General features: G+C 60.7%; 44 protein-coding genes and 4 pseudogenes (1 of these 48 only partly in view). 25 read left to right on the forward strand and 23 right to left on the reverse strand.

Features of this window, described 5'->3' with window-relative positions:
• The 5 genes and pseudogenes from P0D84_RS31245 to P0D84_RS31265 form a co-directional block, all read right to left on the reverse strand.
• Nucleotides 1-65, reverse strand: a pseudogene (locus tag P0D84_RS31245) (DDE-type integrase/transposase/recombinase); its annotated part reaches 157 nt to the left of the window's first position; the annotation flags it as partial.
• Nucleotides 66-132: 67 nt separating this feature from the next.
• Nucleotides 133-1083, reverse strand: a complete 951-nt coding sequence (locus tag P0D84_RS31250; protein ID WP_408343018.1) for a dimethyl sulfoxide reductase anchor subunit family protein — start codon at nucleotides 1081-1083, stop codon at nucleotides 133-135.
• Nucleotides 1084-1211: 128 nt separating this feature from the next.
• On the reverse strand, nucleotides 1212-1958 hold the full coding sequence (locus tag P0D84_RS31255) for a 4Fe-4S dicluster domain-containing protein (RefSeq protein ID WP_408343020.1): 747 nt from the start codon (nucleotides 1956-1958) through the stop codon (nucleotides 1212-1214).
• Between the two features lie 135 nt (nucleotides 1959-2093).
• Nucleotides 2094-5015: a molybdopterin-dependent oxidoreductase gene (locus P0D84_RS31260; protein ID WP_408343022.1), complete on the reverse strand. Its 2922-nt coding sequence runs from the start codon at nucleotides 5013-5015 to the stop codon at nucleotides 2094-2096.
• Nucleotides 5016-5158: 143 nt separating this feature from the next.
• Nucleotides 5159-6091 carry a 2-hydroxyacid dehydrogenase gene (locus P0D84_RS31265; protein ID WP_408343024.1) on the reverse strand — a complete coding sequence of 311 codons (933 nt, stop codon included), beginning with the start codon at nucleotides 6089-6091 and terminating at the stop codon, nucleotides 5159-5161.
• 268 nt (nucleotides 6092-6359) lie between these two features.
• Here P0D84_RS31265 and P0D84_RS31270 point away from each other — a divergent pair, with 268 nt between their 5' ends.
• A complete protein-coding gene (locus P0D84_RS31270; protein ID WP_408343026.1) occupies nucleotides 6360-7865 on the forward strand; it encodes a sensor domain-containing diguanylate cyclase in 1506 nt (501 codons plus the stop codon).
• A gap of 135 nt (nucleotides 7866-8000) precedes the next feature.
• On the opposite strand, the gene P0D84_RS31275 is transcribed toward P0D84_RS31270, so the two are convergent.
• Together P0D84_RS31275 and P0D84_RS31280 are read right to left on the reverse strand one after the other, a co-directional pair.
• Nucleotides 8001-9248 (reverse strand): MFS transporter, encoded by a 1248-nt coding sequence (locus tag P0D84_RS31275; RefSeq protein WP_408343028.1) that lies wholly within the window; start codon nucleotides 9246-9248, stop codon nucleotides 8001-8003.
• A gap of 11 nt (nucleotides 9249-9259) precedes the next feature.
• A complete protein-coding gene (locus tag P0D84_RS31280; RefSeq protein ID WP_408343030.1) occupies nucleotides 9260-9511 on the reverse strand; it encodes a hypothetical protein in 252 nt (83 codons plus the stop codon).
• Between the two features lie 748 nt (nucleotides 9512-10259).
• Here P0D84_RS31280 and P0D84_RS31285 point away from each other — a divergent pair.
• The 6 genes and pseudogenes from P0D84_RS31285 to P0D84_RS31310 form a co-directional block, all read left to right on the forward strand.
• The gene (locus P0D84_RS31285) at nucleotides 10260-10982 is read left to right on the forward strand and encodes an autoinducer binding domain-containing protein (protein WP_408343032.1); all 723 of its coding nucleotides are present in this window, start codon (nucleotides 10260-10262) and stop codon (nucleotides 10980-10982) included.
• A 15-nt stretch (nucleotides 10983-10997) separates the two neighbouring features.
• Nucleotides 10998-11573: an acyl-homoserine-lactone synthase gene (locus P0D84_RS31290; protein WP_408343034.1), complete on the forward strand. Its 576-nt coding sequence runs from the start codon at nucleotides 10998-11000 to the stop codon at nucleotides 11571-11573.
• A gap of 166 nt (nucleotides 11574-11739) precedes the next feature.
• The gene (locus P0D84_RS31295) at nucleotides 11740-12597 is read left to right on the forward strand and encodes a hypothetical protein (RefSeq protein ID WP_408343036.1); all 858 of its coding nucleotides are present in this window, start codon (nucleotides 11740-11742) and stop codon (nucleotides 12595-12597) included.
• A 50-nt stretch (nucleotides 12598-12647) separates the two neighbouring features.
• On the forward strand, nucleotides 12648-19262 hold the full coding sequence (locus P0D84_RS31300; protein WP_408343038.1) for a non-ribosomal peptide synthetase: 6615 nt from the start codon (nucleotides 12648-12650) through the stop codon (nucleotides 19260-19262).
• Nucleotides 19263-19317: 55 nt separating this feature from the next.
• A complete protein-coding gene (locus P0D84_RS31305; RefSeq protein ID WP_408343040.1) occupies nucleotides 19318-20154 on the forward strand; it encodes an HAD family hydrolase in 837 nt (278 codons plus the stop codon).
• A gap of 73 nt (nucleotides 20155-20227) precedes the next feature.
• Nucleotides 20228-20329: pseudogene (locus P0D84_RS31310) on the forward strand (VOC family protein); the annotation flags it as partial.
• Here P0D84_RS31310 and P0D84_RS31315 read toward each other — a convergent pair.
• Both P0D84_RS31315 and P0D84_RS31320 read right to left on the reverse strand, forming a co-directional pair.
• Nucleotides 20326-21726 (reverse strand): heavy metal sensor histidine kinase, encoded by a 1401-nt coding sequence (locus P0D84_RS31315; RefSeq protein WP_408343042.1) that lies wholly within the window; start codon nucleotides 21724-21726, stop codon nucleotides 20326-20328. The pseudogene P0D84_RS31310 and the gene P0D84_RS31315 overlap by 4 nt on opposite strands.
• Nucleotides 21723-22394, reverse strand: a complete 672-nt coding sequence (locus P0D84_RS31320) for a heavy metal response regulator transcription factor (protein ID WP_169490501.1) — start codon at nucleotides 22392-22394, stop codon at nucleotides 21723-21725. The genes P0D84_RS31315 and P0D84_RS31320 overlap by 4 nt, the downstream gene beginning before the upstream one ends.
• 184 nt (nucleotides 22395-22578) lie before the next feature.
• Between P0D84_RS31320 and P0D84_RS31325 the strand changes: the two genes are divergently transcribed.
• The 3 genes from P0D84_RS31325 to P0D84_RS31335 all read left to right on the forward strand — a co-directional run bounded on the left by P0D84_RS31325 (nucleotide 22579) and on the right by P0D84_RS31335 (nucleotide 24698).
• Nucleotides 22579-23211, forward strand: a complete 633-nt coding sequence (locus P0D84_RS31325) for a hypothetical protein (RefSeq protein ID WP_408343045.1) — start codon at nucleotides 22579-22581, stop codon at nucleotides 23209-23211.
• Nucleotides 23212-23295: 84 nt separating this feature from the next.
• On the forward strand, nucleotides 23296-23928 hold the full coding sequence (locus P0D84_RS31330; RefSeq protein ID WP_408343047.1) for a cytochrome b/b6 domain-containing protein: 633 nt from the start codon (nucleotides 23296-23298) through the stop codon (nucleotides 23926-23928).
• Complete coding sequence (locus P0D84_RS31335) at nucleotides 23925-24698, forward strand: molybdopterin-dependent oxidoreductase (RefSeq protein ID WP_408343049.1); 774 nt, start codon at nucleotides 23925-23927, stop codon at nucleotides 24696-24698. Before P0D84_RS31330 ends, P0D84_RS31335 begins: the two co-directional genes overlap by 4 nt.
• A gap of 20 nt (nucleotides 24699-24718) precedes the next feature.
• On the opposite strand, the gene P0D84_RS31340 is transcribed toward P0D84_RS31335, so the two are convergent.
• Nucleotides 24719-25732, reverse strand: a complete 1014-nt coding sequence (locus P0D84_RS31340; protein ID WP_408343051.1) for an AraC family transcriptional regulator — start codon at nucleotides 25730-25732, stop codon at nucleotides 24719-24721.
• A gap of 319 nt (nucleotides 25733-26051) precedes the next feature.
• Here P0D84_RS31340 and P0D84_RS31345 point away from each other — a divergent pair, with 319 nt between their 5' ends.
• From P0D84_RS31345 to P0D84_RS31355, 3 genes are all read left to right on the forward strand, one after another.
• The gene (locus tag P0D84_RS31345; RefSeq protein WP_408343053.1) at nucleotides 26052-27104 is read left to right on the forward strand and encodes an NAD(P)-dependent alcohol dehydrogenase; all 1053 of its coding nucleotides are present in this window, start codon (nucleotides 26052-26054) and stop codon (nucleotides 27102-27104) included.
• A gap of 227 nt (nucleotides 27105-27331) precedes the next feature.
• Nucleotides 27332-28750 carry an IS66 family transposase gene (gene tnpC / locus P0D84_RS31350; protein WP_408333516.1) on the forward strand — a complete coding sequence of 473 codons (1419 nt, stop codon included), beginning with the start codon at nucleotides 27332-27334 and terminating at the stop codon, nucleotides 28748-28750.
• Nucleotides 28751-29759: 1009 nt separating this feature from the next.
• The gene (locus tag P0D84_RS31355; RefSeq protein WP_408343055.1) at nucleotides 29760-30716 is read left to right on the forward strand and encodes a LysR family transcriptional regulator; all 957 of its coding nucleotides are present in this window, start codon (nucleotides 29760-29762) and stop codon (nucleotides 30714-30716) included.
• Nucleotides 30717-30779: 63 nt separating this feature from the next.
• On the opposite strand, the pseudogene narI reads toward P0D84_RS31355, so the two are convergent.
• A pseudogene (narI, locus tag P0D84_RS31360) lies at nucleotides 30780-31192 on the reverse strand (respiratory nitrate reductase subunit gamma); the annotation flags it as partial.
• A 90-nt stretch (nucleotides 31193-31282) separates the two neighbouring features.
• On the opposite strand from narI, the pseudogene P0D84_RS31365 reads away from it, so the two are divergent.
• Nucleotides 31283-31575: pseudogene (locus P0D84_RS31365) on the forward strand (DotU family type IV/VI secretion system protein); the annotation flags it as partial.
• 110 nt (nucleotides 31576-31685) lie between these two features.
• Here the strand turns inward: P0D84_RS31365 and zwf are convergent.
• The 3 genes from zwf to P0D84_RS31380 form a co-directional block, all read right to left on the reverse strand.
• Nucleotides 31686-33167, reverse strand: a complete 1482-nt coding sequence (zwf, locus tag P0D84_RS31370) for a glucose-6-phosphate dehydrogenase (RefSeq protein ID WP_408343057.1) — start codon at nucleotides 33165-33167, stop codon at nucleotides 31686-31688.
• A 201-nt stretch (nucleotides 33168-33368) separates the two neighbouring features.
• The gene (locus P0D84_RS31375) at nucleotides 33369-34403 is read right to left on the reverse strand and encodes a delta(1)-pyrroline-2-carboxylate reductase family protein (protein ID WP_408343059.1); all 1035 of its coding nucleotides are present in this window, start codon (nucleotides 34401-34403) and stop codon (nucleotides 33369-33371) included.
• Nucleotides 34404-34584: 181 nt separating this feature from the next.
• Complete coding sequence (locus P0D84_RS31380) at nucleotides 34585-35799, reverse strand: RNA-guided endonuclease InsQ/TnpB family protein (protein ID WP_408343061.1); 1215 nt, start codon at nucleotides 35797-35799, stop codon at nucleotides 34585-34587.
• Nucleotides 35800-35821: 22 nt separating this feature from the next.
• On the opposite strand from P0D84_RS31380, the gene tnpA reads away from it, so the two are divergent.
• The gene (gene tnpA / locus P0D84_RS31385) at nucleotides 35822-36238 is read left to right on the forward strand and encodes an IS200/IS605 family transposase (RefSeq protein ID WP_408343063.1); all 417 of its coding nucleotides are present in this window, start codon (nucleotides 35822-35824) and stop codon (nucleotides 36236-36238) included.
• 79 nt (nucleotides 36239-36317) lie between these two features.
• Here the strand turns inward: tnpA and P0D84_RS31390 are convergent, their stop codons facing one another.
• The 3 genes from P0D84_RS31390 to P0D84_RS31400 form a co-directional block, all read right to left on the reverse strand.
• Complete coding sequence (locus tag P0D84_RS31390; protein ID WP_408343065.1) at nucleotides 36318-37427, reverse strand: potassium channel family protein; 1110 nt, start codon at nucleotides 37425-37427, stop codon at nucleotides 36318-36320.
• A 90-nt stretch (nucleotides 37428-37517) separates the two neighbouring features.
• Nucleotides 37518-37784, reverse strand: coding sequence for a hypothetical protein (locus P0D84_RS31395; protein WP_408343067.1), 267 nt, complete (start codon nucleotides 37782-37784; stop codon nucleotides 37518-37520).
• Between the two features lie 95 nt (nucleotides 37785-37879).
• Nucleotides 37880-38512, reverse strand: coding sequence for a C39 family peptidase (locus P0D84_RS31400; RefSeq protein WP_408343069.1), 633 nt, complete (start codon nucleotides 38510-38512; stop codon nucleotides 37880-37882).
• 519 nt (nucleotides 38513-39031) lie between these two features.
• Here P0D84_RS31400 and P0D84_RS31405 point away from each other — a divergent pair.
• The 3 genes from P0D84_RS31405 (at nucleotide 39032) to P0D84_RS31415 (ending at nucleotide 41769) form a co-directional block, all read left to right on the forward strand.
• A complete protein-coding gene (locus P0D84_RS31405) occupies nucleotides 39032-39286 on the forward strand; it encodes a helix-turn-helix domain-containing protein (protein WP_408343070.1) in 255 nt (84 codons plus the stop codon).
• 2 nt (nucleotides 39287-39288) lie between these two features.
• On the forward strand, nucleotides 39289-40629 hold the full coding sequence (locus P0D84_RS31410; RefSeq protein ID WP_408343072.1) for a type II toxin-antitoxin system HipA family toxin: 1341 nt from the start codon (nucleotides 39289-39291) through the stop codon (nucleotides 40627-40629).
• Nucleotides 40630-40914: 285 nt separating this feature from the next.
• Nucleotides 40915-41769, forward strand: coding sequence for a helix-turn-helix domain-containing protein (locus P0D84_RS31415; protein ID WP_408343074.1), 855 nt, complete (start codon nucleotides 40915-40917; stop codon nucleotides 41767-41769).
• 124 nt (nucleotides 41770-41893) lie between these two features.
• On the opposite strand, the gene P0D84_RS31420 is transcribed toward P0D84_RS31415, so the two are convergent.
• Complete coding sequence (locus tag P0D84_RS31420; RefSeq protein ID WP_408343076.1) at nucleotides 41894-43753, reverse strand: ATP-binding response regulator; 1860 nt, start codon at nucleotides 43751-43753, stop codon at nucleotides 41894-41896.
• On the reverse strand, nucleotides 43723-44268 hold the full coding sequence (locus tag P0D84_RS31425; RefSeq protein WP_408343078.1) for a putative pterin-binding protein: 546 nt from the start codon (nucleotides 44266-44268) through the stop codon (nucleotides 43723-43725). Before P0D84_RS31425 ends, P0D84_RS31420 begins: the two co-directional genes overlap by 31 nt.
• Before the next feature lie 297 nt (nucleotides 44269-44565).
• Here P0D84_RS31425 and P0D84_RS31430 point away from each other — a divergent pair, with 297 nt between their 5' ends.
• Nucleotides 44566-45513 (forward strand): phosphoribosyltransferase, encoded by a 948-nt coding sequence (locus P0D84_RS31430; protein ID WP_408343080.1) that lies wholly within the window; start codon nucleotides 44566-44568, stop codon nucleotides 45511-45513.
• 12 nt (nucleotides 45514-45525) lie between these two features.
• Here the strand turns inward: P0D84_RS31430 and P0D84_RS31435 are convergent, their stop codons facing one another.
• Nucleotides 45526-47220, reverse strand: coding sequence for an ATP-binding domain-containing protein (locus tag P0D84_RS31435; RefSeq protein WP_408343082.1), 1695 nt, complete (start codon nucleotides 47218-47220; stop codon nucleotides 45526-45528).
• 252 nt (nucleotides 47221-47472) lie between these two features.
• Here P0D84_RS31435 and P0D84_RS31440 point away from each other — a divergent pair, with 252 nt between their 5' ends.
• On the forward strand, nucleotides 47473-48099 hold the full coding sequence (locus tag P0D84_RS31440) for a glutathione S-transferase family protein (RefSeq protein ID WP_408343084.1): 627 nt from the start codon (nucleotides 47473-47475) through the stop codon (nucleotides 48097-48099).
• Nucleotides 48100-48273: 174 nt separating this feature from the next.
• Nucleotides 48274-48864 carry a Fur family transcriptional regulator gene (locus P0D84_RS31445; protein WP_408343086.1) on the forward strand — a complete coding sequence of 197 codons (591 nt, stop codon included), beginning with the start codon at nucleotides 48274-48276 and terminating at the stop codon, nucleotides 48862-48864.
• A gap of 127 nt (nucleotides 48865-48991) precedes the next feature.
• Here the strand turns inward: P0D84_RS31445 and P0D84_RS31450 are convergent, their stop codons facing one another.
• Entirely contained in the window at nucleotides 48992-49504 is a 513-nt protein-coding gene (locus P0D84_RS31450; protein WP_408343088.1) for a response regulator, read from the reverse strand.
• 423 nt (nucleotides 49505-49927) lie between these two features.
• Nucleotides 49928-50623 carry a TetR/AcrR family transcriptional regulator gene (locus P0D84_RS31455; protein ID WP_408343090.1) on the reverse strand — a complete coding sequence of 232 codons (696 nt, stop codon included), beginning with the start codon at nucleotides 50621-50623 and terminating at the stop codon, nucleotides 49928-49930.
• 75 nt (nucleotides 50624-50698) lie between these two features.
• Between P0D84_RS31455 and P0D84_RS31460 the strand changes: the two genes are divergently transcribed.
• The 3 genes from P0D84_RS31460 (at nucleotide 50699) to P0D84_RS31470 (ending at nucleotide 55108) form a co-directional block, all read left to right on the forward strand.
• Nucleotides 50699-52258, forward strand: coding sequence for an MDR family MFS transporter (locus P0D84_RS31460; RefSeq protein ID WP_408343092.1), 1560 nt, complete (start codon nucleotides 50699-50701; stop codon nucleotides 52256-52258).
• 482 nt (nucleotides 52259-52740) lie between these two features.
• Complete coding sequence (locus P0D84_RS31465; protein WP_408343094.1) at nucleotides 52741-53823, forward strand: hypothetical protein; 1083 nt, start codon at nucleotides 52741-52743, stop codon at nucleotides 53821-53823.
• A gap of 211 nt (nucleotides 53824-54034) precedes the next feature.
• Nucleotides 54035-55108, forward strand: a complete 1074-nt coding sequence (locus P0D84_RS31470; protein ID WP_408343096.1) for a TAXI family TRAP transporter solute-binding subunit — start codon at nucleotides 54035-54037, stop codon at nucleotides 55106-55108.
• 42 nt (nucleotides 55109-55150) lie between these two features.
• On the opposite strand, the gene P0D84_RS31475 is transcribed toward P0D84_RS31470, so the two are convergent.
• The gene (locus P0D84_RS31475) at nucleotides 55151-56590 is read right to left on the reverse strand and encodes an aminotransferase-like domain-containing protein (RefSeq protein WP_408343098.1); all 1440 of its coding nucleotides are present in this window, start codon (nucleotides 56588-56590) and stop codon (nucleotides 55151-55153) included.
• Between the two features lie 114 nt (nucleotides 56591-56704).
• Here P0D84_RS31475 and P0D84_RS31480 point away from each other — a divergent pair, with 114 nt between their 5' ends.
• Complete coding sequence (locus tag P0D84_RS31480; protein ID WP_408343100.1) at nucleotides 56705-57601, forward strand: DMT family transporter; 897 nt, start codon at nucleotides 56705-56707, stop codon at nucleotides 57599-57601.
• Nucleotides 57602-57671 lie beyond the last annotated feature (70 nt).

Below are 57671 nucleotides of genomic sequence, written 5' to 3' on the forward strand. Positions count from 1 at the left end.
ACCTCCGTCCGGGACCTGATGTTTCGATGGTCTTGCTCGATCAGGCTATTCAGATACTTCGAGGATCTGACTTCAGTGTCGGCCGGAAGTAAGCCGTCAGCCTTCAATCAGGCGGTCGCGCCCATGCATGCATCATCCCACTCGCGCGTAATACAGATTCTGCGGGTGCTTCGCCTCGGCGAAGAAGAACCACCGCTCCGCAACGAGACCCGCGTACTGCACGAGACACGCGGCAGCCAGCAAAGTCAGTGACACGCCGACCGAATGCAATCCCGCGCCTAGCGCGATCAACGCAATAGGCACAACAAACGCCGCCGCCAGAAATCCCCACTTGACGCCGCGCAGCGTTCCCGCCGATTTACCGTGAAAGAACTCGCGCAGGTTGAACGCGCCGGCAGTAAAGCCGCGCGAGACCTGCACGAGCTTCGGGTTCTTGATGCCGGTCGCGCTCTGCACGGTCGACTTCGGCCGCAATCGCGCATTGCGCACCAGCGATGCCGTGCGGCTCGCGCAACCGGCAAGCGTCAGCACGCAAGCGCAGATCGCCAGGCCCGCTGTCAGTCCCGGTGCGAACCATGCGCTCAGCGCCGTCGCCAGCGTGAACCCGGACGCGCAGCCTAGCAGCACGAAATTGACCAGTGTGAGCGGCGTGGCCCATTCCTGCAGAAAACGCAGGCATGCATAGATCATCGCCGTGCAGACGAACAGCACGGCACTCGCCAGCACGCCGAGCCAACCAATTGCCAATGACCACGACGAGCCGAACCAGTGTGCAACAGCGTAGAAAAACGCACAGGCGAGAAATGCAGGCAGGCACAGACATTCGCGCGACAGCCACGAGGTTCGCCACATCGCGATTGCTCGCCATGCGCGCTCTGGATGCCCGAGATGGAAGAACGAGGCAATCAGTCCGAGCCCGCCGAGCACGAGCGTCAAGGCCGCGCCGGTGACATAGAACGCGTCCGCGGGTGCCATGACGAGCCCGAGATGCGCCGCCGTCTCCACGCCGACGAGTGCGATCAACAGACCCTGTGCCGCGCCGCTCAACGTAGTGAGAAAAACCACCGAAAAAGCCGGATTCATCGTGAAGTCCTTTAGATGCCTTAGAAGCCTTGGATGCCTTAGAAGCCTTAGAAGCCTTAGAAGCCTTAGAAGCCGTGGAAGCCGTGGAAGCCGTGGAAGCCTTGGAAGCCTTGGAAGCCTTGGATGCCTCAGATGCGCGTCGCCATCGACGCAAGATGCAGCTTGCCCCGCTCAAGCTGCGCATCGAGCGATTCAGGCGTCTCCTGCGCCGTACCCGCGTCTTTGCACGAGCACGCACCGCTGCCGCAACCGGATGCCAACGTCGTCGCGCGCGGCAAATAGTGGTTCGCCGGACGCGTGTTCCACTCAGGCATCAACTGATAACCGCCGCGTTCCTCGATCGCCTTCGACACCACCGACTCGGGATCGTGGATATCGCCAAACAGCCGCGCGGAGGTCGGGCAGGCGAGCACGCATGCCGGTTGGCGATCGCGCTCGGAGAGATTTTCGTCGTGGATACGATCGACGCAGAGCGTGCATTTGGTCATCTCCTTACGCGACTCGTCGAGTTCGCGCGCGCCGTATGGGCACGCCCATGCACAGTATTTGCAGCCGATGCATTTGTCGAAGTCGACCAGCACGAGGCCGTCTTCCTTGCGCTTGTAGCTCGCGCCGGTCGGGCAAACCGGCACACACGGCGGGTCCTCGCAGTGCAGGCATGACTTCGGGAAGTGGATCGTCTCGGCGTTCGGGTAGCTGCCGGCTTCGAAGCTTTGCACACGATTGAAGAACGTGCCGGACGGATCGGCGTCGTACGGGTTCAGATCGGCGAGACTGCCCGACTCGCCCGACGTGTTCCACTCCTTGCAGCTCGTCACGCAAGCCTGGCATCCCACGCATACGTTCAGGTCGATCACCAATGCCATCTGAGTCATCAATCGCTCCTTTTCCCATGCGTAACTGGTGCGCCACTTATCTGCCGCTCGTGCGCCACCTGTTCGCTACTCGCCCGCTACGCGCGCGCCGCTCGCGCGCTGCCGCCGGCTCACTGCTCACGTGCCATCCGTGTGCTATTTACGCCCCACCGCACCACGCAGCCGCGCCGCGAATTCGCCGCGTCCCGCGAAATAGGTCTGCACGACCCGCGATATCACCCCATTTGATCCCGGCAACGCCGGCATCGCGTCGAACTGCGGCAGCGTATGCCGCGCGTCCGCTTCCGCCGGATAGATCCGCACCCGCACGTCGTACCACGCGGCCTGGCCTGTCACCGGGTCCGAATTCGAGAGGCGTGCGGCCGCTTCGTCACGACCGGGCAACTCGTCGGTGATGAGGTGATTGAGCAGGAAGCCGCGCTGCGATTCGTTCGCGCCCGCGCCGAGATTCCACGCACCCGAGGCCTTGCCGATCGCGTTCCAGGTCCATACCGTTCCCGGCTCCACGGTCTCGCTAAAGCGCGCCATGCAGCGCACCCGGCCCCATTGCGATTCGGCATAGATCCAGCTGCCGTCGGTAATACCGTTTTCGGCCGCCATCAGCGGATTCATGTAGAGATAGTTCTCGCCATGAATCTGCCGCAGCCATGCATTCTGCGAATCCCACGAGTGGTACATCGCCATGGGCCGCTGCGTCACGGCGGCGAGCGGGAAGCGCGCGAGATCGGTGGAATCGCTTTCGAGCGGCGCATACCAGAACGGCAGCGGATCGAAATACTTTTCGACCCGTGCCCGCAGATGCTCGGGCGGCTGCCTGCCCTTCGTCCGGCCTTGCGCGGCGAGTCTGAACTTCTGCATGACGTCGGAGTACAACTGGATCAGAATCGGCTCGTTGAATTTACGGAAGCCCTTTTCCACCGCCCAGTCGAGATACGGCCCGTTGCAGTTGCGCATGTATTGCATCGCCTCGGGCAACCGGTAATGGAACACGCAGTTGTTCTTTGCGTACTGTTCCCACTGCTGCGGATTCGGCTCGCCCACCAGCGCCTTGTCGCCGTCCTTGCCGCGCCAGCCGATCAGAAAGCCGACGCCCGAATCAGGCGTCGTGGTGTGATTGACGATGAAGTCGGGATAGTCGCGAAAACGCCGCGTGCCTTCGGCGGTGGTGAAGGCGGGAAACTTCAGCCGTGAAGCGAGTTCGATCAGCACTTCCTGGAACGGCTTGCACTCGCCCGTCGGCGGCACGACGGGCACGCGCACGGAATCCACCGGACCGTCGAATTCGGAGATCGGCCGGTCGAGCATCGACATCGCGTCGTGCCGCTCGAGATAGGTCGTGTCCGGCAGGATCAGATCGGCGAACGCCGTCATCTCCGACTGGAACGCGTCGCACACCACCAGAAACGGAATCTTGTACTCGCCGTTCGCGTGCTTGTCGGCAAGCATCTCGCGCACCTTCATCGTGTTCATCGACGAATTCCACGCCATGTTGGCCATGAAGATCAGCAATGTGTCGATGGGATACGGATCGCCGCGCCACGCGTTGGTGATCACGCTATGCATCACGCCATGCACGGCGAGCGGATATTCCCAGGAGAAGGCCTTGTCGATGCGAACCGGGCCACCGTGTTCGTCGATGAACAGATCTTCGGGCGCGGCGGGCCAGCCGAGCGGGCCGCTTGCCAGCGGCGTGTTCGGCTTGACGGCGGCGGGGCTGTTCGGCGGTTTGGCCGAGGGCGGCACCGCGCGCGGAAACGGTGACTTATGACGAAAGCCGCCGGGGCGGTCGATCGTGCCCAGCAGCGACATCAGCACCGCCAGCGCGCGGATCGACTGGAAGCCGTTGGAATGCGCGGCCAGCCCGCGCATGGCGTGAAAGGCGAGCGGGTTGCCGGTGACGCTCTCGTGGGTCTCGCCCCACGCGTCGGTCCAGCGGATTGGCAGCGTGATCCGGTGGTCGCGGCTGGTCTGGATCATTTCGCCCGCGAGGCGGCGAATCGTGTCCGCCGCGATGCCGGTGATGCCGGCAGCCCATTCGGGCGTGCAGTCGGCCACGCGTTCGCGCAGCAGGGCGAATGACGGCGTGACTGGCGTGCCGTCGTCGAGCGTATAGCGTCCGTCAATAGCAGGCGTCACGCCGGGTGAATGATGCGGCACGGCGCGCGCGGCTTCGGCATCCCACCAGAGATGATTCTGCGGAAACAGCGGATTGCCGGCAGGCTGGTTGGGGTCACGCACGAACAGGCCGAAGTTCTCGCTGCCCGCGTCGAGATCGACGAGTTCCGCCGCGTTCGTATAACGCTGCACGAACTCGTGATCCCAGGCGTTGGCCGCGATCAGTTCGTGCAGAAACGCCATGAACAGCGCGCCGTCGGTGCCGGGTTTGATCGGCACCCATTCGTCGGCAATCGCCGCGTAGCCGGTGCGGATCGGATTGATCGCGATGAAGCGTCCACCCGCGCGCTTGAACTTCGAAATAGCAATCTTGAGCGGATTCGAATGATGATCTTCCGCCGTGCCGATCATGAAGAAAAGTTTGGCGTTGTCGAGATCGGGGCCGCCGAATTCCCAGAATGAGCCGCCGATCGTATAGATCATGCCGGCCGCCATGTTGGCCGAGCAGAAACCGCCGTGCGCCGCGTAATTAGGCGTGCCGAACTGTTTGGCGAAGAGGCCGGTGAGCGCCTGCATCTGGTCGCGGCCGGTAAACAACGCGAACTTCCTGGGATCAGTGGCGCGAATCGTGGCGAGACGCTTTTCGAGCACGTCGAACGCGACCTCCCACGACACCGGTTCGAACTGCGCACTGCCCCGCTCCGCACCCGCCTTGCGCATCAACGGCTGGGTCAGGCGCGCGGGCGAATATTGCTTCATGATGCCCGAGGCACCCTTGGCGCAGATCACCCCCTGGTTGAGCGGATGCTCCGGATTGCCGTCGATATAGCGCACCTCGCCTTCGCGCAAATGCACGCGAATGCCGCAGCGGCAGGCGCACATGTAGCAGGTGGTGGTCTTGATCTCAAGCCGTTCGTCCTGAGTGCGGGCGTGGTGTTCCATGCGGATCTCCGTCGCTGCTCCGGTTGCGTCGAAGCGGTTGGTTCGATACCGACCATCCTATTCGCCACCGGCCCACAAGGGAAATCGCGATTTATTAGAGAAACTATCCGCTGCGCTGATGGTTTCAATTTGCCTTCAAGATGTCAGATCGGCGTCAATACCGGTTCGCCCGCAAAATGGCGTCGCGCGTTCGTGAGGAAATTGTCGACCGAGGCCGTGATCGCCTCCGGCGAGCGGCCGCCCACGTGCGGCGTCAGGACCACGTTGCGCAGCGCCAGCAAGGCCTCAGGTGGATGCGGCTCGCCCTCGTAGACGTCGAGACCCGCGCCGGCAATCGCGCCGGCGGTAAGCGCTTGCGCTAAAGCAGCGGTGTCGACCACACTGCCGCGCGAGACGTTGACCACGAAACCGTCCGGTCCGAGTGCGTCCAGCACCGCCTTGCCAATCAGATGACGCGTGCCGGCGCCGCCGGGTGTCGCTACCACCAGAAAATCGCACCACTGCGCGAGCCCCTCCACGCTGTCGAAATAGCGCAGCGACGAGCCTTCGCGCGCTTTGCGGTTGTGATAACCGATTTCCATGTCGAATCCGGCACCCCGCCGCGCGACCTTCTCACCGATATTGCCGAGCCCAATGATGCCGAGCCGCTTGCCGGACACGTTCGGACGCATCGGCAACGTTTCGCGCCAGGCGCCCTTGCGGGTGTCCTGATCGAGTTGCGACACGTCGCGCACCACCGCGAGCAGCAAGGCGAATGCGTGATCGGCCACGCAATCGGCATTGGTGCCCGAGCCGTTGACGAGTACGATGCCGCGCTTGCGGGCGTGGTCGAGGGCGAGGTTTTCATAGCCGGCACCGAGCGCGCTGACAAACTCGAGCTGCGGCATCTGGTCGATTTCAGCGGCTGTCAGCCCGACCGTGCCGCTGGTCAGCACGGCACGGATCGTCTCGCCATGCGCGGCGATCGCGGCGCTCCGCTGGCTGGCATCGGTGGCATGGACGACGTCGAAAGCATTCTCGACAGCGGCGCGGCTTGCATCTTTCAAGGGGATAAGAACCAGCAGGGATGGCTTCATGACGGGCGTTTTTTCTTTGAGCGGTGATGGACGGGAGACACGACGCGTGAGTGTAACAAGGCTCCCGAAGCCCCGCTGGCAAGCGGTCGCGGGCGAACTGGCCGGTTGCGGGACGGCAGCGGAACCGTTGGCGTGCAGCTTGAGCCCGTCCGAAACCCCGCCGTTATCTTCTTCAATGGACCGGCACAACGGGGCGCCTCGAGCGTCTTTGTTTTGAGCCTGCCCCAAGCCGCATTAAAATAGCCCGAACTCCGACCACGGGAATCTCATGCTGGACATTCTCCCGCGCGGCTCAGCGCCCGCCAACGACGCCCCGAAGGAAGTCCCCCTGGGGGACGACTCTGAAATGTTCGAACTCGCACCTGTCTCACTCTGGCTCGAAGACTTCAGCGGCGTGCGTGGGCTATTCAACGCGTGGCGGGCTCAAGGCGTGACAGATCTGCGCGCCCATTTCGCCGAGGATCCGAGCCGGGTCGCCGAATGCGCGCACAGCATTCGCGTCATCAAGGTCAATCAGAAGACGTTGACGCAATTCGAAGCCGCCGATTTCGAGGCGCTCACCAGCAATCTCGCCTCCGTGTTCCGCGACGACATGCTTAAGACCCATCTCGAGGAACTATGCCAATTGTGGGCCGGGCAAACCCAGTTCACGAGTCAGACGGTCAACTACACCCTTGGCGGGCGGCGCCTCGACGTGCTGCTCAAAGGCGCCGTGCTGCCCGGCCATGAAGACAGCTGGGACCGCGTGCTCGTCTCCGTCGAAGACATTACCGAACTCGAAGGCGCGCGGCATCGCGTGACGCTTGCCGAACAGTATGCGCGCGGCCTGTTCGAATATTCGCCAGTGTCGCTGTGGGTGGAGGATTTCAGCGCGGTCAAGCGTCTGCTCGACGAAGCGCGCGCGGCCGGCATCAGCGATTTTCGGGTGTTCACCGACGTGCATCCGGAGTTTGTCGAGCGCTGCATGCAGGAAATCCACGTACTCGACGTGAACCAGTACACGCTCGCCATGTTCGCGGCGAAAGACAAAAAAATGCTGCTGGCGCGCCTGTCCGAAGTCTTCCGCGACGACATGCGGCCGCATTTCCGCGAGCAGTTGATCGATCTGTGGGAAGGTAAGCTGTTCCAGCAGCGCGAAGTGCTCAACTATTCGCTCGAGGGCAACGAGGTGCACGTGCACCTGCAGTTCTCCGTACTGCCTGGCCATGAACGCAATTGGGACCTGGTGCTGGTGGCCCTCACCGACATCACGGCGCGCAAGAAGGCCGAAGCTTACCTGGAGTTCCTCGGCAAGCATGACGTGCTGACCAAGCTGCGCAACCGCTCGTTCTATGTGGATGAACTGAACCGGCTGGAACGCAAGGGTCCGTGGCCGGTTACGATCATCATGGCCGATCTGAACGGGCTCAAACGCGTGAACGATCAGCTCGGCCACGCGGCCGGCGACGCCTTGTTACGGCGGGCCGGCGAAGTCCTTGCCAAGGCGACGGACGCGCCTTTTCACGCGGCGCGCATCGGCGGAGACGAGTTCGCCATCCTGCTGCCGGACACCGACGAGCGCGGCGGCGCCGCGATGATCGACGCGATCCGCCAGTTGGTCGATCTGAACAACCAGTTCTATCCGGGCTCGCTGCTGAGTTTTTCGATGGGCGCGGCGACGTGTCAGCGCGGCGACCGGCTCGAGGCCGGCGTGCAACGCGCTGATCTGCTGATGTATGAGGAAAAGCGCGGACACTATGCGAACCGTCCCGCTGCGGACGGTTCGGGCGACTGATGAGGTGTTTCATCCTATCCGCCGCGCGCAGCCGCAACCAGGTGCCCGATCATCCCGGTGTCGGTATTACCGGTTTGCGTCGTGACGGCCGGCAACCGGCTAAATGGCCAGGTTGACGAGACGCCGAGGAATCCGCTATCGCGCCGGCAGATCGCGGTAACGAGCGCGAAGCTTCGTGGCGCAGTACGCCGCCATGCATACCACGGCGCCCGCGCCCAATGCCACGCGCAGCCCCCAAAGCGGTGCACACGCGCCGAGCCACAACGCGCTGAGCGCCGGTCCGCCACGATAGGTCACGCCGTATAACGCAAGCACACGTCCGCGCATTGCCTGCGGAACCGATAGGTGAATTAGCGTCTGCGCGCCGATGCCGGTCACGACCACGGAGAAACCCAGCGCAAAGAACAGAACCAGCGCTACTGGGAAATGCTGCGTGAAGGCCAATCCGAGTCCGCACAGCGAGGCGGCCAACACGTGCCGCTCGATCAATCTCGCTAGCGGCGCCGTCGTGTCGCGGCCGCTGATCCAGATGCCACCCGCAAGCGCACCGGCCCCCGCTGCGGCGACGAGCAACGCGAAACCCTGTGCGCCCCGCTGCACCATAGCGTCCGCAATGGCCGGCGCCATGTCAGGGATACCGCGAAGGCAGACGGCGCACGCGATCAGAAGCAGGAAAATTGCCCGCAACGGGGCGTCCGATGCGAGGTAGCGAAATCCGTCCGTGACGTCGCGGCGCCAATGCAAGGGCGGCATATCTTCACGCAAACGCGGGCTCGCCGGAATGCGCACGATGGCGGCGATGAAGACGGCATAGCCCAGCGCACTGACGAAGAACAACGCCGAAGGATCGAGCTTCAGCAATAGCGCGCCCGCCACCGCCGGCCCCACAAAGCGAGCCAGGCTGAAGCACAGTGAGGTGAGCGCAACTGCCGAGCCAAGCTGTTGTTGCGGCACCAGCGTCGACGCCCACGAGAGGCGCGTAGGCTGACACAGTGCACTGGCGATACCCGTTACCAGAGTCACCACGAGCAGCCACTCCATCGAACTGGCGTCACCGAGAATCAGACAGGCCTGCAAAACGGCCATCGCCATCGCGACCCACTGACAATAGAGCATGACGCGGCGCGGGTCGCAACGATCCGCCATCAGGCCGGCAATCGGTGCGATGAACACCGTCGGGAAAAGATCGGCGAGGGCGAGCACGCCGAGCCATACGCTCGAATGACTGATCTCCCACACAAGCCAGCCGGCTCCCACCCGCTGCACCCACATGCCGATCAACGACAGGCTGTTACCGAAAACGAACAGCCTGAAGTCCCGGCACGCGAGTGCGCCGAAGCCCTTGCTCTTGGGCACGAGCCACCGCTGAAGGAAGCGCGCCATCGGCATTCTCCTCAGGGGCGCGAGAACGGCGCGGCATGCATCGCACCGGACTTCGTGCGTGTTCCGCCGACCCTGGATTCAACGCTCGCTGCCCGCTCTACTTCAGATAGGCGAACTGGAATGTCTGATCGTCGCTCCGGTTGACCTGTCCGGGCGTGAGCATGAATAAATACACTATTCGAATGATTTTCTTTCAGTTTTATCCAGTCTTTATCCGGATAAAAACCCTGAAAGTCTAAATTATCGTAAAGCATATTAATCACAAAAAACTCCTCGATGCGAAAGTCTTAAAAAGAAAACCTCTAATAACTCCACAGAATTTACTATCATTTACCACAATAAATTCAACAACTCAAATAATCACATGAGTTAAATTTCGACAAAACTCCAATGATTGGCAGCTACCAATTGAATTTCCAATTCCGCGTTTGAATAAGATGGTGATTCTGATTGGCGAAAATCAACAGGCTGCCAATGGTTGATTTGCCACGAGCGCGGCCCGGAATGCGGCACGCATTCAGCACGACATTGACCACATACGTTGTCCCTTAAGTGGGAGTGTCGTAACTGGCGTTAACCTGGAGCTGGGGCGGTGCGCGCGCCCATGGAGTCAAGTGCTCAGGCTTTCAGCAAGGCGCGCCGCGAGATCCCGTTTGCTTGCGCGTCGATGCACGCCCCTGGATGGGCGTCACCGCACTCGTACGCAGTGGCTTCGCGATCGTTCAATCTTAAAATTGCCCCAATCAAAAACACGGAAAAAATAGGAATTTTCTTAACACATCCAATATAGCCCGGGGAAATTCGTGAGTGCGCGTCCTTGTGCCGCATTACCAAAAATGGTAGGAAATTGCATTTCCGCTCCAAACGAGCCATTTTCTGATTTACGATATAACCCTGAAACGACAGACAAAAGGACAATTACTGCATGCGGGTCCAGGATATACCCCTGGAATACGCACTAATTTAATCGAAAGAAGTCTGTTAACAGAACCTGTATAGCGGAGCCCAGCGATGTCCCAACACCTCGCCGAATGGTGGAGCGATCTATTCTTCGAATTGCAAACCTGTGAGCATATTGACTGCGCATTTTCCACGCTGTCACGTGCGTCACAGGATCTCGGATTCCTGTATTGCGCATTTGGTTACGTGGAGCGCACTCCTTTCAGTTCCAGAAATATCTTCATCAAAAGTTCTTATCCTGAGTCATGGGTATTGAGATATCGGGAAAAGGAGTATCTGGATATAGATCCCATTGCCAGACTGGAACCGGTCGACCTTACTCCCGTAATATGGAACGACGAGCTCTTTGCCGACACGGCACAACTATGGGACGAAGCAAAATCGGCGGGACTAGCCATCGGCATTTCGCAGCCCTGCTGGGACCCGCGCGGTCAGTTGGGGATCTACTCGTTGGCAAGGGATTGCAATCCGCTCAGTTCTGACGAGATCAAAGCTCTGCGGCCTTTTCTCGCAGCACTCGCCCATTTGTCCATCTCGCACATCAGCCAGATTTCAGATCGGCAACAGCTCGTCACAAACAACGTGAAGCTTACCGACCGTGAAATCGAAGTTCTCCGTTGGACCGCGGACGGAAAGTCAGCAAAGGGAATCTCAAACGCCCTCGACATTTCCGTCGATACCGTGAATTTCCATTTGAAAAATTGCATGAGAAAACTCGACGCCCCTTCCAAGGGAAGCGCGGCGGCATACGCGATTGCCTACGGATTGTTGTAAGGACGGAGAAGAGTCATGGAAGATATCGTAGCCACCAAAATGAAGAGCCTGAGCCCTGCCGCGAGGCAGCAACTTGGCTTGTATCGGCACGCGGTGTTCGTCGAGCATCTCAAATGGGAACTGCCATCCGTCAGTCCCGAAACTGTCGAGGAATGGGACGAGTTCGATCGTGACGACTCCACCAATGTCATCGCTTATACACAGGACCGCTGCATCTGCGGCTATGCGCGATTGCTGCCCACTACCCGGCCCTATCTTCTGGGCGAGATTTTCCCCGACTTGTGTTTCAACCCGTTGATCAGCGACCCGTTTACGTGGGAGTTGTCCCGATTCACAACATTTCATGACGGCGCCGCCGTCAACGTACAAAGAATGCGCAGACTCCTCGGCTTCATTTTTTTGCATGCCAAATACTTAGGAATCCGTCGCTTTATCGGAGTTGCCCCATGTAGCATGCAACGACTCTATCGGCGCTTGGGACTGGTACTACACCCTATCGGTCCGATACACATAGGCAGAGGCGGCGTCGCCGCGTTTTCGCTGGACGTCGACGCGGCGGGACTAAAGGCCTTGCGCGTTGGCCGCCCTTGAACGGCACGAGCACAGTCACGCCCGTTCCACTGAGGACGTCATCTGAACGGCCAGCGATGCCATAGGACTGATGGCGAAAACTTTCGACTAGTGACCGCGCTTCTTCCCCTCGGCCCAGTCGGTAAGGTGCATTTTTCCAAAGTCGATTTTTTCAACGGAGGCGCCCATGTTTATTCGACGTACGATGCAAGAAACGGACTATGACCTGCTTACTCGATTTTTTGAACGGGATCTGGGAGGAAGACAATACTTCAACTGGAAAAATTTCCATGATCCACTTGCCTGCGGACCATTTAATCATCAAGCCGTTTGCTTTGAGGAAAATGATAAATGCCTTGGGATAATGTACTCCAGACATTATGATTTCCGGATTAACAATCGTGAAATCATTGTGAATTTGCTGGGCGATCTTGGCGTCGACAAGTGCTGTAAATCACGTAACGTAATCATCAACCTGTTTCGGCATGCCCACAACAGCAAAGCCGACCTCGTTATGTGCTTTTCGGATGCAAGAAAAATTCTTGCCTATCAAAAAATTTTCAACAAGTATTTTACAACAAGAACTCAGATTATTGGCTATACGGAAGTTACCTGCCAACCTCTGCCGATCGAATCACGCAAGTTAATTGAATCGCGCGATATTCCAGATAGCATCTGGAAAAATCAGCTTGGCCGCAAGCGAGACCAACGCACTATCGATTACCTCGCCACCCATCCCTTATATAAAAAAATTCATTACCTTCGTGATGAAGATAAATATCTGACCATCGGAATTACTGAAGAATATGCCGAAGTAATCGATATTTCCGACACTACAGAATCCCATTTCAAGTGGAGCCTCGGAGTGGCAGCACTATTCAGGAAAAATTGCCGAATTCTGCTTCACGAAAAACACGCACCTGGAATCGTCGAAAACATCCCGGTATTACTCCAAAAGCCCGTCTACATGCTCATTGGCTATCTGAACGACTTGCCCATTCTTGACCAGGATCGAGTGTGGATCGGACGCCTCGACAGACGCTAGCGCAATGCACAGACGTCGTGTCGACTCCATTTAAAATATCGGGTAATCTCATGCAAAAAATCAAATGCTCCCCTTATTCATTGCTTTTCTGGAATGAATTCAAGATGTCGCCGGAATCCTGCTCCTATAACATTGTTGTAGATCAGACAATCATCGGGCCACTGGATATCCCACATCTGGAAAATTCAATCGACGGATTCATCGCCGACCACATTTTATTCGATAGCCACCTTCTTGACGAAGATGACCAGATTTATTGGGTAAAGAACCATAGATCGGGACGACTGAACTATTTCAGCGGCATCGATGCGCAACAACAGTTCATAAGACAGCCATTTGATGTTGAAAATGGGCCGCTCTATAGATTTTCTTTGTTTGAAATTGGAAAGAACGAGTATGAATTGATCATCGTCGTGCACCATTTGCTTATCGACGGCCCATCGTTAAATCAATTTCTTCACGGTATCGAGGCACGCTACAACAGGACCGCCGCCTCAAGACCGCTGGAAGCAAAGGAAATTGCCGATATCAACGAAAAAATCGCGCGGGACAGCGAAGAACTGTGTCGATCGGGTGGCGAGACTTTCTGGAAAAATCGTCATCATGATTTCAATCGCAACGACGCAGCACTCCAATTTTCCGGAGTGGACCATTTGAACCGGCATGGTGATGCCTTGTTTTTTTCGCTAAGCAAGACAGACTTAAAAAACTGTCGCCCAGATAAGCCGCTGCGCCACGTTGCACCCTTTCACCTGTTTATCAGTGCGTGGGGTGCGCTTCTTGCCCGTTACGGCAACACAGAGACCAGCCAAATCAGCTTCCCGGTTGCCATTGAAGCCGGGCGTGATTTTTCCTTCGGAGCGCATATCAACGTCGCCGTATTATCGATGCGTCACGTGTTGACCGGCACGTTCCGCGAGTTATACGAGAGCAACCTGAATTTCTTCCGCGAAGCACGTTCAGCCAGCGGCGCTCGCTATACCGAACTGCCCACTCATCTGATTGCACGAGCTTGCGGCACGGAAATTTTCGACATAGGGTTTGCACAAACAAATTTGCGCGATTACGCCATGCAGTTTGCCGGCTGCAAAACCAAAGCTAATCAACGCTACTTTGACGATATGGGCGGCGCGTCACTCCTGCTGGAGTACTGCGAGTACGAGGACAACTTCATCTTTCGTCTACGTTATTTGCGTGATGTGTTTTCTGCTGATCAGATGCATGCCTGTGCCAGCCATTACCTCTTCTTTCTGCGGCAGCTCTTATCGCTGCCAGATGAACCGATCGGCGTTGTACCGTTGGCTGACGAACGGGAACAATGCAAGCTGGACGCACCTAACGCTGCCGACACACTTCGCCATCACCGGTCCAAACGAGTTGCCGATGCATGGTGGACAGAGCAACGTAAGGGTGTCGGCCCTGCTATTGACATTGGCGTCATGGCTAGCCAACGTTTCGATCCGCGACGGGTACGTGCGGTAGTCAATATCGCGTCCCAATTGCTGACGCTGGATGCCTCAACCACGGCATTACTGCAAGCGTTCTGCCAGGCCAGAGGACTAACCTTCCACGAGCTGGCGCAGTTCGGCTGGCACAAAATACTCCAGGTCTGGAGCGGCTCCTCACAAACCACGGTAGGAACAATGGTCCGTGGGCGAGATCTCGACGTGGAGGGCGTTGAAACCAGCGTACGGCTTTATGACAATGCCTTGCCATTGGTGTTGAACTGGTCACAAGGAGCGACCGTAGATGAGATGCTCAGGCAGGTCCAGCAGCGCATCGCGGAGTTGAACACCTACTGTCTCAACGCTCCGGCAGCGCCGCAACGAGGCGAGGAACGTCTCTTCCACAGCCTGATCACATTTGAGAACTACCCGAATGCGCGGCCTGCTGCTGGGCAATTGGAGGAACAATCGAATAGATCGGCGGACCAGCTCGACTATCCGTTGGCCATCGTTGGCCGACACCACGAAAAAGCCCTGACACTGCGCTTCGAATACGATGCAAACAGCTTCACGTTCGCGGATATCACGCGTTTGAAGGTGCAGTTCAGAAACCTGCTGCTCGCCTTATCCGGCGCGGGCGATAAACCGCATGACACGCTTGATATCCTCTCGGCAGAGGAACGATATCAGCTCGTCCACACATGGAATCCTCCTACCGCGCCCGTGCCTGATTACGGTTTGGCAGCACGTTTTGAGTTGATGGTCGAACGTCACGCGACGCGCATCGCGCTGGCGAGCGAAACCCACCAATACGATTATCTGGCGGTCAATCGGCGGGTCAATCAACTCGCTCACCATATTCGCCACCGCTACCTGCAACTGACCGGCTTACCAATAGAAGAAGACACTTTGGTCGCGGTCTGCATGGGACGTAGCCTGGACACGATCATCGCCATGCTGGCGGTGATCAAAGCGGGAGCCGCCTATGTGCCGATGGATCCGGAGGCGCCTTTCGAGCGCCAACGTTATATTCTGGCCGACGCCGGCAGTCGACTTGTATTGACACAGGCGGCCCTCTTACCAGGCTTACAGCATTGCGCACCCGACGCAGAGTGGATCGTCGTCGATCACGATTGCGCCGCTCACGCCAGTGAAGAAAATCCCGGTATCTATCGCGCGCCAAATCATCTGGCGAACGTGATCTACACATCCGGCACCACAGGTAATCCGAAAGGAGTCTTGATCGAACAATCCAGCGTCATCGGTCTTGTCGTCGACTCCGACACCGTACGCATCAGCGAGCAGGATACATTCCTGCAAATGGCAAGCCTTGCTTTCGATACGGCAACCATGGAGATTTGGGGGCCTTTGCTCAATGGCGCAAAACTGGCGATGTCAGTGCAGCGTGAGCAATTGTGGAGCGACGCCCGGCTTTTTGAAGCGTTTCTGCGTGTGCAGCATGTGACCGTTGGCCTGATCACCCGGAGCCTGTTCGACCATATGTATTTGGCAAATCCCACTCAGTTTTCCCGCTTTCGCTACTTGTTGGTGGGAGGAGAAGCGCTGACACCGGAAATCATGCGTCAACTGGCGCGCCAGCCGTTACGACCGGAGGTCATTCTCAATGGCTATGGACCGACGGAAAGTACGGTGCTTACCACCACCTACTCCATCACAGACATCACAAGCACCGAGGGCGCGGGAGCTATTCCGATTGGTCGTGCGCTGAGACATCGCACCTGCTACGTGCTCGACCAGAACGGCAGTCTACTTCCTCGCGGCGCCATCGGAGAGCTCTGTATAGGTGGTGGCGGCCTCGCCCGCGGCTATCTGAACTTGCCATCGCTGACACAGGATCGTTTCGTCAGCAATCCTTTTGCTCAGGAAGGACACGAGCGCATGTACAAGACAGGCGATCTGGTTAGATGGCTACCGGATGGTCAACTGGAGTACCTGGGCCGGAACGATCTCCAGGTCAAGATTCGCGGCTATCGCATCGAGCTAGCGGAAATTGAAGCGAAACTTCTGATGCATTCAGATATTACCCAGTGCGTGGTGACGGCCCGCGAGCAGCAAGGACAAAGTGGACGCCGTCACGAACTGTTGGCCTGGTATGTCGCGACCAGGCCCTTGACTGTCGAACATCTGAGCGCGTGGCTGACTCAGGAATTGCCCGACTACATGATACCGGCCCACTTTATTCCATTGGACTCCTTGCCGCTGACGCTGAACGGCAAACTGGATAGAGCGGCTTTGCTCAAACTTGAAGCACGAGTAGACACTACCTCAGGCCCGACCCCACGATCCGCACTTGAAAAAACCCTGCATGCTGTCTGGTGTGACGTGCTCGGAGCGACACAGATCAACGTCGAGGATGATTTCTATCGCATCGGCGGCGACTCCATTCTGAGTATTTTGTTGACCTCGGAACTACGCAAACACGACATTGCCTGCACCGTACGCACCGTGTTTGAACAACGTACGATTGCCCGTTTGGCACACTGGCTGGAGAACCAGCAAGCCACTGACAGGCAAATCAGTGAACAGGGGGCCCTTACCGGTCAGTTTCCGCTCCTGCCAATACAAAGCTGGTTCGCCTCTCAAGGATTTTCGCAACCTCATCATTGGAATCAGGCCTTTATCGTGAGCGTGCCGGCGCTACGACATTCGGATGTGAACGACCTGGTTGCGACCCTACATGCCCACCATGACATGTTGCGCGCCAATTTCCACTACGACGCGGCGGAAATCACCTCGCAAAGCTATCAACCAGATCTCCCGGCACCGCAGGCGGTGTTACTGGATGCAGCCATGGGCCAACAAGTGGTGGAAAGCCGCCTGACGGAGTTGCAGAGCAGTTTCGACCTGACACGCGGCCCGCTCTGGTGCATCGCATGGATTCACAACATCGCCGCAGCCGATCAGCAGCACCTGTTTTTTGCGGCCCATCACCTGGTGATGGACGCGATTTCCTGGCGCATCATTCAGGATGATGTGAAAACGCTGTGCAGTGGAGGGACTCTGGAGAAAAAGGGGAGCAGCTATCGGCAATGGGTAGCCGCGACGGAAAACTACGCGGCGGAGCATGCGGGCCAGGTTGCCGTGTGGCAGCAACAAATTGCGGACCAGCCGAACTATTGGCAACGTGCCGACATTATCGACGATTACCACCACACACCAATCCGGCTCGACACGGTGCAGACCGGCCGCATGCTCAAGGAGACCGCATCTGCATTTCATACCGAGATTAACGACCTCCTTCTTAGTGCGCTGAGCATCGCACTGCAGCGCTGGCACGGTCACCGGGAAAGCTGGCTCACACTCGAAGGCCATGGACGAGAAGAGATCGATCCGAGTCTGGATGTCCGCCGCACGGTTGGCTGGTTTACCTGTATGTATCCCATCAAGCTCTCGACCGAAGATACGCTGATCAGCACGATACGCGGTATTAAGGAGGCCCTGAGAGAAATTCCAGATAAAGGGATGAGTTACGGTGCGCTCAAGTACGCGTACACCGGCGATGTCGACATCGGTGCACTCAAAGCGCATTGCCTGCCGGCTATTAGCTTTAACTACCTCGGGCAATTCACATCCGGCGAGTCGGGCAGCCCATGGCAGATCTCTACCGAAGGTTGCGGCATCGTGGTGGACGCTCGCAACGCGGATAGCAATCTCATCAACATCACTGGCGGCGTTTTCGAGCAATCTTTGCGACTGTCTATCACAAGCCGCCTGCGTCCTGATATTGCACAAAAACTGGCAGACGATTTCACTGAAGTACTCAACGAAATCATTGAACTATGCGTGAGCGAATCCTCGCAGGAGCGCAGCTTGTTTAGCCCCAGTGACTTTCCCGATACGGCAGTCAGCCTGGCCGAACTGGACCGGCTTCAGGACAGACATAAAATCGAGAATATCTACCGCGCGACCAACGTGCAGCGCGAACTGATGTATTTCAATCGCGTCGATCCAGATTATCAGATAGACCAGGCCGTCCTGCGGATAGATGGACCGTTCGAGCCACAGCGCATGAGTGAGGCTTGGGCGCACGTCATAGCGCAACACGACGTCTTGCGGGCAGGGTTCAGCGACAGAGATTCTCCTGGGGATCCACATCTATTCATTTGCAAACAGGTAACGGCGCCTATTCAGAACATGGACTGGAGTCTGCTCGACGAAGAAGCGATGGGCGACACTTTACGCCAGACCGTCTTGCAACAGCGCAATCGGGCGTTCGACTTTGACCGGCCCCCTTTGTTTCGCATCCTCATTGCTCGCATTGAAGCCGAACGCCACCTGCTGATCTTTACTTTCAACCACATTCTGTTTGACGGGTGGTCCTTTCGAACCATGCTGAAGGAGATCACCGCGGCTTATGTTTCGCTCCAGGAAGGCGTGCCTGCGGTTAAACGGATGCGCAGTTTTGCGCCATTCCCGCGCTTTCTGCAACGCGATTTTGACCATCGGCAAGCGCGCATATTCTGGGAGCCTTACTTGCAAGGCGCAAAGCGAAACCAGCGTTTGCCGAGGGACGCCACTGAAACAGTGGATACTAGTCGCCAATTCCGCATGCGATGCGTGAACTCGGCACTGACGCTGGAGCACAATGACGCGCTATATGAGTTCGGCAAAACACACTGCTATACCGCGAATCAGCTTTGCCAGCTGGCCTGGATGTTGGTGCTTTCCGAAAGTCTGAACGAGGATGACGTTTCTATCGGCTCAACGATGAGTGAACGGCCGACACAAATCGTCGATGCTGCGCATTTGGTTGGCTTGTTTATCGCCAGCCCGGTGCTGCGCTTGACGGCGATTCGTCAGCGCAGTGTGCCGGACCTGCTTGATGATATCGCGCGTACCCAACCCGACCGTCAGCAATTCGCCTTCTATGAATTGAACCAATACGATCAGAACTGGGTTCCCGAGTCGCCCTTTGGCAGCTTGTTCGTGTTTCAGAATATGCCTGAGCTTGATCTGGGCAGCGATCCACCGTTTCGAATCAGCCTGGTGGATGCGGTGTCCGGCAGCAACCACCAGACCGTGTTTTGTCTGAGCCCCCATCCGGAGGGTCTGCGGCTGCAATTGTTCTACGACGCGCGAGAACTGGCGCAAGAGACAGTAGCTCGACTCCTGGCACGCTTTACTACGGTGCTGGTCAGCATGGTGACGATGCCGATCGATCCCACGGCCGTGCAACACATGCTTTCAAGCACGGAATGAAATAGAGCTTCTTCAAACCTCGGATCCGTCAGGCCTGGTCAACAGGAGTGCTTCCATGCCGTCGCAGTCTTCACTTTTTAGAGAACTGTCCGAACCGTGGCGTGCTGTCGTTATCGATCTCGATGGCACCCTTCTGAACGACCACGGAATGATTTCGGACTACTCCGTCAACGTGCTGGAACTTCTGCATCGACGCAACATGGTGATTGTCATTGCCACCGGACGACTCGATGTAGATGCCAGGCGAATTCTACAAAAGCTCAGCTTCACGCCAACCATTCTCTCCTGCAATGGCGCCCTGATCAAAACTGACCCACTGCTTTCGCCTGTACTGGAACAAACGCTACCACTAGTGTTGAGTGGAAAGATCTTGCGCTTTGCACGCCGCCTTCCCTTGCATGTCACGTTGTTTTCGCACACTGGCTGGCATTCCCTAACGCCCAATCCTTACTTCGCCGACTATATTGCCAGCTCCGGCCTGACCTGCCACTATCATGATGAAGGGACGCTCCACGACATTACGGCATTCAAGATTCTTTTACAGGGCGACGTCAACGCAACCGATACAGCTTTCATTGCATTGCGCGAGCGCTTCAGTGCCGTATCCGCGTTAAGCAAATCATCGCCGAAAACCATTGATATAGTTTCCCAAAATCAGAGCAAGATGACCGCCGCGAAGCTCTTCCTTGCGAGCCAACACATCCCGCTCACGCAAACGATCGCCCTAGGCGACGCCATGAACGACCTGGAACTCCTGAGGTCGGTCGGTCATGGTGTGCTTATGGGTAACGCCATGCACGAGCTGCGATGTCATTTGCCGAATCTTCCACAGGCGCTGACAAATCAGCAGGATGGAGTGGCACATTATCTTGAGCAACTACTTTCACTGTGACAATAACTGGCCATTGCGGCTTCACCGCAATACTCAAGCACACAGTCTGTGCGAACAGTGGCACCGCCCGGGCGCGGACCATTACGGCGCCTACTTCCGCGATCCAGACGGCAACAAGCTCTGCGTGTGTTGCCATGAACCGGACACGACCACGGCCGCGCAGGCAGCCCGCTAAGCGCCCGGAAAACACAATTCGAAACGCACCACGCCTGGGGCCGGACACACCACGCGCGCCGTGCCGCCGTGCAGATGCATGATCGCCTTGACGATCGAGAGTCCCAACCCGTTCGATTCGGTAAACTCGCTGCGCGCCGCATCCCCGCGGTAAAAGCGATCGAACAGGCGGTCCAGTTGCTCGTCAGGAATCGGCGCACCGTCGTTTTCCACCACCACCGTCGCGCCCCGTTCGTCCTGCCTGCCGCTCAAACGCACTACCGTATTGCCCGCACCATATCGCACCGCATTGACTACAAGATTATTGATCGCCCGCCGGCAGAGCATCGGATTGACCGACGCCACGCCCTGAGCCTCGACGGTAAAGCGCATGCCGCGTTCGTCGGCGGGGCCTTCGAAATAGTCTGCGATTTTGACGAGTTCGCCGCGCAGATCGACCGGCTCACGGTCGATGGACAATGCCGCATGATCCGCATGCGCGAGGAACAGAATGTTCTCCGCGATGTGGCTCAAACGGCTCAGCTCCTCGAGATTCGATTCGAGCAATTGCTGATATTCATCGGTTTCGCGCGGCTTGGCGAGCGTCACCTGGGTCTGGCCGATCAACGCGCCCACGGGGGTACGAATCTCATGCGCCAGATCGGCGGAGAACTGCGAGAGACGTTGATAACCATCGGCGAGACGGTCGAGCATGGCATTGAAGGCGTGCGTAAGTTGACGTAATTCAACCGGCGCGGCCTCACTGTCGAGTCGCACCGACAAACTCGCCGGACTGATCTGCGCCGCCCGCGTGGCGATCTCCCGCACCGGCCGAAACGCGTGGCGCAACACGTAGTAAGCGAGCAACGTGGCGGCCAGCATACCGGTCAGCGTGGCCAGTAAGATGCGATTGCGGTATGCGGCCAGCATCCGTACTTCCTGAGTCATCGGATGCGCGGCGATCACTTCGATTTCACTGCCGTCCTCACGCGCCTTGACGATGGCGATCGCCCAATGAACCGGAACGCCGTCCGGCAACAGGGTCTGGCGGATATCCGAAAGCGTCGGCAACCTATCCTCGGTGCCGGCCCGCAGTTCAGGCACCGCGACGTTCGCCGGATTCACGTCGATGAACGGCGCTTCGCCCGGACGGCGAAACAGCAACACATCCTGCTCCGCGCCGAGCATGCTCTCGAACAGCAAAGGCCGGCTCTTCAATTCGCTTACCGAATAGAGATCGTGCACGATGCGGCTGAAATGCTCGACACGGCCGGTGAGCACCAGGTCCGCGCGGCGCTGCAAGGTCACCTGAGCAGAGTGATAGAAATAGGCGCCCAGCGTGCCGATCACGACACACGCAATCGTCGCGAACAGCACCGTGGTGCGAGCCGTCAACGAACGTTCGGTCCACAGTTTCATGAACCGTCGCCGAACGTGTAGCCGATGCTGCGCACCGTATGAATCAGCTTCTTTTCAAACGGATGATCGACCTTGGCGCGCAACCGTTTGATGGCCACGTCGACCACATTGGTGTCGCTGTCGAAGTTCATGTCCCACACCTCCGAGGCGATCTGCGTACGCGAGAGCGCCTCACCCTGCCGGCGTACCAGCAGGTGCAGCAGCATGAATTCCTTGTTGGTCAGAGGAATCTCGACACCTTCGCGAGTCACCTTGCGCCGCAAGACGTCGAGCTTGAGGTCGGCGATCTCGAACACGTCACTTTCGCGGATCACGCCACGGCGCAACAGCGTGCGGATCCGCAACACCAGCTCGGTGAACGAGAACGGCTTGACGAGGTAATCGTCGGCGCCGAGTTCCAGGCCGCGAATGCGGTCGCTGACGTGATCGCGCGCGGTCAGGAAAATGACCGGCAAATCGCGCCGCGCCCGCAGCGCACGCATGATTTCCCAGCCGTCGATGCCTGGCAGCATCACGTCCAGCACCACGAGGTCGTACGCGTGTTCGAGCGCCATGTGCAGGCCGTCCGTGCCGGTGCGCGCGAGGTCGACCGCGTAGCCGCTTTCGCGCAGCCCCTTCTTCAGGTAGTCGCCGGTTTTCGGGTCGTCTTCGATGACGAGGATGCTCATGATGCCTGGATTTCCACCCCGTGCGCCGTCTCGCGCGTGGGTCGTGGATAGGGACGTGGATATGCCGCTCATTCTACGTGGCCGCGACGCACCGTTCATGACGTTTTTGTCATCCGTCTGTCACTCGCCGGAGCCGCTCGCGCGCCTAACCTGACCCTATCCTCCACCCACCCAGAGCAGACTCATGAAGATTGTTTCCGCTAATGCGATGCGCACCTTCGTCGCCCCCGTGCTCGTCGCAGCCTCGTTGTTCGCCGCAGGATCCGTCGCGCAGGCCCAGAGCACCGCACCCACCGGCGTACGCGGTACGGTGACCGCATTCTCGGGCGACCTGCTCAAGGTCCATACGCGCGACGGCAAAGACGTTGACGTGAAGCTTGGCAAGGACACGCCGATTCGCGGTGTCACGCTCGCCAATGTGAACGACATCAAGCCGGACAGCTATGTCGGTACCGCAGCGATCCCGCAGCCCGATGGCACGCTGAAGGCGCTCGAAGTGCACGTGTTCCCCGCCAGCATGCGTGGCTCCGGCGATGGTCATCGCCCGTGGGATCTCGGCGCGAACAGCACGATGACCAACGGCACGGTCGGCTCGCTCGTGGTCAGCAACGGCCGTACGATCACCGTCAAGTACAAGGACGGAGAAAAGAAGATCGTGATTCCGCAAGACGTGCCTATCGTCGCGCTTGAACCGGGTGACCGCTCGCTGCTGGTGCCTGGCGCGAAGGTTGTGCTGTTCGCCCACAAGGAAGCCGACGGCTCGATGGCGGCGAATTTCATTTCGGCGGGCGAGCATGGTGTAACGCCGCCGATGTAATACGGCGTTTCTTCAGCCGTTCGAACAGTCGCGTCGTTTAATGACGCGGCTTTCAACTTTTTCCTCGTGTCGTCACTCCCCACCATGCCCGAACCGCAAGCGCGCTTTGTCGTCCATCCGCTCGTCGTACGAATCACGCACTGGATCAACGCATTTGCGATGGTCTGCATGGTGATGAGCGGCTGGGCGATCTATAACGCTTCGCCCTTCTTTCCGATCAGATTCCCAGCGTGGGCGACCGTTGGCGGCTGGCTGGGCGGCTCGATTGCATGGCATTTCGCGGCGATGTGGCTGTTATGCGCGAATGGCCTGCTATATATGGCGTATGGCTTCGCGCGTGGGCATTTCCGTCGCAAGCTATTGCCGATCTATCCGCGCGATGTCTTACACGATGCCACATTAGCCATGCAATTCAAGCTGCCGCACGACACCGGCAAATATAACGCAGTGCAGCGCGCGCTCTATCTGTTCGTCTTGTTCCTTGGCGTGCTGCTGGTTGCCTCAGGACTTTCGATCTGGAAGCCGGTGCAATTTTCGTGGCTTACCGCACTGTTCGGCGGCTTCGATTTCGCGCGTCGCGTGCACTTCATAGCGATGGCGGGCGTGGTGGGTTTTGTCGTCGTGCACCTCGCGCTGGTGCTGCTGGTGCCGCGCACGCTGTTGCCGATGTTGACCGGCCGCGCCCGGCTCTCCACGCACGAAAGGAGCAAGGCATGAGCGAATCAGAACGCCGGGACTCGCGCAGCTCGCGCATTGTTCTCGCCGACCACAAACCGCAAATCGAACGCCTGCAGCGGCGCCTGTTTCTGCGCTCATCGCTTTCGATCGGCGCGCTCGCGATGCTCTCGGGCTGCAACATGCAGGACGGCGATTCGGTCGACAAGGTGTTGTGGGCCATGTCGCGCTGGAACGATCGCGTGCAGGGATGGCTGTTCGATCGCAACAAGCTCGCGCCGACCTATTCGGCGAGCGAAATCACCGACCCGTTCCCCTTCAATGCGTTCTATCCGGAGTTCGACGCGCCGGATATCGACGGTTCGACGTATCAGCTGGAAGTGTCCGGTTTAGTGTCCGACAAGCGCACATGGAATCTCGATCAACTGCGCGCTTTACCGCAGGCTTCACAGATTACGCGCCACATCTGCATTGAAGGATGGAGTGCGATCGGACAATGGCGAGGCGTGCCGTTTCGCACTTTTCTCGAACGTGTCGGCGCCGATCTGAGCGCACGCTATGTCGGCTTCAAATGCGCGGACCGCTATTATTCGAGCCTCGATATGGCGACGGCGTTGCATCCGCAAACCCAACTGACACTCGATTTCCGCGACGCGCCGCTGCCGGCCAAATACGGCTATCCGCTCAAGCTGCGCGTACCGACCAAACTCGGCTTCAAGAATCCAAAGCACATCGCGGCGATTTTCGTGACCAACACGAACCCTGGTGGCTACTGGGAAGACCAAGGATACAACTGGTTTAGCGGGCTATAACGCTTCCTGCAAGCGCCCGCTCATACCGCGGTGACATACCGTGCAACCGGCTTGACGACGCGTGGTGGCGGCGCATCGTAGACGGTGCGCATGCGTTTGACTTCATCCACCGGGCTCAAGCCGAACAGGCGCTTGAATTCACGGCTGAATTGCGACGCGCTTTCATAACCGACGCGCGCCGCGGCCGCGCCCGCATTCAAACCATCCTGCACCATCAGCAAACGCGCGTGATGCAAACGCGTGGTCTTCACGTATTGCATCGGCGAAGTCGCCGTCACGGCTTTGAACTGCGCATGGAAAACGGCGACGCTCATACCCGCTTCAGAGGCGAGCGTATCGACATCGAGTTCTCCGTGATAGTCGGCGTGGATGCGCCTTAGCGCTTTGGCGATGCGGCCGAAATGATTCTGATGCGTGAGCGCCGCGCGAATCGCGTCGCCCTGCTCGCCCGTCAATACGCGATAACAGATTTCGCGGACCACGCCAGGCGCGAGAATGCGCGCATCGAGCGGCGAGGCCAATGCTTCCATCAATCGCTGCACGGCATTGGATAACGCCGGATCGAGCGGCGTCGAATAGATGCCGAGCGGTTCGTTCTGCGTGGCGCCTTGGGTTTCGTTCAGCGCCATCAGCAACTCGGCCACCATGGTCAGATCGACGCGCACCGAGATCGCGAGGAATGGCTCTTCTGGGCTCGCCTCGGTTTCACATTCGAACGGCAGCGGCACCGACAACACCAGGTATTGTTGCGCGTCGTACTGGAACACCTGATCGCCGAGAAAACCGCGCTTGCGACCCTGGCAGACGATCACGATGCTCGGCTCGTACATCACGGGCATACGCGGCATCGGCTGATTGGCCCGCAGCAGATTGACACCCTCCAGGCTCGAGCGGGTGATGCCCGGATTGGGCGCGAGCGCGTCGAACCATTCGACGAGACGCTGCTGGGCAGGACTGCCGGGGGCGCCATCGACCGGATCGCCATTGCGCGCGTCGAACTCGGCCGAGGTAGGTTCAATGGAACGGGTTGACATGACGATATAGTGATGTGCAAGAGAATAATGCTTGAAATTTATCACCAAACGACCTACTGCGCTCGTCACCAGGAGTTTTAGGCAAACCTTCAAGATATTCAGGTATTCCCCGCTTCGCTCCCGGCTCCTACTATGGGAACCCTGCCGGATCATCTTTTTCCGCGCTGCGCCGGGCTCGGTCGCCCGTTCACCGTTTCGGTGAATACGTCGACCACCGCCTGCGCGGTGATCCCGGTTCACAACAAGGTTTGACCGCATCGGTGACACGCGTCGCCCATCGTCGGCGCCTTGCGACATCCCCTTTTTGCTGGAGCTACCCATGAGCACGACTTATGCCTATGCAGCGACCGACGCTAGCGCGCCGCTCGCCCCGTTCGAAATCCAGCGACGCGAACTGCGCGCCCACGACGTGCAAATGGAAGTCCTGTTTTGCGGCGTGTGCCATTCCGACTTGCATCAGGCACGCAACGAATGGAAGAACACGGTTTTTCCGGTGGTGCCGGGCCATGAAGTTGTCGGCCGCGTAACGGCGGTCGGCCCGGACGTGACGAAGTACAAGGCAGGCGACGTGGTGGGCGTGGGCTGCCTCGTCGACTCGTGCCGTACGTGTGCGAGCTGCAAGGAAGATCTCGAGCAGTATTGCGAAAACGGTTTTGTCGGCACGTACAACGGTGTGGACCGGGTTGACGGTCAGATCACCTACGGCGGTTATTCGACGCAACTGGTGGTGGATGAGGCATTCACGCTGCGCGTGCCGGAGAATCTCGACCCGGCGGGCGCCGCGCCGTTGCTGTGCGCGGGTATCACGACGTATTCGCCGCTGCGCACGTGGGGCGCCGGTCCTGGCAAGAAGGTCGGGATTGTCGGCCTTGGCGGCCTCGGTCACATGGGCGTGAAGTTGGCCCGCGCGATGGGCGCGCATGTCGTGTTGTTCACGACGTCGCCGTCGAAGATTGAAGATGCGAAGCGACTTGGTGCGCATGAGGTTGTCATTTCGAAGAATGCTGAAGAAATGGGAGTGCATGAAAACAGCTTCGATTTGATTGTGAATACCGTTGCTGCGCCGCATGATTTGAATCCGTTTTTGAATCTGCTCAAACGTGATGGGACGATGACGCTGGTTGGTGCGCCGGAGCACGATCATCCGTCGCCGCAGGTGTTCAATCTGATCATGAAGCGTCGCCGTCTGGCGGGTTCGCTGATTGGCGGAATTGCCGAGACGCAGGAAATGCTCGATTTTTGTGGCGAGCACGGGATTACTTCGGATGTTGAAGTTATTCCGATGCAGGGGATTAATGAGGCTTATGAACGGATGCTTAAGAGTGATGTGAAGTATCGGTTTGTGGTTGATCTGGATTCTTTGAGGAAGTGATTTTTTTGCCTGCGAGGTGTCTGGTGGTTTGGGTGCCTTGCAGGCAAGGGCTTTGTTTGGTTGATTGCCTGTGGCGCGCTTCTGGTTGTTTGCCTAGCGTGTTGGCCTGTCCTTGAATTGATATTGGTCTATTAGTGTTGCCCCTGTGCGGGGCGGCACTTACTTTCTTTGCCGCCGCGTAACTATTCAGCTTGTAAACTGTTGCCAGGCTGTGCATAGTGAAGGACATGACGAAGATGCCAGACATCAAGGACCTGACGCACGAACAGAAGGACGCGCTCATCATTGATCTGGTGAGACGTCTGAACGAGCTCGAAGCGAAACTGGAGAAGGACAGTCATAACTCCAGCAAGCCGCCGTCAAGCGATGGGCCCAGGCGCAAACCGAAGTCGTTGCGTGGCACGAGCGGCGCCAAGCCCGGTGCGCAACCTGGGCACAAGGGCAAGACGCTCAAACGCGTAGCGCAGCCCGATCACATCAAGATTCACCCAGTGGCGCCGGTGTGCGATGCATGCGGCAAACGCATCAAACCGGCCCGCATTGCCGTGTTGCCCGAAGGCCGTCAGGTGATCGATCTGCCGCCCACGCGCTTTGAGGTGACCGAACATCGCGTCCAGATCGCGCAGTGCCGCTGCGGCAAGCAGCATTCGGGCATGTTTCCCCAGGGCGTGAGCCAGGCGGTCCAGTACGGTCCCCAGGTGCGCGCCGCGGCGGTCTATCTGACGCAATACCAGCAGTTGCCGGTAGCGCGTACCGCTCAGGCGCTGGAAGACCTGTTTGGTCTGCCTGTGAGTACGGGAACCGTACAGCACAGCATTGATCAGGCCGCGCAGCTGCTGGCGCCGGCGGTTGAACAGATCAAACAGGCGCTACGCGAGCAGCCCGTGGTGCATTTCGATGAGAGTTCAATGCGCGTGGGTCGCACGCCTCACTGGCTGCATGTCGCCTCGACACGCATGTTGAGCTGGTATGGCTCACACCGCAAGCGCGGTAGCGAGGCGTTGGATAGCTTCGGCATTCTCCCCGGCTTCAAGGGCATCGCGGTCCATGACGGCTGGGGGCCGTACGCGGGCTATGAATGTGAACATGCGCTGTGCAATGCGCACCATCTGCGCGAACTGGTGTTTGTGCTGGAGTCCACGCAGCAAACCTGGGCACAGCAGATGATCGATCTGCTTTGCCAGGCAAAGCGTGAGGCTGACCTCAGTCTGGCCTCGGGCAACGCAGCGCTGGATCAATCGCGCCAACGCCATTATGCGCGGCGTAGCCGGATGCTGATTGCCCAGGCGCGCCGACTCAATCCGCAACAGGCACGTGAACCGACGCGCGAGGACCGCCGCGGCAGAATCAGGCAAAGTTTTACATACAACCTGCTCCGGCGCCTTCAGAGGTATGCACGCGAAGTGTGGCGTTTCATTGCAGACCACCGCGTCCCGTTCGATAACAACCAGGCCGAACGCGACATCCGTATGCTCAAACTCAAACAGAAAATCTCAGGATGCTTCCGCGCAGAATCGGGCATGCAGGCGTTCTGCACGATCCGCTCCTACCTTGCCACCCTGCGCAAGCAGAACCGCTCGCTGATCAATGCGCTGGCGTTGAGCTTCGCCGGATTAGTCGTTTCGCCTTTGGTGGCTGCTGAATAGTTACGCCGCCGCAAAGAAAGATAAGCAAAGAAAGCGGCTCAACCCGCTAGCTCATAAGCGGGTCCCCCGCATAGTTGCAATAGTGGTGCATCTGGAATCCGTGCTCTCGCACACTCCGAGTTAGCGACAAAGCAGTCATACTTCCCGTCTCGCACTATGTGCTCGCCGGAAGGGCACAGCTGCAAACCCATGGCTTCGTCTGGGCGTGGTTGGGAGCCGTCGGCTTCGCCTCGGCGAAATGCCAACGGATCCAGCGTTTCGGATTTGCCGTCAACGCTAAACATAACTAGCCGCATAAGGAATCGGACGGGGCTCTTAAAACAGCAAAACCAGCCTTTGAACTGCTATTGGCATCAAGTACGGCAGCCAGCTTGGCGAACTACTGTCAAGCGTAAAACGGCTAGCTGCTTTCTGAAGCGCCGAGATCAAGTACAACTACCCACTCGGTGAACTACTGCCAAGCATAAAACGGCTAGCTGCGTTCTGAAGCGCCGAGATCAAGTACAACGAGCCACTCGGCGAACTACTGTCAAGCGTAAAACGGCTAGCTGCTTTTTAGAGCGCCGTGTGCATTGAATACAGCGGGCGGCTGATGAAGTACTGGCGAGCATAAAAACGGCGGACGGTTTTATGAGGTACCGCTTCGGCGCGCGCAGCGCCGCTGGAAGAATGACTGCTGTGTCACTCACGCGGAATGTGCGAGGGCGCAGATTCCAGATGCACCACTGCCCCCTCCAAGCCAGGGGACCCGCTTAAAAGTTAGCGGTTTGAGCCGCTTTCTTTTGCCTACTTTTCTTTGCGGCAGGCAAAGAAAAGTAGGTGCCCGCCCCGCACAGGGGCGACGCTAATAGACCAATAACAAATCAAGGAAAGGCCAACACCATAAAAAGCACAGACAAACAAGCACCACCGCAGGCAAACAAATCAAAAAAACAACCACCACAAGCACACAACCAACCGCCGCCAAAGGCAAAAAAAACACCCCTTAACACCAATTGGAGTCTGAACCGTGATCGACAGAATAACTGCAATGCGGACATTCATCCGAATCGTGGACACCAACAGCTTCACCCGCGCAGCGGAATCCCTCGACATCCCCCGGGCGACCGCGACAACCATCGTCCAGAACCTGGAAGCCCTGCTAGGCACCGCCCTCCTGACCCGCACAACGCGGCGCCTGAGCATTACGCCAGAAGGCGCGGCCTACTACGAGCGCTGTGCGCAAATCCTCGCCGACATCGACGAAATGGAAGCCAGCCTCCGTCACGCAACAGATAACCTGACCGGCCGGCTGCGCATCGAAATGCCCGGTGCAGTAGCGAGCGCGATCGTCTTGCCGGCACTGGACGACTTCCACGTCCGCTACCCGAACCTCGATCTGGCCATCGGCATCAGCAACCGCACGGTCGACCTGGTCTCGGAAGCCATCGACTGCAGTATCCAGTTAGGCGAATTGCCGGACTCGAATCTGATCGCGCGGCAATTGGGCACCCTCGAGCACGTGACATGCGCAAGCCCGGCCTACCTGACCCGCCACGGCACGCCCGCCAATCTCGACGATCTACGCGGACACGTCGCGGTCAATTGCATGTCGCCGCATAACGGCCGTGAAGTCGACTTCGACTTCGAAGTAGACGGTGAAGCGCAAAACGTCAAGGTAAAAGGCTTCGTCAAAGTCAGCGACGAGCAGGCCTATCTCACTTGCGGATTGCAAGGCCTGGGAATGATTCAACCCGCACGGATCGCCGCCCAGCCCTACCTCGATTCCGGACTTCTGCGCGAAGTACTGCCGCAATGGAAACCCGTGCCGATGCCGGTCTCGATCGCTTATGTGAAGAACCGCCGGGTGTCGCCACGCGTGCGGGCCTTCGTTGACTGGCTCGCGGAATTGTTCGAACAGACCGAACACGTCGATCAGGACATGTCGCGAGTCCGTCAACTGTTGCGCGGCCTGCATCCCGCCTGAGGCGGGTTCATGCAGGCCCGCAGCACCCAGAGACGTCAATTCGGCAGTGATGGTCCGTTTAATTCACAAACGCCGTCGCGGCGTATTCTGCCCAACGGGCACCTTCGAACGTCGGTCGCTCACCACCTGCCACGACCGCAGCAGATACGCGAGCGATGCAAAACCGCTCCAGATATGCACGAGGGCGTGAACGGGAACACCAGAAACAGTGTCATCCCAAGGAGCATATGAGCTTTGAACACCCCGTTCGCTTCAGGGATGAGCGCCGCAGCGCCGCCCTGGACTGTGACGATGTGCTGTGCCCAACCGGCGAGTTTCATCATCATGCTACCGTCCAGATACTGCGCCGGCATCGGGATCGTGCCGAGACCCAACACCAGTTGCACCCACAACAACACGAGCAACACGATATCGCTGGTCTTCGAATGCGCACGGATGCGCGGGTCACCGAGCCGGCGGATCAACAGCATGGTCACGCAGCTGCGCCACCGTCGAGTTGCCAGGTAATCCAGAGTGTCAGACCGATCGACGCCAACGCCAACGCAAGCAACGTGGCGACAAGAGCGGGACCGGAGAAGCTCGCGTATCTGACCGCGCGAATCGGCGACGAAATCGCCCATATGAAGGGCAAGCGCGCACCGTTCGCGCCGCATTGGCCGCTGCCGGATCAGGTTGCGCACCGGCTCAAGCGCGAGGTGCCGTTGTGGTCGATCGGTGCGGTATTCGCGCTGGTGGGACTGCTCGCTTATCTCGGCCTGAACACCTGTTTGGGCGATCAGACGTTGCGCACGCTCGCGCCGTATTCGCAAGTGGCAAGCTCGGACCGCAATCGGCCACGTTGACGATCTCGCTGCCGTAGATCGGAACAGCAAGCACATAACGAAAAAGGCGGTCCGCGAAAACGGGCCGCCTTTTTCAATGCAACGCTTTCTTCAAACGTCGACGTACCGCCGACGCTTGACCCTCCACTTACTGCGATTCTTCCGCCCACACTGCGTTCTCCCGCGCCATCAGCGCCGTCGACGCAGCCGGTCCAAACGTGCCTGCCGTATAGGCACGCGGCTTGTCGCCCGACTTGGCCCAGCCTTCGAGAATCGGTTCGGCCCATGCCCATGCGGCTTCGAGTTCGTCGCGGCGCATGAAGTGCGTGAGGCGCCCGCGGATCACGTCGATCAGCAAACGCTCGTACGCTTCCGCGCGCCGCTCGGTGAAGGCCTGCTGCAAGTCCAGGTTCAGATTCACCGGCAGCATGTGCATGCCGCTGCCCGGTTCCTTCGCGAGCATTTGCAACTGGATCGACTCTTCCGGCTGCAACTGGATCACAAGACGGTTGCCGTAGTTGCGCCCACCGCTCGGAATGATCGAGAACGGCAATTCGGAAAACTCAATAACGATTTCCGATACCTTCTTCTGCATACGCTTGCCGGTGCGCAGATAAAACGGCACGTTGGCCCAGCGCCAGTTGTTGATATGCGCGCGCAACGCGACGAAAGTCTCGGCGCGGCTGCCGGCCGGCACGTTGTCTTCCTCAAGGTAGCCCTTCACCGGCTCGCCGTTTACCGCGCCGGCCGTATACTGACCGCGCACGGTATCGCGCGCGATATCCTCGGGCGTCATGGGACGCAGCGAGCGCAGCACCTTGAGCTTCTCGTCGCGCACCGCATCCGGATCGAGCGATACCGGCGGCTCCATGGCGACGATGCACAACAACTGCAGCAAGTGGTTCTGCACCATGTCGCGCAGCGCGCCGGTTTTGTCGTAGAAGCCCGCACGGCTGCCCACCCCGACCTCTTCGGCTACCGTGATCTGCACGCTCTTGATATACGGCGCCTGCCATAGCGGGCCGAAAATCGCGTTACCAAAGCGCAGCACCATCAGGTTCTGCACAGTTTCCTTGCCGAGGTAGTGGTCGATCCGGTAGATCTGCGCTTCGCTGAAATGCTTGCCGACCGCCGTGTTGATCTCCTGCGCGGACGCCAGATCGTGGCCGAGGGGTTTCTCGAGCACGACACGCGAATTCTCGTCGACCAATCCGGCCGCCGAAAGGTTGTCGCAAATATGCGTGAACAGATCCGGCGAGGTCGCGAGATAGAACACGCGGCGCACGCCGTCGCGCGACGCTTCTTTCAGACGGTGGTAGTCCTCGACCGAATCGACGTCCATGCGCACGTACTCGAACAGCGCCAGGAATTTGTCCCAGGCGGCAGCATCGAACGCCTTCTTTTCGATGAAGGGCTTGGCCTTCGCTTCCATGAATTCGTTGATGTACTCCTCACGCGACCACGGCTTGCGGCCGATCGTGAGAATGCGGGTATCCGGCGGCAGATTGCAGTGCAGATGCGCCATGTAGAGCGCGGGCAGCAGCTTGCGGAACGACAGATCGCCGGTGCCGCCGAAGATGATCATGTCGAGCGGCAGGTTGGGAGTGGCAGAAGCGTGTTGGGTCGTCATAGCGCGGTCGCAGCGTCGTGAAGGCGTCAAGTCAAAAGACAAGGGCAAAAAAACGCCGGCGGGCCGGCACGTTTTTCTGGCAAACGTCTATGGTGCAACGTTTTGAGATTGTTTGCACGGCAACATGTGCCGCAGGTTGTCGCAAGATGCCAACCCGGACCGAAGAACCACCCCGCGCCTGGCGACGCAGACGGTCCACGATCAACTGCCCGACAAGGCTTCGCGCGCGACGCGGCAGGCCGCCAGGTCCCATGCCGCACAACCGACGCTTTTGAAAACAATCGGTTTTCCCGCCGGCAACGAAGCGGTTTTTTCCACCACTGCGGCAATTCCGCCGACCTGCGTCCAATCGACGCCCGCCTGGATGAAATCACCGGCTTCATGCCTCGCGCCGGCTTCGTCGTCGACGAATAGCGCGCTACCGGCGATCGTGCGCGCGCCGATCTCGACCATGGCCGGCGTGAACGCGCCGACGCCGATCACGAGCCGGTCGGTGCGCGCCACTTCGTCGTAGACGGGCTGCCTGCTGGTGGTCAGCGCGATCACCACGTCGACTGAATCGGGAATGTTCGCGGCAGGGTCGGCCAGCGGTTGCAGTTCGCGCACCTTGCCACCCTGCGCGCCACGGGTGCCATGCGCGCCCTCAGTGCCATATGTGCCCTCCGTGCCCTCCGTACCCTCAGTGCCATACGTACCATACGAACGATGCGCGGCGCAAAACGCTTCGGCCCGCGCGGGCGCACTGCCCTTCACCCACACACGCGCGTCGGGGAACAGCTCACCGATCGCTTCCAGATGATTCGCTGCCTGCGTGCCGGTGCCGATCAGCAGGAATTCGCGCGGCCTGGCCAGCGCGAAAGTGTGTATGCCAAGCATCGACATCGCCGCCGTGCGACGCCCGGTTACCGTCGGGCCGTCGAGGATGAAGAGCGTCTCGCCGGTGTCAGCGTCAAACGCCATCACCTGGCCGTGAATCGTCGGGATGCCGCGCGGCCTGTTGCTCGCGCACACGTTGACCAGTTTGTGGATCGCGAGATCGGGCGCGGTGGCCGGCATAGACAGCATGATGTCGCCCTCGCTGAGCGGCACGACGAGCCGCTCGGGACTCGCGATGCGTTGCCGCGCGTAGTCGATGCTCGCGCGCTTCAACGCGTCGACGAGCGTTGCATACGGGATCAGCCGCGCGGTGGCGGCGTCGTCGAAAATCTGCGTGATCTGGCGAGGCGGTCGGCTCATAAGCGGGATTTTTCCTGTCCTTTGGAGATGATGCGTTTAATTCAGCACACCAGAAAACCATCAGTCAACGGATCGCGTTCGTCGACGATCCTGCTTGCAAAACCGTACCCATGCGCAGCACTTTCGTTCACCGGTTCCTTGACGTCCTCCCCGCCCTGAAGGACGGGGATTCCTACGGTGCTTAGGCCGCGATGGCCTGAGTCACTTCGGCGGGTTCCTGCTTCTTCGAGCGGCCCGAGCGCACCCTCTCTCCACAGGCGAACAAGCGCTGTCCGCGCTCTAAAACATTGATCGCGCCGACGTGATCGGCGTTTGCTTCGTGGCCGCAGCGCACGCACGCGAACAGCGATTGCGTGCGGCGGTTATCGGCTGAGATATGGCCGCAGCATGGGCACGTGCGGCTCGTGTTGGCCGCCGGCACGGCGACGAAGAACCCGCCGCGCCATGCCGTTTTGTACTCCAACTGGCGGCGAAACTCAAACCAGCCCTGGTCGAGAATTGACTTATTGAGGCCCGACTTGGCGCGGACATTGCGCCCTGGCGCTTCTACGCTGCCCTTTGATGACCTGGCCATGTTGCGCACCTGCAAATCCTCGACGGCGATCATTGCGTGGTTTTTGCTGATCGTGTTCGAGGCTTTGTGCAGGAAGTCGTTACGCGCGTTCGCGATGCGCGCATGGATGCGCTGCACGCGGGCCTTCGCCTTTTTCCAGTTCGATGAACCCTTGACCTTGCGCGACATGCGGCGCTGATACTTCGCGAGCCGCTGTTCGTGCCTTTTGAAGCTCGCGAGCGGCGCGATAAACGAGCCGTCGCTCAGCGTGGCGAAGCGCGTCACGCCGACGTCGATACCGACCGCCGGGCCGTGCGGAACCGCCTGTTCGACCTCGCGCTTCGTGAGGATCGAGACGAACCACTTGCCCGCGCGCAGCGATACCGTCGCGCTGCGGAGCTCGCCGGGCACGGTGCGGCTGTTGCGGTAGCGGACGTAGCCGAGCTTCGGCAAAAAGATGCGACCGCTCTCGCGGTCCAGCCTGATCTGCTTTGCGTCGGGATAGCGAAACGAATCGCTCATGCCTTTGCGCTTGAAACGGGGGAACCCGGTGCGCTTCCCGAAGAAACTGACGAACGCGCGATCGAGGTCCTTCAGTGCCTGCTGCTGGGTATGGACCGGCGCATCCTTGAGCCACGGCGTATCAGCGCTGTTGCGCCATTCTGTGAGCCACTTGCACATGCCTGCATGGCCTACGAACTTCCCGCCAGCTTCGCGATTCTTCTGCTGCTCCGCGAGCGCCTTGTTAAAAACGAACCGGCCTGCTCCGGCGAACTGGCGCATCTTGCGCGCTTGCTCACCGGTCGGCATGAATTCGAATTTGAAGGCTTGAAGTCGTTCCATAGCTGAAAATATACTTTGGTCTATGACTACCGACAACAATATTCGACACGGGCGACACTGCGTTTTCGTGATGCATGTGCACTTGGTCTTTGTAACCAGGTATCGGCGCGGCGTGTTCACGAAAGAAATCATCGACGACCTGCGCGTGGTATTCGCCAGCGTGTGCGCCGACTTCGAGGCCGAACTGGTGGAGTTCGACGGCGAGGACGACCACGTACACCTTCTGGTGACCTACCCGCCCAAAGTCGCCGTCTCGACGCTCGTGAACAGCCTCAAGGGCGTTTCGAGCCGCATGATCCGCAAGAAGAACTACCTGAGCATTCGGCGCAACCTGTGGAATGGTGCGCTTTGGTCGCCGTCCTATTTCGCCGGTAGCTGCGGCGGGGCGCCTGTCTCAGTGATTCGCCAATACATCGAGCAACAGCGAACGCCGCACTAAGGCCCTGGAAGGACGCCTACGGCGTCCGCGCTTTCCTTCCCCGCCGTGAACGACGGGGCTTGCCGCGCACTTGGGTCAATTAACCGCCGGACACTTCGCTCGCGCGACGCGACGACTGGATCACCAGCAACAGATCGCCCGGCTCGATCGGACACGGCTCGTCTTCGTAAAACGACAGCATCTGTCCCGCGCGTATCAGCCCGACCACCACCGCGCCCGGCAGCGCATTGCTCCAGCGGCCCACTTCCAGCGCCGTCGCCGGACGCTCCACCAGATTGACGCGGCCGCGCGCCGACAGCAGATCGTTGACGAATGGCACGATGTAGTTGCTGTCCACCGCGTCGGCGAGCAACAGGCCGCCGATCTTGGTCGATGAAACGATCACGTCCGCGCCGGCCTGGCGCAACTGGCGCTGGTAGGTTTGCTCCTGGATCCGCACGACGATCTTCGTGTCCGGCGCGACACTGCGCACGGTCAATGTCAGCAGGATCGCGATGGCGTCGTCGCTGACGGCGATGATGACCGCGCGGGCAATACGCACCTGCGCCTGTTGCAGCAGATCCTCGCGCGATGGATCGCCGAGCAGGCCCGCCACGCCCAAGGCCGTGGCCGCTTCGAGCGCCGCCTGCTGCGAATCGATGACGACGATCGACTCCGCGGCGAAGCCGCTTTCCAGCAGCTCGCGCACCGCGACCGAACCGCTCAATCCGTAGCCGCACACCACGACGTGATCGCGCAGCTGTTTTTGCAGGCGTTTCATGCGGAATTCCTCGATGACACGTTGAATGACGAACTGATAAGCGGTGCCCAGAAACACGAACCAGATCACGATCCGGATCGGCACGATAAAGAAGGCGTCGATGAGTCGCGCACGGGCGGTAACCGGCACGATGTCGCCATAACCGACAGTGGCGACGGTGACCATCGTGAAGTACATCAGGTCGACGATGCCGAGCACCTTGCGGTTGGCGTCGCGCAGACCATCGCGGTCGAGATAGAGCACGGCGAAGGCAAGTACGCAGAGGCCTAGCACGAGATAGATACGCTGCAGCAGCATGCGCTGCGGCGACGCCGCGGGGCGCGTGAACAGCGTGCGGGCGCGCGGCGCCTGCCACGGTGTGCGGGCCCGGCGCGGCAAGCGAAAGCGTGGCGGGCGTGGCTGCGGCTCTGGGTGTGGCTGATCAGACACGCGGCGGCTCCAGGCATCGAGGACAAGCGATTCTACGACGCCTCGCGCGCCGTGGGGCCGGATCGGGAACAGGCGGCCGCGCCGCCGCCTTTACTGCGAAGCGGCTTTGGCCTTGGCGTCGCCTTTCTTGCCGCCCTTGAACATCGCGCGACACGCCGGACTGAGTTCGTCGACGTGCCGCTTCATGCAGGCGGTGATTTTTTCCTTGTTCGGAATCTCGGCGGAGCAGAAATGCATTGCGTCGCCGCGACAGGCCTTGGCCTGGTCATCTTCGGAGGCCGCGTTCGCCTCGGTCACTGCACTTAGCGCTGCAAGGCTGAAGACAAGGCTGGAGGCAAGGGCGTGGATTCGATTCATGACGGGTTCCGCTATCGCAAAGGTCGGTGACACGTTGCTCAGCAGAAAACGGGCCCGATCATTGCGCTCGCCATACGGCGTGCCGGCCGCCGCGGCTAGCGCGCGATGCGGGTGAGCGTCATGCCACGCCCTGCGTAGAAACGCGCCATCGTTGCGAGCGGCAAATACACATCCGCCTGCTGAGGCGCTATGCCCGACGGGTTGTGAAACCATACGCCATCGCGATCGCGCCCATGCAGCAGGATCAAATGGCCGCCCTGGCGCTGATTCGGCTGCTCGGGATAGCGGATCTCGGGGCTCACGGACACGATCGCCAGCGTCTCGCCGTCGATGCGCATGGCGATCTCTTCGAGCGGCGCCTGCGGCAGTACCTCGACCTGAACGCCGAATGCCCTGCCGATCCAATCGGCGAACGGCCGATAAATCAAACCGTCGACGCCACCGTCGTCGCGCAGCCGGTACACGCCGTGCCGCAGTGCTTCATCCAGCAGCGCGGCGCGCGGCGCGTGTTCGATGCGCCAGTAGTCGAGCGCGGATTCGAGGGAGGTCAGACCGCACAGGCGTTTGGCCCAGAAGCGGTAACGCTCCGGGTCGGCGAAACCGCTGCGCTGCCAGGCTGGGTCGTCGCACGGGTCGCCCTGTTGTTCGACGATGTGGCGCACCCATGCGGGGCTGCCCCATTGCGTGTAGTACGGCACGTCGGTGTGGCGGAGCGTCGGTTGGTTCATGAGTGGAGCGGAGTTAGTGGATGAACTCGTCGCGCTGGCTCCGCAGTTCGGGCAGAGACCACTTGAGCGCGCGGGAATGGCCGCGCGTCATTCGACGTCGACCTGCATGTCGTCAGCGAGATTGATCGCGCCGTTCGCGCGTTGCCGCACGCGCCGGCGATCAGCACGTCGGCGTGTTTTGGGAACGATTGGTCGGCGAGGGTGAAGCTCGCGTGCAGCGGGTAAGTTGTGTTCCTCAGGCGGGCGGGTTTTAAGTGTGGGCATAATCTTCGCAGGCAGGCCGGTTGTCCGCAATGCCACAATGCGCCCGTTTTGCCGTCTGCCGTTGTGCCGTTGTGCCGTTGTGCCGTTGTGCCGTTGTGCCGTTGTGCCGTGGCAGGCAAATGTAAATTATTCGCCAAACGGATATTTGTTTTTTATTCGCCATACAGATATTTGTCAAATATGCGTCACACGAATATTTGACAGATATCTGTGTCACGCATAAAAAGCATTTATTCGTCTCGCGGATAATCTGCCATGATCCACCTCGTCGCCACGCCGGACCAGATGGCCCAGCTGCTTGCTGCCGGTCGGCGCCAGGCCGGCCTTACCCAGGCCGAAGCTGCCGCGCGCATCGGCATCAGCCAGAGCCGCATCTCGGCGCTGGAAACCGACGCCACCGCCCTCACCCTCACCCAACTGCTGGCGCTGTGCGGCGCCTACGGCCTGCAACTGCAGCTACGCGACAAAAACCAGCCGGTGCCTGAGCCGGGGCCTCTGATCGAGTGGTAAGCATGGGCCGCCAAACGCATTCGCGGGCGCTTTCGGTGTGGGCCAACGGCGAGCGTGTCGGGGTCTGGCGCCTGCCGACCCGCGGCCCCATGGAGTTCGCCTACGAGCCCGCATGGGTCGCCTCCTCCGCGGGCCGGCCGCTCTCGCTCTCGTTGCCGTTCGCGCCGAGCAACGCGGTGCACAAAGGGCCGCGGGTGCTCAACTATTTCGACAATCTGCTGCCCGACAGCGAGGCGATCAGAAAGCGCATCGCCCAGCGCTACCAGACCGCTACGCTCGACGCGTTCGACCTGCTGCAAGCCATCGGCCGCGATTGCGTGGGCGCCGTCCAGTTGCTGGCCGTTGACGACGCGCCGGCCGGCGTCGAACGGATCGAAGGCACGCCGCTCTCCGACAGCCAGATCGAAACCATGCTGGCGCGCATCGTCAGCAACCCCGCCCCCGGCGCATCCGGCGATGCGGACGATTTCCGCATCTCGCTCGCCGGCGCGCAGGAAAAAACCGCCCTGCTCTGGCATGACGGCAAGTGGCAGCGTCCGCACGGCGCCACGCCCACCACGCATATTTTCAAGTTGCCGCTTGGGCTCGTCGGCAACAAGCTCGCCGGCCTCAGCACCTCGGTCGAAAACGAATGGCTGTGTCTGCGCATTCTGCGCGCCTATGGTCTGCCGGTGGCCAACACCGAGATCATGACGTTCGGCAAGCAGCGGGTGCTGAGCGTCGAGCGCTTCGACCGGCAATTGCATTCGAGCGGGCACTGGCTGCTGCGCCTGCCGCAGGAAGACTTCTGCCAGGTGTACGGCGTGCCGTCGCATCGCAAGTACGAAAACGAAGGCGGTCCGGGCGTGCTGGACCTCGCGCGGATTCTTCAGCAATCGGTCTCGGCGCGACAGGACATTGAAACGCTGCTGGCAAGCCAGATCCTGTTCTGGATGCTGGCCGCGCCGGACGGCCACGCCAAGAACTTCAGCATTCGCCTGCTGGCGGGTGGCCAGTACCGCCTGACGCCGCTTTACGATGTGATGTCGATCTGGCCGGTGGAAGGCAATGGGCCGAACCAGTGGGCGTGGTACAAGGCCAGGCTCGCCATGGCGATGTGGTCGCGCAGCAAACACGACGCCTTTCGCGACGTGCAGCGACGCCACTTCAACACCATGGCGCTGAGGTGCTCGTACGGCGCGAACGCCGAGCCTTTGATCCAGCGGCTGATCGACCAGACGCCCGAGGTCATCGCGCGGGTCTCGGCCGAATTGCCCGAGCGGTTTCCGGGCAAGGTCGCCGAGCGGATCTTCAAAGGTCTGAAAAGCTCGGCGGCCAGGCTCAACAAGATGTCAGCCGCATAAGGCAGCTTGAGACGCTGAATAATTCTCTACCGATGCGGTACGGTTTCATCGGTAAAATGCAAGTCATGCCAAATGCATAAAAAATCGCCGAGTCCATCCGCTCGCGCCGCGCACTGAAAGACCCGACCACGGTCATACAAAAACACAAGCCGCGATACTTTTTACGGTACATTTGCTGTCCCCTGCGCCGCCGCGTCAACGCACATTCAATGTGCATGGCCGCGCCGCGCGTGCGGTATCGCACTCTCCACAGCCACCCTTCAAGAAGGCGGATCGTTACGCAGTATGACCAACGAAACACACTCACCTGACTCCATCGCAGTCGCCGAGCGCGTGCGCGAGTTGATGAGCCGGCATGGCATCGGCAAACGCCAGCAAACCACGGAGCTGTGCCGCATCCTCGATCTGAGTTTTTCGCAGGGACACCGCAAGCTGCGCGGCAACAGCCCGTGGACCCTCTCGCAGATCAAGAAGGTGGCCGAAGTGTTCGGCGAACCTGCCGCTCAGCTATTCGGCGCGCAGTCGCTCGATCCGGGCATGGTCGGCGCGATCGCCCAGGAGGCGGTGTTCAGCATCGGCGCGATCGAGCTGGCCTGCACCGCATGGGTCGGCGCCGCGCTCGAACCGGGCAGCCGCCCGGAATTTGTCGCGTACTCGAAGCTGGGCCAGTGGCGCGTGGCGCGTCACGACGGCACGCTTTACCAAAGCGCGTACGAGGTCCACAAGATCGAGATCTATCCGCGCCGCGCTGAAACCGACAAGCCCACCATCGCCGTGGTCGACGACGATCAAGCCTCCGCCGACAACCTGCGCGACTATCTCGAGCGCAGCGGTTTCGCGGCAGTGGCGATCTACGGCCTCGCGGCGTTCGCCGAACAACTGCAAACCCAGGTCTTCGACGGCATCGTGATCGACTGGCTGTTCGGCTCGCAAACCTCGGCGGCGGCGATCCGCGCCGTGCGGGCATCGGAGAATCCGGACGCGCCGATTTTCGTGCTGACCGGCGAACTGCTGACCGGCAAGGCCAGCGAATCGGAAATCAGCGAGGTGATCCGCAATTACGACGTCGCGTGCTATGAGAAGCCCGCGCGCATGGCGATCCTGGTCGCCGATCTGTCCAAGCGCCTCAACCGGCCCTGAGGCGCGGCAAGCATCTGAAGGTGTGTGCTCAGGCTGAGCCCCCTCCATGCGCGCCTCCCTCGGCCGTCGCATCACGCCTCATCACCGTCATCACGCACCATCAAGCGCCGCATCAGGCATCGCATCACGCCGTATGCCGCAAAGCCAAGGCACGCTGCAACGCGCTGCGCAGTTCCTCGTAATGGACTGGCTTCAATAAGGTTTCAAAAAACGGCTGCAAGCCGGCTTCTGCCGCGCCCCCATCCGCACGGCCCGCGCTATCCGCTTCCGGCGCGTAGGCGCTCACCACGATCACCGGCACACCCGACGACGGTCCCCCACGTGCCGTGAAATCCGCGAGGAACGTATAACCGTCGCGTTCCGGCATATGCAGATCGAGCAACACCACGTCACAACGATGCGCGTCGAGCCACGCGAGCGCTTCGTCGGCGCTGGAGACGGCATGCGCGTCGAAATCCATGTGCGCGATCATTTCGCCGAGCGACTCGCGAACCAGGCGGTTGTCGTCGACGATCAGCACGCACGAGCGCGCGCCGCCCGGTTCCGCGTGTGCCGCCACGCCAGGCGGCTCGGTCGCCGCGACCGGCGTGACCGGGATCGTTACCGTAAAGATGGTGCCCTTGCCCACCGTGCTCGCCACTTCGACGGTGCCGCCGAACAGCCGGACCAGCCCCTGCACGATCGTGAGCCCCATTCCCGCGCCTTCGAAACGGCGCGCACGCGACGCATCCAGTTGCGTGAACTCCTGAAAGATCAGCGGAATCTGCGCATGCGGCACGCCTGGCCCCGTGTCGCTGACGACGAAGATCAGCACCGCTGGCCGCTGCCGGAGCTGCACGCGCACCGTGCCGGTTTCGGTATAACGGATCGCGTTGGTGACCAGGTTGTTGACGATCTGGCGAATCCGGTGGGGATCGGAATCGACAAGGCCGCTCATGCCGCTTGCCTCGCTTTCCAGCGTGAGGCCACGCGCCGCGGCTGCCATTGCGTGTTCGTCGACGATCGACGCCAGCAGTTCGCGCGCCTCGAAATGCTCGTGACGCAACTCGAGCTTGCCGGCCCCGAGGCGCGCGTAGTCGGTCAGGTCTTTCATCTGGGCTTCCAGATGCCGCCCGGCGGTTTCGAGCCGCTGGATCACCTTGCGGTCAGCCTCGGAGTGATAGTTGAAGCCCAGCAATTCGATCGACGACACGATCGCGTGCAACGGCGTGCGCAGTTCGTGACTGATCATGCCGAGGAACGCGTCCTTCGCGAGGCTCGCCTCGCGCGCCGCGCGGCTCGCCTGGTGTTCGGCTTCGAGCGCCGCATGCTGCTGATGCATCAGGCGCGTGCGGCGCCGGCCATTGAGCACCAGCAGCGTGGTCGCGGCCGCCGACAGTAACAGCAGCAACAGGCCGCCCGCGAACAGCATGCGGCGCTTGTCGATGACATCGCGGCTCATCGCCTCACGGTCGGCCACGTCGGCGAAACGGCGGCTCAACGCGAGATCGTTGACCTCGCTCCAATGCTGGCGCAGCTCCATGACGATCTGATTGGCGCGGCTGCGGTTCTTCGGCAACGCGTCGACCTCAGGCTCAATCCCGTCCAGCAGATGGGCGAGCGACTGGATTTCGTCCAGCTGCCGTTGCAGCAATACGAGCTGCGTGGTCAAACGGTGCGTCGAACCGGCCATCACATGCAGCTTCGACTGCAGCAACTGGTAGCGCAGCATGAGCCGCTGATAGTCGTCGTCCACGCCGGACTGATACAGCAGCAGCTGATTCTCGAAACGCGCGTAGGCGATCTGCAACTGCGCGGCGTCCCAATAGAAGTCGTCGTATGAACCGGTCAGTTGTTCGGTGGCGCGCGGGTTGAGCAGGTTCGCGTACAACAGATAGCCAATTGCGCCGGCCGGCGCCGCGAGCGCGGTCAGCCAGATCAGCACATAGAGCGCACGACGCCACGGGCGGCGCGTTATTTGACGATGAGTGCCTTGATCTGCCATACGAATTTCGAATCGCCCAACGCGCCCGTGAGTTCATCGGGGAATGCGTCGCGCGGATAGATAAGAAACAGCGGCCCGAAGTCGCTGATCTTCAGGCGCCGGCCGTTCATGCTGTACGCAACGACCACGCCGTAGCGATCGCAGTCCGACACCGGTATGGTGTACGTATAGTCGTCGAGCGTATGGATCTCGACTGCGCTGCCGGATGCGCCGACTGTCTTCAGGATATCCGCGAGCAGCGGTCCTGTGAAGGTGGAACGCGGGGTCCAGGTGGTGGCGGTCGTAATCGAATGGACCGGCAGCGCCAGCAGTTGTGCCTCGGTGAAGTGATACGACTGGTGCGCCGCGTCGTTGGTTTTGCTGATTTTGCCCGTCACCTCGAGCGATAACGGCAACGACGCTGCCTGCGCCTCAGCCTGCATGCTCCACGCGGCGAGCGCGAGGAGCAGACCCAGCCCCCACCCTGTGCCCTTCCCGCCCCTCCAGCCATCCACCGCTGTGCTCACTCTGGTCATCTGCCTGGCTTGTTCCATCGTTTGTTATTTTGCGGGCGGCTCCGCCGCACTGACCCAATCTGGTGATCCAACCCTGCCAGCGAATCTGCCAGGCCCGTTTCCGGCCGCAGCGTCGTTCTTACGGAACGCCCGCTCCAGTGACGCGCGTCACTCCGACGCGCGATCTTTGATCCGCATGCATAATATCGCCAAAATTCTTTGTCTCAAAAACGGGGGCCCGCCGCTGCGCTGCGCCGTGCGCGGCTCTCCGTCCAAGCGACACCTGCTCCACGTGCGCAACGCGACGCCATAAGAGTCATGAACAAGCCGGTTTTGCCCCTGACTTACGAACAACTCGATCGCTGGATCGAATCGCTGCAGCCCGCGTTGCTCGCGGAGCGTTTCACGATGGCGATCGGCATTCTGCGTGGCGGCGCACCGCTTGCGCTGATGGTGTCGCATGCGGCCGGCACGCCGGTCGCCTTCGTGCGTTATGACCGCCAGACGCGCACGGCCGCGTGGGATTCGACGCTGCCGATTCCGCCCGCGGGCTCCAAGGTGCTGCTGTGCGAGGACATCGCGGGGCGCGGCTTTACGCTGACCGATTGCATCGCGTTCCTTCAGCAGCATGGCCTCGACGTCAGGACGCTGACCGCCGCGGTCGACGATCTGAGCCGCATGCAACCCGATTACGCGATCGACGCCCGGGGTTACTTCGCGCTGTTTCCGTGGGAGCGCCAGGCTTATACCGAGCGCTATCGTGAAGACTGGGAACGCGTCGAGTCGGGCGCGGCGCCCGCGATGGCCGACGACCACGAATACGCCACCTACGCGATCGACCTCGACGGCATTCTGCTACCCGACGTGCCGCTCGCGCGCTACGACGAGGATCTGGCCGCGGCGCTCGCCGAACGCGATGCGCTGCTGCCGTTCGAGATGCTGCCCGGCATCGACATGCAACGCGTCCGCACGATCATCACCGGCCGGCCGGAACTGGATCGCCCGCGCACCGAAGCGTGGCTCGCACGGCACGGCTTCGGCCATATGCGCCTCGTGATGCGCACGCCCGGCACGCACGATGAAAGTCCCGCCGGCGCCGCCGCTCACAAGGCCGCTGCGGCGTTGCGCGGCGGCGTCACGCATTTTGTCGAGAGCGATCCGGTGCAGGCGCTGCTGATCGCGCAGCAGGCGCCGCTCCTGCGCGTGATCTGGTGGGACGCGCTCACGCAAACGGGGATGCTGGTGGGCGCGCGGGCGTGGACGTGAGGGCCAGGCTTCTTACGCCTCTTTGAACTCTTTGGTTTCCCTAACGTCTTTACCGTCGCGCAGATGCAAATGCCCCGCGGCCCGCTGTGAAGCGACGATGATCAGCTTCATGGTCGCCCGCGTGGCACCGACGAACAGCTTGCGCGCAATACGCTCGTCGAACGTATCGAAGTCGACTTCGGTGAAAATCACGCACGGCGCCGCCTGCCCCTTGAAGCGATAGATCGACTCGAACAGCACGTCGCCTTCGCGATACTCCGGGTTGCCGAACAGATCGTACTTACCCGTAAAACTGCGCAAGCGATGCGGGCCGAGATGATCCTGTGCCGTCATCGCCGAACCTTCGCGGCCGCGAAACGACAGCACCGCAATATCCTGTTTGCGAAAACCGAGCGACAACGCCTGCGTGATCGCCCGCTTGGTCGCCTCGATGCTGCCCTCGGCCGCATTCGTTTCGTCATAGACGGAGAGCGAAATATCGGAGCCGTCGAACGGACTGCCCGACGCAAGACCCGCCGCAACCGGCACCGAAGCGCCGACCACGTCGCGCACATAGTCGAGAATGTCGCGCGGGCTGCGATAGTTGGTGGTCTCTTTCAACGTGGTCCAGCCGGGCAGTTCGACCGGCTCGCGCATATAGAGATTCTGCAGTGGGTCTTCGAGCCACCACCACGCGGCGCCCGGCCGCAACAGGCGCTCGAGGGCGGCCACCCACGGCTGCTGGAAATCCTGCCCTTCGTCGACAATCAGCACGTCGAATTGCCAGCGCGCGTCGATCGGCGTTTGCGCAAAAATCGTTTCAAGCTGATCGAAGACGTCGCCGGACTGGAAATCCGGCTCGCGGCCCGCGTCGCGCGCGATCCAGTCGCAGAGCTGGTGATAGTTCGCCACCTTCGCCTCGGGCGGCGCGACCCGCGCGATGTGATCCGCGAGCGGCCGGTTGAAACACACGTACAAAGGCCGTTGCCCGCGCGCCACCGCGTCCTTCATCACCTGCACCGCCAGTTGCGTCTTGCCGGAGCCGGCCGTGCCGATCACGCGCAGCCGGAACGGCGAAAACTCGAGCCGCCGCGCCCAGCTCGCGAGGCCGCCCGCCAGACGCGTGACCAGCGTGCCGGCCTGACCGACCAGCGCGCTGGCGTCGGGCGTGAGCGCGAGTTCGTCGGCAAGAAAGTGGTGGATTTTCGGTGCGCACGCGAGGCGCGGTTCATCGGCCGGCAAGGCTTCGCGAATGACCGCGGCAAGCCGGCCCTTACGCGTCGCGTCGACGATCCGCGCGGGATCCACGCCGGCAATCGCTGCGTCCTTGACGATATGGTCCGGGCAATATAGCAATTCTTCGATGAAATAAGTGCCCGCGCCGAACGCCGCGGTGAAACGCCGATGCAGCGTTTCGACGGTATGTGCGAGCGCGATCGCCACATTGCGTTCGGTCTGAAGATAGACCTTGACGAGCCCCTTCGGCGTTTCGCGCAGGAAGCCGGTTTTCTGTTCGACGATCATCACGCGCCCGGCCGGGCTGACGATCACGAAGTCGGCTTCGCCGAACACGGAAAAATTCTGGTTCAGGCGGGTCCAGTGCACGCCGTGATAGACGGTGTAGCCATCAGGAAGCGCTTCTTCCAGCAACGCGAGGGTTTCGCGTTCGCGTGCCGCCGCGCCGGTGGCGGCGAGACTCTTCCAGTCGTCGGGGACAATGCGGGCCATGCGGTGCCTCGTCGTATTCGGGTGCGCCCATTGTACGCAACGCCCGCGCGTTGCCGGCATGCTTTGGCCGGTGCTTTGGCCGGCACTCGCGGCGTGAATCGCAAGGCGCTCGGGCCATGCGTCGGCCCACCCTGCACGCGGCCGATGGCACACCGGCGGCGCGCAACCCAGGCGCATCGTGTATCGTTACTGGCTGAACGCCGCGCGCCGCGCGGCTTGCCAACTGTCAATGTCAAGAAAGGGATTTGCAGGATGATTACGATCTGGGGACGCGCCAACTCGGTCAACGTACAGAAAGTCTTGTGGTGTTGCGACGAACTGGTGCTGCCGTACGAGCGCATCGACGCGGGCCTGCAATTCGGCCGCAACAACGAGCCGGACTATCTGGCCATGAATCCGACCGGAAAAATCCCGACGCTGGTCGACGACGACTTCGTGCTGTGGGAATCGAACTCCATCCTGCGCTATCTGGTGCTGCAATACGGCGAATCGAGCCTTTTGTATCCGTCGGAGCCGAAACTGCGCGCCAGCATCGACCGTTGGCTCGACTGGTCGCTCACTACGCTGCAACCCGTCGAGCGTCCGGTGTTCTGGACCCTCGTGCGTACACCCGCCGCCGAGCGCGACGCCGCGAAGCTCGCCGCCGATTTCAGCGCGGTCACGTTGTTGTGGCGCCTGCTGGACAACCATCTGCAAGGCCGCTTCTTCCTCGAAGGTGAGAAGTTCACGCTCGCCGATATCGTGATCGGCGCGTACGCGAAACGCTGGTTCGGGCTGGACGGCGTTGAACGTCCGTCGCTGCCGAATCTGGAACGGTGGTATTCGCGGATTGCGACGCGCTCGGGCTTCAAGAAATACATCGATTTCCCGCTGACGTAAGCCATCCGGCAGCCTCTTGCCTGGCCGCGGCGCCCCGGCACCTTGTCAGGCAGGCAGGAAGGAGGAGGCAACAGGCAGGTAGGCGGCGAGTGGCAGGCGGCAGGCGGCAGGCGGCAGGCGGCAGGCGGGCAGCATGCTGGCCCAGCGAAGCACGATGGCCTTTATAATCGACCCATGAAGACCGCCAAGCCCGCCGCGAAGGCCGCAACCGCCGCCGATAAAGCCACCCCCGCTGCCTCCGCTCATCATCATGAGCCGGGGCACGTGCATGGTGGGCACGGTGAATCGCAGGAAGCCGCACTGACTCTCGCGGAAGAGTATTGCCGCGAACGCGGTGAAAAACTCACGCCGATCCGCCGCAAAGTGCTCGAGTTGTTGCTGAATTCCGGGCGCGCCACCAAAGCCTATTCGTTGCTCGACGACATGCGCCAGATCCATCCCGGCTCAGCGCCGCCCACGGTTTACCGGGCGCTGGACTTTCTGTTGTCGGCTGGGCTCGTGCACCGCATCGAATCGATCAATGCGTTCACCGTCTGCCATGACCTGACGCAATGCCAGCACGGCATTCTGGTGGTCTGCCAGCAATGCGGCAACGTCACCGAGCTGCATCAGCCCAAGCTGCGCCAGGCACTCGTCGCGCAAATTGAAGACGCGGGCTACCGCCTTGCCAGCGACGAAATCGAATTGAAGGGCTTATGTGCCGCCTGTCAGGCAGCGGAGGCGGCCAGCGCGAGTGCCGCAACATTGGTCGCCGCCACCAAATGACAGTGGCGCCTGCGAATTGACAGCGGCGCCTGCGGTCAGCCATTAAGCTGATCGCGGTCGGTTTCGGCCGTACAAGCTTAAGGCCCAGACTGCGGCAAAAAGAAACCGCCATTGCCCGCAAAGCGACTCAACCCGCCGCGCGGGCGTCGATTGCGTCGTGCAACAGCGTCACGAGGTCTTCCGGCAACGCCGGCTTGGTCATGAAATGCTGGAAGCCTTCGCCGATGCTGCGCAAGCGGTAGGCGTCGTCGGTATGGCCCGTGAGCGCCACCGCCACCGAAGGTACGTGGTCACCGCGAATCTCATGATCGCGCAGCCGCTGGATCAAATAGAAGCCGTCCATAGCCGGCAAATCGAGGTCGCACACCACGGCATCAGGTAACAGTCGCAGCGCCGCTTCGACCCCCTCTTCCGCATCCTCCACTGCGACGACATGCGCCCCTTCCGCCTCGAGTAACAATGCCAACGATTCCCGGCTGTCCCGGTCGTCTTCGACGAGCACGATCGTGGCCTGATCGAGTCTCAATGCTCCGTTCATATTCCGTTGTTGCTCTAAAAAACCGGTTAGGCCGTCAGACGCGGCCAACGTATCGTCCTGCTGTTTGCCGCCGATCTGCGCGGCTGCGATATTGCTGTCCATGGTTCCGACTCGATTTCATGCGTCGAGTTGCATGCAGGCCCGTGATTGTAAAACATGGCCTGGGCGCAACGCGTGCGCACAGTAACGCGCCAAAATTGCACGCCGATGAAAAGCCGGCCCTCGCCTCCCGTGTCCTGGCAGACCGATGCCGACACCCGATTCGCCAGGGCGGCCGGTGCAAACCCCTGCACATCGCCTTGTCCGCCCGGCATCTTCTCTGACATTCATGTTCTTTTGCGACGCCGGCGCTGTCGTGTTTCGCGCGCGGCGTTCGTGTCCACCCCTCTGGTAGCACGACGCGTGCCGCGCCGGTGAGGGCGCCGCGCCGTCCGACCCTTATCCGCCGAACGAAAAGACAAAGGCTGAAGGAGACATGGCGGCAGAAGAATAATCGTGTGCGAGTCAGCCGGTATGTCAGCCGCTTCAGCCCGCTTTGCTGGGGCCTATGCCCTGCACCAGCAAAGCCACTGCATGCCGGGCGATCTCCTCGCCGCCGATATTGCGCCGCACGGGATCGTTGCGCCACAGCTTCGAAGTGGCCAGCGGCAGAATCGTCAGACCCAGCAGCGTGACGAACACTAAAGACGGCTCGAGCCCTGCATTCAGGCGCCCTTCCTTCTGCCAACGCGCAATGGAGGCCAACGACGCTTTCTGATGCGTGTCGCCGAACCGTTCATGCATGCGCTGGCGCAGCAAACCGCCGTCGCTGATCACTTCGCGCACCCACAACGATGGAAACCACGGGTGGTCGCTCGCCACCTGGACCAGACGCTGCGCGAGCTGCGTGATTGCCGCCACCGGGTCGTCGGGATTTTCCTGAAACGGCACGCCGAGCGCCGCGCGCAGTGGCGCGAAACGCTCGTCGATCAGCACGTCGAGTAGTTGATCGCGCGTCTTGAAGTAGTAATGCATCATCGCCGGCGTGAAGCCCGCTTCGCGGGCAATCTCGCCGAGCGTCGTATCCACGATACCCTGCCGGGCGAACAAGGCGAGCGCGGCGTCCAGCAGGCGGCTGCGCTGCTCTGGGCCGCGCGCCGAGCCCGAAGGCCTGCCGGGACGTCGGGTGGATGCGGATGCGGGTGCGGGTGCGGGTGCGGGTGCGGACGGAAAGCTGGCCATTGCATTCGATTTGACGAGTGATGCGATGTCACATATATTAATCTCCAAGTTAATTAATTTCAACGCCGTGGTGCCATGGACCAATCGACAACGACTCAACCCGCCGAGCTGACCCAGCCCGACGTGCAGCCCAATGCCCAACCAGGCTCACAGCCCGGCAGGCAGGCCGCCGACCATCCGCCGATCCGTCTGCTGTTTCCGGCGCTGCTGCTGGTCATGCTGCTCGCCGCGCTCGATCAGACCATTGTCTCGACCGCGCTGCCGACCATCGTCGGCGAACTGGGCGGCCTCAACAATCTGTCGTGGGTGGTGACCGCTTACCTGCTCAGCTCGACTATCGTCGTGCCGCTGTACGGGAAATTCGGCGATCTGTTCGGCCGCAAGATCGTGCTGCAGACGGCGATCGTCGTGTTCCTCGTCGGCTCCGCGCTGTGCGGCGTTGCGCAGAACATGACCCAGCTGATCGTGCTGCGCGCGCTGCAAGGGCTCGGCGGCGGCGGCCTGCTGGTGGTGACGATGGCCGCAATCGCCGACGTGATTCCGCCGGCTGAACGCGGCCGCTTTCAGGGCGTGTTCGGCGGCGTGTTCGGTCTCGCCACGGTGATTGGACCGCTGCTCGGCGGCTTTCTCGTCGAGCATCTGTCATGGCGCTGGATTTTCTATATCAATCTGCCGCTCGGCATCATTTCGCTAGTGGTGATCGGCGCGGTGTTCAAACCGCACGTGCGGCATGTAAAGCACACCATCGATTACATGGGCGCCGCGTTTCTCGCCGGCGCGCTCACCTGCATCATCCTGTTTACGAGCCAGGGCGGCACGATCCTGCCGTGGTCCTCGCCGCAGTTGTGGTTCACGCTGGGCATGGGGCTCGTGGCGATCTGGGGTTTCATTCATGAAGAACGCAGCGCGGTCGAACCGATCATGCCGCTCGAACTCTTCAAGCAGCGCACGTTTTTGCTGAGCAGTCTGATCGGCTTCATCATCGGCGTGTCGTTGTTCGGCTCGGTTACTTTCCTGCCTTTGTATTTGCAGGTGGTCAAAGGCTCCACGCCCACGCAAGCCGGCATGCAGATGTTGCCGATGATGGGTGGCCTGTTCGTGATGTCGATGGTAACCGGCCGTGTCATCAGCAAGATCGGCAAGTACCGCATGTTCCCGATCGCGGGCACGTTCCTCGTGGCCGTCGCCATGCTGCTGCTCGCACGCTTGCAGATCGATACGCCCATCCATGTGATGTATATCGACATGGGCACTCTCGGTCTCGGCCTTGGCATGGTGATGCAGGTGCTGATTCTCGCCGTGCAGAATACGGTTGAGTTCAAGCACATGGGCGTGGCCACTTCCGGCGCGACGCTGTTCCGTTCGATCGGCGGCTCGATCGGCGTGGCCGGTTTTGGTGCGGTGTTTTCCAACGGCCTCGCGGGGCGCCTCGAAAAGCTGATTCCACCCGACACCAAATTGCCGCACGCGCTCGGACCGGCGGCAATCCACGAGTTGCCTCAAGCATTGCGCGACGATTATCTGCAGGCATTCGCCGGTGCGTTGCACACGGTGTATCTGTCGGCCGCTTGCGTGGTGGTGCTGGCCTTCGTACTCGCGTGGCTTCTTAAAGATCATCCGCTACGCAAGCACTGATTTCGTATCACGTTTTCCACGAGCGGTTTTCTGCAAGCGTTTTGCGCGAGCGTTTTCTGCAAGCAATTCCCACAAGCGTTTTCTGCAAGCGCTTGCTGACGAGGTCGAATGCCACGCGCTTCGGCCTCGTTCTCTTTTGATCGCTGCTATGCCGTTGCGCCGATCCCTCCGTGCCGCTCTCCCGTACGCGCCATTGCAACCAGGCTGAGTGAAAAAAACCACCGGTCTGTTCGTTCTGCCGGCATATGCAGTGTGTCGTTGTACCTGCTTTATGTGCGCTAACACACATAAAGTAGGTGAGAACGTCGATTGACGTTCGCGCCGAAACGCCACATATTGACATCAGCGGTACCGCAAGCGAGGACCTGCGTCCCAAGGCTCTCCAGTGCATGTGGATCGTGATTTCCGCGGACGTTGCTCCTGCCTCAACGCGATCTCGAACATGTCGTAACGGCATTGTTTTCCACAGGTGGGTCCACTGTATGTCCACCCAGACACTACTCGGCCATAGTTTCCCGACGCCATGCAAACGCTGTGGCGGTGCCCTGTACCGGCAAGTCGACTATTGCCCGTATTGTGGCGCGGTACATCCGCTCGACACTGGTCCACACAAGCGCGCGGTGATTCCCGGCAGCCGCGCGAGTGCCACGAGCAGAACGGCGCAGAAAAATAGCTTCGATCCCACACAGCCGGACGAAACCGGGCTCACCGCGCAAGCTGCGTTCACTAGCGAAGCCGCCCCTGCCGAGCTTCCATCGCAAGCGCCGGTGCTCGCGTCGCCGGATGCGCCGATCCCTCCGCTCGCCGATCCACCGGATTCCACCCGCCGCGGCGTGATCTCGATGCGCCGGGTGCTGATCGCGATGGCGGCCATTGGCGCAATTGGACTAGCCTATGTCGCCTATGCACTATTCAGCGACAACCATGAATTGCAGCGCGGCAACACCGAGCAGAGCGCCGACAATCTCCAGGATGCGAGAACGGCGACTGGGACAATTGCGCCGTACGCACCGGCTCAATCGACGACTCAGGCTGCAGTGGGTAAGCCCGTTGCCGTGCCGACCAATCCCATGAATGCCGTTAATCCCGTTAGTCCCGCCAATCCCGTCAAGGCCGCACCAGCGATCCCAGCCTCACCGATCGCGCCGCCCGTAGCCGCCGCGCCTGTCAAACCGGCGCCGCAGTTCCGCGATGCCGCGCATGCGCTGCTGACGGCGCGCCTGGCCTTCCGCGCCAACGACCTGACCACGGCACAAGCAGCGCTTGGTGCGGCGCAATCGCTGCAACCCGGCGACGCCGACGCGCAAAACCTGCTGACGGAATTGAAGCCGCTCACCGCGCGCCGCGACGCTGCCTTGCAGGCTGCACAAGTCTGTGTTGCGCAGCAGTCGTGGAGTTGCGCACGCCAGCGCGCCAATGAGGCGCTCACGATCGACACCGGCAACGAGACAGCGAAGACGATCCTTGCGCGCGTGATTCGCGAAACAGGTTGGGCGCCACTTAAGCCGCATGCCGCGACGGACAATCCGGCCGACGACAAATCGTTTGGATACCGAATTTCATAGCCGTTGGCGCAACCGATTTGTCTGACTGACTGCATGAATCACGGCACGCCCGATTGCACTCGCGTTTCGTGTGCCCTCTGAGCGACAACAGACGGACATGGCCTGCGCGGCGCATTGAACATGAGATGGCGAGCCGGCTCGCCGGTGTTCACCGGTGCTTAGCGCGCCGCCGCGAGAGGCTGTTCAACCCTGACCGATAGGTAGATCAACCATGTTGAAGAGACTTCTGGCGGGATGGCTGGGGCTGTTGCTGATGGTCATGGCTTCGTTTGCCGGCGCGGAGCCTGCGCACTACAAGATCGTCACCGGTCCGGAACGGGGCACGTATATCCAGATCGGCCAGGATCTGTCGAAATGGGTGGCGCAGCCGGTGGGCATCGACCTGGAAGTGGTGGCCTCGAAGGGGTCGGCGGAAAACGTGCAGCGCATGCGCTTCGAGCCGGGCGTGAAGCTCGCGCTGGTGCAGTCCGATGTGTATCAGGCCTACATCGACATGGCCAACGCGGGCAATGCTGATGCAGGCACGGCGATCCGGCCGCTACGGCTCATCATGCCGCTCTACGACGAGGAAATTAACGTCGTGGTGCGCGCCGATTCGCCGATGAAAACCTTCGCCGACATCAAGGACAAGAGCATTAGCGTCGGCCTGCTCGGCAGCGGCACGGCTCAATCGGCCACGACCCTCTATCACCTGATGTTTGGCCAGTCGATTCCTGAGCAGAACATCCAGCACCTGAGTAACGAAGACGCGCTGGCCGCCTTGATCGTCAAGAAGGTGGACGTGGCGATCATCGTGGTCGGGCAGCCGGCCAAACTGTTCAACGACATGAATCCCGAACTGCTGCAACAGATCCGCCCGCTAAGGGCAGACCCCAACGCGCCCGAAACCGTCCGTGCAAAACAGACGTATTTCCCCGCCACGCTCCGTACGACCAGCTATCCGACCTGGCTGAAGGAAGACGTCCCCACGCTAACCGTGAAGGCCTTTCTCGTCACCTACGATTACGGTCTGCGCGATACCGTCGGCAATCTGAATCATTTTGCCGACTCGCTGTGTGCCAACTTCGACAATCTGCAGGAACACGGCCACCCTAAATGGAAGCAGGTGAAACTGGAATTGCCGACGCTCGTGCGCGGGTGGAAATACTACGGCCCGGTGGAGAAACATTTGCGCGCGTGTCTGGCGAACAAGAGCGCGGCACTCAGTGCGACGGCGACGCAAGCCGTGCAGAAACCGCGTTCCCCCTGCACGGATCAGGAGCGTCTGTTGTTGCTATGCAAGTAATCAGCTAATAGCGCGTGACGACGAGCGCGCGCTCAAACAGGCTCAAGCGCACGCTCTCGCTGCGGCCGACACATCCATCGCCCGTTGCAGGGCCTCGTACACTTTCGGCCGGTTGCATTGCGACACGTTGAAGCGCAGGAAGCCGGCCGCCGATTGCGACGCGCTGAACACATTGCCCGGCGCGAACACCACGCTTTCGGCTAACGCGTGACGCGCGATATCGGCGGCGTCGAGCGCATCCGGCAGGCACGCCCACACGAAAATACCGGCGCGTGGCCGCGTCCATACTTCAAGACCCGCATAGCCCAGCCGCCTGATCGTCTCGCCCATGGCGTCCGCCAGCTTCGCGCGCATCGACTCCAGATGCCGCCGATAGGTGCCGTCCACCAGCAAACGGTGCACGACACTCGCCGCCAGCTGCCCGTTGCCGAACGAGGTGGCCAGCTTCAGATCGACCAGCGGTTCGACCCATTCGCTGCGCGCCGCGATGTAGCCGCAACGCACGGCCGCCGACAAGGTCTTCGAAAAGCTGCCGATCGAAACCACTCGCGCGAGACCGTCGAACGCCGCGAGCCGCGGCGCCGGCTCGTCTTCGAAGTCGGCGAAGATATCGTCCTCGACGATCAGCAGATTGTGCTCGCCCGCCAGTTTCAGCAGCCGATGCGCAATGGCCGGCGCGAGCGTGGCGCCGGTCGGATTGTGGACCGCGGAATTGGTCACGTAGAGCCGCGGGCGATGCTCGATCAGCGCCCGCTCGAAGGCCGCCAGATCGGGCCCGGACGGCGTATAAGGCACCCCCACGATGCGGGCGCGATGCGCGCGCAGCAACGCCTGAAAGTTGAAGTAGCAGGGATCGTCGATCAGGACCGTGTCGCCGGGTTCGAGCAGAAAACGGCAGACCAGATCGAGCGCATGCGTGCCGCCGTCGGTCAACACGATCTGCTCGGGCGGCGCTTCCACGCCGTGCTGCGCGAGCCGCCACGCGAGTTGCTGACGCAGCGCGGGCAGACCGAGCGGGCTCGCGTATTCGGCAAGCGAAGCTTGGCGGTCGCGCGCCACGGCGCGCAGCGCGCGGCGCACGCCGTCTTCCGGCAGCCACGCGGGCGGCATCCAGCCGCAGCCCGGCTTGAACACCTTCGCGCCCGCCTCCAGCGACTGCCGCGTGAGCCACAGCGGGTCGACCTCGCGATCGAGGCGCGGCCCGAGATCGGCGAGCGCGAGCGGCGGCGCATGGCCCGATACGAAAAACCCGGAGCCGCGCCGTGCCACGATTACGCCTTCCGCGACCAGCCGGTCGTATCCTTCCACTACCGTCGACTTCGACACACCGAGCGTCTCGGTCATCATGCGGATCGACGGCACGCGCGCGCCCGGCATCAGCGAACGGCTCGCAATGCGCTCGCGCAAGCTGTCCATCACCGTGCCGACCCGCGTGCCGGTTTGCGCGCCCGCAGCAGCCCGGTTGTTATCGCTTTCCGCCATCTGTACTGCTCCTCATTCGGTACAGTTTGGGTGAATTGTACTGATCCGTAGCTTACCCTTTGCAAGCCGAAAGCGGATGCTATGTGTTCCATTTCAACGTGCATGGACTCTTCGATGGACAAGACAACGAACGGCTGGGTGAGCGGCATGGTGGGCGTGTTGATTTTCAGCGGCTCGCTACCCGCCACGCGCATCGCCGTACAAGGCCTCGATCCGGTGTTTCTGACGGTGGCCCGCGCGACCATCGCAGGCACATTGGGGCTGTTGCTGCTGCTCGTGTTTCGCGAGGCGCGGCCCGCGCGGCGCGATCTCATCCCGCTCGTCGTGGTCGCGCTCGGCGTGGTGGTCGGCTTTCCGCTGTTGACCGCCGTTGCATTGCGCCACGTGAATGCCGCGCATGCCGTGGTATTCGTCGGGCTCCTGCCGCTGTCCACCGCGATCTTCGGCGTGCTGCGCGGCGGCGAGCGGCCGCAGCCGGCGTTCTGGCTGTTCTCGGCGCTCGGCAGCGGCGCGGTGGTCGCGTTCGCCTTGCGCCACGGCCTGGATGCATCACCAGTCGGCGATGCGCTGATGCTGGCGGCAATCATCGTCTGCGGCCTGGGTTATGCCGAAGGCGCGCGGCTGTCGCGTCATCTCGGCGGCTGGCAGGTGATTTCGTGGGCGCTGGTGCTGTCGCTGCCGGTCATGCTGCCACTCGCCTGGTGGACGCGGCCTGCATCGTTTGAAGGCGTGAGCCACGCGGCGCTGTGGGGGCTCGCGTATGTGTCGCTCTTCAGCATGCTGATCGGCTTCGTGTTCTGGTACCGCGGACTGGCGCTCGGCGGCATTGCGGGGGTCGGGCAATTGCAACTGCTGCAACCGTTCTTCGGCCTGTTGCTCGCCGGGTTGCTGTTGCACGAGGAGGTGCCGCCCGCGATGATTCTGGTTACCGTCGTGGTGGTGGGATGCGTGGCGGGTGCGCGGCGCTTCTCGCGAACGACCCCGGCAGCGCCGGCAGGGCCAGCCGCCTAACAGCCATTGTTCAGCCAAATCCTATCGCCCCCCGCCTCCCGATAATTTTTTTAAGCTGGCGCTGAGTTTA

Origin of the sequence: Paraburkholderia sp. RL17-337-BIB-A, assembly GCF_046025895.1 — a bacterium.
GTDB classification, from domain to species: Bacteria; Pseudomonadota; Gammaproteobacteria; order Burkholderiales; family Burkholderiaceae; genus Paraburkholderia; species Paraburkholderia fungorum_C.

Bases quoted from the DNA above. Each gene is read 5' to 3' on its own strand.
- P0D84_RS31420 (WP_408343076.1), bottom strand. From the start codon at position 43,753: ATGGCAGATCAAGGCACTCATCGTCAAATAACGCGCCGCCCGTGGCGT.
- P0D84_RS31300 (WP_408343038.1), top strand. From the start codon at position 12,648: ATGCAAAAAATCAAATGCTCCCCTTATTCATTGCTTTTCTGGAATGAA.
- P0D84_RS31475 (WP_408343098.1), bottom strand. From the start codon at position 56,590: ATGGCGGAAAGCGATAACAACCGGGCTGCTGCGGGCGCGCAAACCGGC.
- P0D84_RS31400 (WP_408343069.1), bottom strand. From the start codon at position 38,512: ATGAACCAACCGACGCTCCGCCACACCGACGTGCCGTACTACACGCAA.
- P0D84_RS31375 (WP_408343059.1), bottom strand. From the start codon at position 34,403: ATGAGCCGACCGCCTCGCCAGATCACGCAGATTTTCGACGACGCCGCC.
- P0D84_RS31275 (WP_408343028.1), bottom strand. From the start codon at position 9,248: ATGGCGCGCTTCCTTCAGCGGTGGCTCGTGCCCAAGAGCAAGGGCTTC.
- P0D84_RS31320 (WP_169490501.1), bottom strand. From the start codon at position 22,394: ATGAGCATCCTCGTCATCGAAGACGACCCGAAAACCGGCGACTACCTG.
- zwf (WP_408343057.1), bottom strand. From the start codon at position 33,167: ATGACGACCCAACACGCTTCTGCCACTCCCAACCTGCCGCTCGACATG.
- P0D84_RS31450 (WP_408343088.1), bottom strand. From the start codon at position 49,504: ATGGACAGCAATATCGCAGCCGCGCAGATCGGCGGCAAACAGCAGGAC.
- P0D84_RS31340 (WP_408343051.1), bottom strand. From the start codon at position 25,732: ATGTCAACCCGTTCCATTGAACCTACCTCGGCCGAGTTCGACGCGCGC.
- P0D84_RS31270 (WP_408343026.1), top strand. From the start codon at position 6,360: ATGCTGGACATTCTCCCGCGCGGCTCAGCGCCCGCCAACGACGCCCCG.
- P0D84_RS31480 (WP_408343100.1), top strand. From the start codon at position 56,705: ATGGACAAGACAACGAACGGCTGGGTGAGCGGCATGGTGGGCGTGTTG.
- P0D84_RS31265 (WP_408343024.1), bottom strand. From the start codon at position 6,091: ATGAAGCCATCCCTGCTGGTTCTTATCCCCTTGAAAGATGCAAGCCGC.
- P0D84_RS31260 (WP_408343022.1), bottom strand. From the start codon at position 5,015: ATGGAACACCACGCCCGCACTCAGGACGAACGGCTTGAGATCAAGACC.
- P0D84_RS31470 (WP_408343096.1), top strand. From the start codon at position 54,035: ATGTTGAAGAGACTTCTGGCGGGATGGCTGGGGCTGTTGCTGATGGTC.
- P0D84_RS31415 (WP_408343074.1), top strand. From the start codon at position 40,915: ATGACCAACGAAACACACTCACCTGACTCCATCGCAGTCGCCGAGCGC.
- P0D84_RS31335 (WP_408343049.1), top strand. From the start codon at position 23,925: ATGAGCGAATCAGAACGCCGGGACTCGCGCAGCTCGCGCATTGTTCTC.
- P0D84_RS31395 (WP_408343067.1), bottom strand. From the start codon at position 37,784: ATGAATCGAATCCACGCCCTTGCCTCCAGCCTTGTCTTCAGCCTTGCA.
- P0D84_RS31285 (WP_408343032.1), top strand. From the start codon at position 10,260: ATGTCCCAACACCTCGCCGAATGGTGGAGCGATCTATTCTTCGAATTG.
- P0D84_RS31290 (WP_408343034.1), top strand. From the start codon at position 10,998: ATGGAAGATATCGTAGCCACCAAAATGAAGAGCCTGAGCCCTGCCGCG.
- P0D84_RS31405 (WP_408343070.1), top strand. From the start codon at position 39,032: ATGATCCACCTCGTCGCCACGCCGGACCAGATGGCCCAGCTGCTTGCT.
- P0D84_RS31315 (WP_408343042.1), bottom strand. From the start codon at position 21,726: ATGAAACTGTGGACCGAACGTTCGTTGACGGCTCGCACCACGGTGCTG.
- P0D84_RS31425 (WP_408343078.1), bottom strand. From the start codon at position 44,268: ATGACCAGAGTGAGCACAGCGGTGGATGGCTGGAGGGGCGGGAAGGGC.
- P0D84_RS31460 (WP_408343092.1), top strand. From the start codon at position 50,699: ATGGACCAATCGACAACGACTCAACCCGCCGAGCTGACCCAGCCCGAC.
- P0D84_RS31430 (WP_408343080.1), top strand. From the start codon at position 44,566: ATGAACAAGCCGGTTTTGCCCCTGACTTACGAACAACTCGATCGCTGG.
- P0D84_RS31250 (WP_408343018.1), bottom strand. From the start codon at position 1,083: ATGAATCCGGCTTTTTCGGTGGTTTTTCTCACTACGTTGAGCGGCGCG.
- P0D84_RS31325 (WP_408343045.1), top strand. From the start codon at position 22,579: ATGAAGATTGTTTCCGCTAATGCGATGCGCACCTTCGTCGCCCCCGTG.
- tnpA (WP_408343063.1), top strand. From the start codon at position 35,822: ATGACTACCGACAACAATATTCGACACGGGCGACACTGCGTTTTCGTG.
- P0D84_RS31295 (WP_408343036.1), top strand. From the start codon at position 11,740: ATGTTTATTCGACGTACGATGCAAGAAACGGACTATGACCTGCTTACT.
- P0D84_RS31330 (WP_408343047.1), top strand. From the start codon at position 23,296: ATGCCCGAACCGCAAGCGCGCTTTGTCGTCCATCCGCTCGTCGTACGA.
- P0D84_RS31410 (WP_408343072.1), top strand. From the start codon at position 39,289: ATGGGCCGCCAAACGCATTCGCGGGCGCTTTCGGTGTGGGCCAACGGC.
- P0D84_RS31440 (WP_408343084.1), top strand. From the start codon at position 47,473: ATGATTACGATCTGGGGACGCGCCAACTCGGTCAACGTACAGAAAGTC.
- P0D84_RS31455 (WP_408343090.1), bottom strand. From the start codon at position 50,623: ATGGCCAGCTTTCCGTCCGCACCCGCACCCGCACCCGCACCCGCATCC.
- P0D84_RS31465 (WP_408343094.1), top strand. From the start codon at position 52,741: ATGTCCACCCAGACACTACTCGGCCATAGTTTCCCGACGCCATGCAAA.
- P0D84_RS31445 (WP_408343086.1), top strand. From the start codon at position 48,274: ATGAAGACCGCCAAGCCCGCCGCGAAGGCCGCAACCGCCGCCGATAAA.
- P0D84_RS31380 (WP_408343061.1), bottom strand. From the start codon at position 35,799: ATGGAACGACTTCAAGCCTTCAAATTCGAATTCATGCCGACCGGTGAG.
- P0D84_RS31255 (WP_408343020.1), bottom strand. From the start codon at position 1,958: ATGACTCAGATGGCATTGGTGATCGACCTGAACGTATGCGTGGGATGC.
- P0D84_RS31435 (WP_408343082.1), bottom strand. From the start codon at position 47,220: ATGGCCCGCATTGTCCCCGACGACTGGAAGAGTCTCGCCGCCACCGGC.
- tnpC (WP_408333516.1), top strand. From the start codon at position 27,332: ATGACGAAGATGCCAGACATCAAGGACCTGACGCACGAACAGAAGGAC.
- P0D84_RS31345 (WP_408343053.1), top strand. From the start codon at position 26,052: ATGAGCACGACTTATGCCTATGCAGCGACCGACGCTAGCGCGCCGCTC.
- P0D84_RS31305 (WP_408343040.1), top strand. From the start codon at position 19,318: ATGCCGTCGCAGTCTTCACTTTTTAGAGAACTGTCCGAACCGTGGCGT.